Here is a 56,818-nt window from a genome sequence, read left to right as displayed (position 1 = left end):
GCCTGCGGCTCAGGTGTTGTCGGCGCCGGTGGCGGCCGCGTCGGAGGAGGTGCCGGGAATGCAGTTGCCGACCAGCTCCTCGTAGCGGTTCGTGATCCAGCCGGGCACATTGGTCGGGATCTGCTCCTCGATCGTCTGCTGGGACTGCGCGAAGATGCTGGCCGAGCGGCTTTGGTCGACCATGGGCAGCGCCTGTTCCACCGCGACGCGGTCATAGACGATGAATGCGATCGCCACGAGGATGATGCCGCGCAGCGCGCCGAACAGGAAGCCGATCCCCTGATCCAGCCCCCCCAGCGCCGATCGGCGCACCACGCCCGAGAACATCGGCGTGAATAGCGAAACCACCACCAGCGCCAGCGCGAAGACGGCCGCGAAGGCCGCAATGATCGACAGCTCGCAGCTGCCGGTCAGGAACTCGCCGACATAGGGCAGTTCCCGTATCAGGGGTTCGGCCTGTGCGGCGAACAGGAATGCCAGGATCGCGGCGGCGATCCAGCCCAGAATCGACATGGCCTCGCGCACGAAACCGCGCGAATAGGCCAGCAGCGCGGAAACCACCACGATGAAGATGACGACCGCGTCGATGATAGTGAATCCGTCCATTCGGTGGCTCCTTGATCCCGAATCAGCCAGCGCCAAAGATGTCGCCGACAAAGCTTGTCAGATCGGGCATTTGTTGCACTCTTAGGCCGTCAGCACCGCCGATCTTGGACCGGGTGGGCGCGATGGCGTTTGTAAAACCAAGTTTCTCGGCTTCTTTCAACCTGTTTTCGGTCTGCCCGACGGGACGCAGCGCGCCCGAAAGGCTCAGCTCGCCGAAGACGACCGTATCGGCGGGCAGGGCGATATCCTCGCGCGCGGAAAGCAGCGCCGCCGCGACGGCCAGATCGGCCGCGGGTTCGGAAACGCGCATCCCCCCCGCCACGTTGAGGTAAACGTCGAGACCGCCGAAGGAAATGCCGCAGCGCGCCTCCAGCACGGCCAGGATCATCGACAGCCGCCCGCTGTCCCAGCCCACCACCGTGCGGCGCGGCTGCGACAGCGAGGACGGCGCGACCAGCGCCTGCAACTCCACCAGCACCGGCCGCGTGCCCTCGATGCCGGAAAACACGACCGAACCGGGGGCGGGGGTGTCGCGTTCGCTCAGAAACAGGGCGGAGGGGTTGACGACCTCGGCCAGACCCGCGCCCGTCATCTCGAAGACGCCGATTTCATCGGCCGGGCCAAAGCGGTTCTTGACCGCGCGCAGGATGCGGAACTGATGGCCGCGCTCGCCTTCGAAATAAAGCACCGTGTCGACCATATGTTCGATCACGCGCGGGCCCGCGATCTGGCCGTCCTTGGTGACATGGCCCACCAGGATGATCGAGGTGCCGCGCTTTTTCGCAAAGCTCGTCAGCTCATGCGCGGCGGAGCGGACCTGCGCCACCGATCCTGGAGCGCTTTCGACATTGTCGGCCCACATCGTCTGGATCGAGTCGATGATCGCCAGATCCGGGCGTTCGGCGTCCAGCGTCGTCAGAATGTCGCGCAGGTTGGTCTCGGCCGCCAGCTTGACGGGCGCATCGGTGAGCCCCAGCCGCTGCGCGCGCATGCGCACCTGCGCGCTGGCTTCTTCGCCCGAAACATAGATGCATCCCAGCCCGGTGCGCGCAAAGCTGGCCGCCGCCTGCAACAGCAGCGTCGATTTGCCGATGCCCGGATCGCCGCCCACCAGGATGGCCGATGCGGGCACCAGCCCGCCGCCCAGCACCCGGTCGAGTTCCGACATCCCCGAGGTGGAGCGCGGCGGCGGCGCTTCTTCGGTCCGAAGGTCGGTCAGCGGAACCGCGGTGCCGCGGGTGCCGCCAAGCGTGCGCCGGGCCGGACCCGCGGTGCTGAGCGGGGCCTCCTCGACGATGGTATTCCAGGCCCCGCAGGCATCGCAGCGCCCCGCCCATTTCTTATGCGCGGCACCGCAGGCGGTGCAGGAAAAGGATGCGTTTTTTGCCATGTTACCGTTCTGGGTCAGATGCCGGTGAACGGCAAGCCCGTCATCAGGGCTGCGGCAAAGAGCACCGCGATCAGCGGCAGCACCCTGTTCCAGCCCTTTTCCAGCAGCAGCGCGACGGCTGCCGAAAAGGCCAGCGCCGATCCGATGAACACGGCCGGGTTGCGCAGTGTCATGGTCACCGCGACCGCGCCCAGCACGATCAGCAGCGCGGTGGCGATATGGGCGACCTCGAGAAGGCCGGTGGTCAGGAAGATGCGCACGACCGAAAAGATGAGCGAGGCCAGCAGCAACGCGGCCAGAAAAACACCCACCAATTGAGGAAATATCGCCATGAGTGATGACCTGCCCGAACCGTTTGCGCATTTGCGACATAGGGATGTGCGCTGTCGTATGGAAGGTCAACCGGGCAAAAGGGGCGGTCGCCCAGATGTGACCCGCCTCAAAAGGCAATCACCCGATGCGCGGAGGGCGCGCACCGGGTGATCGTGGCAGGCGACAGGAAGTTTCGTCGCCGTCTCAGTAACTTGTCGGTCTCGATTACTCCGCCGCGAGGGTGAAGACATTGCCGCCGCGACGCTTTGTTTCCAGACCCAGGCGCGGCAGGATTTCGCTCAGCGTCTCTTCCAGCTGGCTCAGCTGCGATTCCGCGATGGCCTCGTCGACCTCGACCTGTTCCAGCCAGCGCTTCAACTCGCGGCAGGTGTGGTTCGCCTGGACGATCTGGTTCTGGAACTCGGCGATATCCTCCTGGCGCTGAACGAGGAAGGATTTCGCACGCTCCACCTTTTCGTGGGAGTAGATCGAGGCGAGCTCCCGCGAGGTGTGGCTCATCTCAGCGGCGGCCTCCAGAACCTCGCCTTCGAGGTTGGGCAGGTCGGGGTGGTTGCGCAGATGCATGATCCGCTCTTTCACGCTGTCGAATTCGGACGACATGGTGAACACGCCTTCGCGATCGGCGGCATGGCTGATGGCATAGGCGTCGGCGACATCGCTCATCGTGATCGAGAAGTCGCGGTGCGTGCGTTCCAGCTGCAACACGCGCAGGCTGGAGGGGATGAAAAAGCAGAGCGAAACCAAAAGCAGCGTGACAGCCAGCTGGACGATCATCCCCGCCTGGGCGTAGACGACGCCGCCGAAGGTGATGGAAAGGTCGAGCCACGGGATGATGCCCGCGGCGGCCAGACCGGACAGGGCGACCGCCGTGATCGCAAAGGTTGCGATGGTAGTGATGGCGAGTGACTGGATGATGTTCTGTACGGGTCGCAGGACCCCGGTATCTGTGCGGCTCATGCCGTTCCCTCCGAAATAACTTCCTGCACATCCTACGCCCAGATAGGCGGAAAAGTTCCGGGGGATAAAAAGTTTCTTGCAGGCCGTGCCCGGCTGTCGCAGCGCGCGGCGCGGTGTTCCGCCTAGGCTGTCTCGCGCTGCCGGTGGCGGCGGCCATAGCGGCGGCCAAGCTGCGTAAGTACCTCATAGCCAATGGTTTGCGCGGCATCGGCGATCGCGTCGATGCCCTGCGCGGGACACAGAAGATCCAGCGTCTCGGGCTCTTCGGACAGCGCGGTGACGTCGATCGTCAGCAGATCCATCGACACGCGACCGACAAGCGGGCAAGGGGTTTCGCCGTGAAAAAGGCTGATCCCGTTACTTAGGTGCCGGCTGATTCCGTCGGCATATCCAGAGGCGACGGTGGCCAGCCGGGTCGGGCGTTTCGCGGTCCAGGTGTTGCCGTAGCCCACCGTTTCGCCGGGCGCCAGATAGCGGGTCTGGATCACCGGCAGGCTGAGCCGGACGACGGGCCTGGCCTCTTCGAAGGGGCGGCCGCCGTAAAGACCGATGCCCGGTCTGGTCACGTCAAAGTGATAGTCGCGCCCCAGCAGAATGCCTCCCGTTGCCGACAGTGAGCGCGGCACGCCGGTGTCGTCGGTCATCGCGCGGAAATTGCTCAGCTGGGTTTCGTTCATCGGGTGGGCGGGCTCATCCGCGCAGGCGAGATGGCTCATCAGCAGCATGGGGCCCAGTTCGAGCACCAGCGGCACCACCTCGACCCATTCGGCGGCTTCCATCCCGAGACGGTTCATGCCGGTGTCGAGCTGCACGCCGAAAGGATGGCCGGGCAGGGCCTCGACGTGGCGGGTCAGCTGAAGCGTGTCGTTGAGCATCGGGATCAGGTCATGATCGCGGATCGCCGTCGTGTCGCCTGCCATATGGCCGGAAAAAACGCAGATCTCGGGCCCTTCGCCCAACACGCGGCGCAGCGTCACCCCTTCTTCGGCGACGGCCACGAAAAACCGCCGCGCGCCCGCTCTGGCCAGGGTCTGCGCCACGGCCGAGACGCCCAGCCCGTAGCCATCCGCCTTGACCACGGCGGCGGTGCGCACCTCGGGGCCGGATTTTGCGTCAAGCGCGCGCCAGTTGGCGGCCAGCGCGGCGAGGTCGATATCCAGAAGTCCGGTGCTCATGCGCCGGTTGTGACAGCCGTGCCGGTTGCGTCAAGGCGAAATTGCGCGTCCGCGATGGCCGATCCGGGCGTAAGTGGTTTCTTGCCGGAACCGCGGCGGCGCCTATTGGAAACCGTCGCTGCCGCCGGCGTTCTGCCAGGGTTTGACAAGGTTGCCGAAGCGCGTGAACCGTCCCTCGAACGACAGCTCGACCGTGCCGATGGGGCCGTGGCGCTGCTTGCCGATGATCACCTCGGCCTTGCCGTGCAGGCGCTCCATTTCCTCCTGCCAGCGGGCCATGCCTTCCATGTCGTGATCGCCGGGCTTTTCCCGTTCCTTGTAGTATTCCTCCCGGAACACGAACATCACGACATCGGCGTCCTGCTCGATCGAGCCGGATTCGCGCAGGTCGGACAGCTGCGGGCGCTTGTCCTCGCGGTTTTCGACCTGACGCGACAGCTGCGACAGGGCGATCACGGGGATGTCGAGCTCCTTGGCGATGGCTTTCAAACCTTGGGTGATTTCCGACACCTCGTTGACGCGGCTGTCCTTGGCGCTGGCCGGACGGACCAGCTGAAGATAGTCGATGATCAGCACGTCCAGCCCGTGCGTGCGTTTCAGCCGCCGCGCGCGGGCGGCCAGCTGGCTGATCGGCAGGGCGGGCGTGTCGTCGATGTAAAGCGGGCAGCTTTCCAGCGCCTTCGCCGCCTCGACGAAGCGGCGGAACTCGTCCTCGGTCATGTCGCCGCGACGGATCTGTTCGGAAGGCACCTCGGCCGCCTCGGACAGAATGCGCGCGGCCAGCTGCTCGGCTGACATCTCGAGTGAGTAGAACCCCACCACGCCGCCGTTCACCGAACCTTCGGTGCCGTCATGCAGCTTGCCGCGCTTGTGCGTCTTGGCGATGTTGAAGGCGATGTTCGTGGCCAGCGACGTCTTGCCCATGGAGGGGCGCCCGGCAAGGATCAGCAGGTCCGAGCGGTGCAGACCGCCCAGTTTCTTGTCCATGTCCGTCAATCCGGTGGACACCCCCGCCAGCCCGCCGTCGCGCTGATAGGCGGCGTTGGCGACGTTGACCGCATCGGTCACGGCCTTCAGGAACGACTGGAACCCGCTGTCGGATTTGCCCTGTTCGCCCAGCTTGTAGAGCGCCTGTTCGGCTTCGACGATCTGGTCCTTGGGTTCGCTCGCGACGGTGACGTCGCCCGCCTTGGCGGAAATGTCGCGCCCCAGGCTGATCAGCTCGCGCCGGATCGCCAGATCATAGATCATCTGCGCATAGTCGCGCGCGGCAAAGGCCGAAATGGCCGCCCCCGCAAGCCGCGCCAGATAGCCGACGCCGCCCAGCTCGGCCAGGCCGGGATCATCCTCCAGGAAGGGTTTCAGCGTCACCGGCGAGGCGAGCGCGTTTTTCTGAATTCGCGCGGCCGCGATTTCCCAGATGCGCGCATGGACGGGCTCGTGGAAATGTTCGGCGCCGACGATCGAGGCGACCCGGTCAAAAAGGTCGTTGTTCGTCAGGATGGCCCCCAGCAGCTGTTGTTCGGCCTCGATGTGATGTGGCAGCGCCTGCGCACCCTCGCCGGTGCCCGCCACCGCCATGCCCTGATGGTTGATCGTCGCGATCTCGTTCATGTCCAAGCCCCTTGTCCCCGTACCTGAATACGGCCCCGGTGCGTTTTACGCAAAATGTATATCTCTGTGGATAGCTGACATATGCCGGGAGCGGGGCATATGTTGCCATCGCTCTGGCCGTCGCGTCAACATATGGGCGTGTGCGGGCGGATATTTGCTTAGGCCCCTGCACGATGCCGGATGGGTGCACGGATGAGTTCCCGAACCCGCTGCCCTGTCTCCGCCCTGCGCCCCCGGCGCGGGGCACGCATCGGGCGCAGTCGTCAGGAGCCGCGCCGCGCCTGCTGCCATGCGCGCGGGTCGGCGAGGAATTTTTCCACCTCGGCCAGCGTGTCCGCGTCGAAGCGGGCCTCCTCGCGCGCGACGGCCAGCACGTCGTGCCAGGTGCACAGATGATGCAGCGTCACACCGTGATCGCCCAGGGTCTTTTCCGTTTCGGGAAAGATGCCGTAGTAGAAGATCACCGCCGTATGCGCGCAGCTGGCGCCGGTGTCGCGGATCGCGTCGACGAAGGAGATCTTGGAGCCGCCGTCGGTCGTCAGATCCTCGACCAGCAGAACGCGCTGGCCTTCGTGCATCGCGCCCTCGATCCTGGCGTTGCGCCCGTAGCCCTTGGGCTTCTTGCGCACGTAGCTCATCGGCAGGGCCATGCGCTCCGCCACCAGCGCGGCGAAGGGGATGCCGGCCGTCTCGCCGCCCGCGATGTTGTCGAACGCTTCCAGTCCCGCGTTGCGCATGACGGTGCAGGTCAGGAAATCCATCAGCGTGGATCGGATGCGCGGGTAGGAAATCAGCTTGCGGCAGTCGATATAGGTCGGCGACGGCAGCCCCGACGCCAGCGTGAAGGGATCGGCCGCGTTGAAATGCACGGCTTCGATATCCAGCAGCATTCGCGCGGTCAGCCGGGCGATCTCGGCGGCGGGGGGATAGGTGGCGGGGATCATTGCGCGGGCTCCTGTGGTGTGTCCTTGACGCGCCAGTGCAGCGCGAAGCCCGGATCGAACAGCGTCACCGGACCCGCGCCGGTTTCGATCTTCGCGGGCAGCGCCAGCGGCTCGGGCGTGCGTTGCAGGGTTATCGTGTCTTCGTTTTCGGGCAGGCCGTAATGCGCGGGTCCGTTGCGCGAGGTGAAGAATTCCAGCCGATCCAGCGCTTCCGCGGCCTCGAACACATGCGCAAGACACGCCAGCGTGTTGGTCGCGGAAAACACGCCCGCGCAGCCGCAGCCGCTTTCCTTGGCGGGGTCGGCGTGCGGTGCGCTGTCGGTGCCCAGAAAGAATCGCGGATCGCCCGAGGTCGCGGCCTCGACCAATGCGACGCGATGCGCCTCGCGCTTGGCGATGGGCAGGCAGTAGTAATGCGGCCGCAGCCCCCCGGCGAAGAGGTTGTTGCGGTTGATGATCAGATGGTGCGTGGTGATCGACCCGGCGATGCCGGCGCTCGCGTCCCTGATGTAGTCGACGCCATCCTGCGTCGTGACATGTTCCAGCGTGACCTTGAGTCCCGGCGTGCGGCGGCGGATCGGGTCCAGCACATTGTCGATGAATACCGCCTCGCGGTCGAAGATGTCGACGTCCGGGTCGGTGACCTCGCCGTGGACGCACAGCGGTACGCCCGCTTCGGCCATGCGTTCCAGCACCGGCTGCACCTTGTCGAAATCGCGCACGCCGGAGGCCGAATTGGTCGTGGCCCCGGCGGGGTAGAGCTTGACCGCCGTGACGATGCCCGCGTCATGCGCGGCGATCAGATCGTCGGCGTCGGTCTCTTCGGTCAGGTAAAGCGTCATCAGCGGGCGAAAGGCGCTGCCCGCAGGCAGCGCCGCCATGATCCGGTCGCGATAGGCCCGCGCCTGTTGTCCGGTGACGACGGGCGGCACCAGGTTGGGCATCACGATCGCCCGGCCGAAATCGCGCGCGCTTTCCGGTGCGATGCCTTTCAGCATGTCGCCGTCGCGCAGGTGCAGGTGCCAGTCGTCCGGGCGGATCAGGGTCAGTTCTGTCAGATCGGGCGTCATCTCTGGCAAGTCTCCGGCAAGTCGGTTCGCCGCGCGACCTACACCAGATCTTCCCCGCTTGGCCAGAGAGCGGATGATCGCACCCGCTGAATTTCCTCGTGAGGGGGGCGGCCCGGGCGCGGCGCGGGCACGGCACGGGTCGCGGGGCGCCTAGCTATGCATCAGGCGCAAGGCGGGACTTCGCGGCCGGGCGTTGTGCAGAAGGGGCAATGCCGCCATGTAATCGCCAGGGAGGAAACCCGAGTTTTACAGGAGTTTTCGATGGCTTTCGCTACGCAAACCACAACGGCCGCCCCGGGCGGCAATTTTTTCGGCATCGCGGCAACGGTTGTCGCCGCGCCTTTCATCTGGATCGCGCGGGGCCTGGACAAACTGGCCACCGCCAACCGCATGTCGCGCGAGATCAACGATCTGATGCAGATGTCCGATCAGCAGCTTGCCGTGCGCGGGCTCAAGCGCGAAGACGTCCCGCGCGTGATCTTCTCACGCTACGGTCACCTGTGATCTGAGGCCGCTTCCGGCTGCGCCGCAGGCCTGTCCCCGCCATTCCGGCGGCAGGGCCGGGGCGGCGAGGGGGGGCGGTCGGCGTGAAGCGGCGATGCCGCCGGTACAAAGCCCTCTTCACGTCAGCTGTTCACGCCTGCGCGGCCTTGCGCGGCGGCTCGATCATCGGCGGCAGGCTGCGGCCTTCCTTTTCCAGCTTCAGACTGGCGGTCTTGTAGGCTTCCTTCAGTTGCGGGCCGACCATGTAGGTCAGGATCGCGCGCGCGGCCATCGCCGTCAGATAGGTGCGTTCCCGCTGCTCGGTTTCGGCCAGCAGGCGACGCAGATAGCGTCGTACCGCGCGGCGGCGGCGGAACATCGTGTAAAAGACGGGTGCGCTCAGCCTGCCTTCGGCGGCGGCGACCACGGTTTCGTCCAGGATGCCCGCCACCTCCATCTCGGCGCCGGTGTTGGGGCCTTGCAGCCGCAACGGCATCATCCGCGTGTGGTCGGATTTGAACAGCGCCGCATGGATGGCGTCCAGCCGCTCATAAGGATCGTAAAACACGAAAACCTCGCGTGCGGCATCGACCATTTCGGGCGCGTAGCCGTAGCGGGACGTGAAATCCAGGCGCCGTGCCTCGCGATAACGCCCATCCCACCCCGCAAGCGATCCGGTCAGCGTGGCCTGCGGGCTGCAGGCGATGACCACCGCGCCGGGCGCCGCCACCGAATAGGCCGCCGCCGCATAGCCGCCCATGCGTTCGCCGAAAAAGATGACCCTGTCGAAACCCTCGAAAAAACCGTCGTCCGTCAGGCTGTCGAAAAATGCATAGACCTCGGGCGCGCGAAACCAGCTTTCGGATCCCGCCAGCACGCAGAGCTGCGCCCATCCGCGCGACTTGCGAAGATGATTGCCCAGCGGGCAGACATCCGCGATGGAGGCGTCATCTTCCTGCGTCTGCACGAAACTGACGAAAAGGGTGCTCTGGTCATCGTCGAGCACGGCCTCGTCGGCCTCCATGTAGACGGCGCGGTGATCGCGGCCCAGCGTCCTGAAAAATCCGAATTTCTGCCCCAGCCGCTCCAGCGCCTCGTCGAGCGCCGTCGCCTCGCCCGAAGGCGCCGCCGTCTCATCCCGGTTCGAAGACTCGTCCATACCTAAAATCCACCAGTGCCAACATTAAGAATACTCCTCCCTCTCATCTAAGGTCAAACGGGCAGAATTATGAATAAAGCGCGATTTTCTTCGGATGACGGCTACAGTCCGGCCATCATTGCGGTTCCGTTTCCGATTCGATGACAGTGACATGCGGCATGGCTTTCAGCGCCTGCCAGTCGTGCCGGTAGTTCCGGTCGAGAATCGCGCGCTCCTTTGCGGAAAAAGGCTCGGGGGCGGGGAACGCGTCGCTTTTCGGGAACAGTTCCCTTGCGTGGGCGATCAGACCGTCCTGGCGGATGTCGCGGCCCTCGGCACTCCATTTCTCGAGCGCGCGCAGCGCGCGGGCGGACAGGCCGGGGCGCGGGCGCAGCGCCAGGAACTTGAACGCGTCGGGGCAGGGCGCGCCGATCATCCGCGAGACGATACGCTCCTGCACGCGGGGATAATCCTCCTGCCGCCAGAGGATCAGCTCGCTGCGCCCCAGCGCGGGCCGCAGATCCGCCACCAGCTGCGCCCAGCTGAGCGACGCGGGCGCCATCGTGGCGAGAAAGGCGTCGAAGCTGCGAAAGGGCTTGTGGATCAGGCTTTCGCTATGGGCGGAGACCAGATAATCGGCGATATTGCGGACGGCCAGATAGACGCAGGCAGGCGGCGCGCCCATGACGGTGATGCTGCGGTGCAGGCGTCCCTGCGCCCAGGGGTAGAGCCTGCCGTCCCTGGCGACGCGCGGCAGGTTTCCCAGGATATTCTCATCCGACACGATGAGCCGCGGCGCGCCGTCCGCGGCACCGCGCAGCATCATGCCCGCCCGCGCCACCAGTTGCTGCCGGTCCTCGCCGTCGCGCAGCGCCAGTTGCAGCGGCGCCAGGGTGCGGCGGTAGTGCTGGGGCGGCAGAAACCGCACGCCGAGCCCGGCCAGGACATCGGGATTCTGGCGCAGGCTTTTCTGCAGATGGGAGCTGGCCGTCTTATGCGCGCCCAGATGCAGATGGATTTCCGGCTCTGTCATGGCGCGTGTTCAGGCAATCTCAGGATCTCGGACCCCTATAGTGCTAGGGCGTGGCGGCTGCGGTGGCCAGAACCAATTTCGGCCGCCGCGTTCGTGACCGCGGCGCTGGCGGCGACAATCGGCGCGGGGGTGTGGCTGCGGGCGCGTTCCGCGGGCGTGTCCCACGGCGGCGCGGCCAGCTGCCGGGGGCGGACACCGACGAATGTTGCCCAAACCCGCCGGATGGCGCGAAACTTGAACGCTGAAAGGGCAAAAGACTTCATCCGGGGGGCAAATCCGGCTACAAATCCTGAAATTTGCGCGCCAGCCCAAAGGCGCGCCGGGCAGGAACAGGGAAGGGCTTTCGCGATGGCGAAGGACGTGAGGGATGAAAACGCCGCGGATCAGGTGGCGGCCGGGTCGCAGGCGGCCGACGATATAGACGAGCCGACCGCGGGCGGCGACGCCCTGCCGCTGTGGTTCGACGAACTCTCGCCCGGCGGCAGCGGTGAAGGCTTCTTCGAGAAAACGGGCAAACATTCGCTGATGTTCGTGCGGCGTCCGGTCAACCGGCTGCTTGTCAGCTTCGACAACCTCGCGAATGTCAATGACCGCAGCGCGGAGCGGGTGCCGTGGGCGTTCAAGTTCGCGCGCGACCTCAACCTGTCGCATCTGGGCGTGATGGCGAATGTGGCCGACTGGTATCGCGACGCGGACCTGATCGCGCGGATGCAGGAGCTGGCGGCCAAGGGGTTCTTCGACGGCTATGACCGCGTCGTCTTCGCGGGCGCCTCGATGGGGGGCTTCGCGGCGCTCAGCTTCGGCTCGCTCGTGCCGGGCGCGCATGTGGTGGCCTTCAACCCGCAATCGACGCTCGATGAGCGGCTGATCCCCTGGGAGGACCGCTATTGGTCCGGCCGCAGACAGGACTGGACACTGCCGCTGTCGGATGCTGCCGGGCTGACGGCGGGGCTGGGGCAGGTCAGCATCTTCTACGATCCCTACCACGAACCCGACGTGAACCACATGCGCCGTCTTTCGGGCGATAATGTGCATGAATTCAAATGCTGGTTCTCGGGCCACAAGTCGGCGGTCATGCTGCGCAAGATCGGTGCGCTGAAGGGCGTGATGACCCGCGCGGTGATGGATGATCTGAACGAGGCGGATTTCTATCGGGCGTATCGCGGGCGCCGGTCGCTGAAATGGTATCGCAAGGCGTTGTGTGGCTATTTCGACGACCGCGGGCGCGATTTCTACTCGCAGATGGCCACACGCCGGTTCCGCGCCCTGTTGCGCGGGGCAAAGCAGGACACGCCCGCCATCGCCGCCGCGGCCCCCGCACTGACGGCGCCCGCCAGGAACGACAAGGTCGTCGTCGTCACCACGATGAAGAACGAAGGCCCCTTCATGCTGGAATGGATCGCCTACAACCGCTCCATCGGGTTCACCGACTTCATGATCTATACCAACGGTTGCGAGGATGGCACCGACGCCATCGCCCGGCGGCTGGAAAAGCTGGGGCTGGCGCTGCATCAGGACAACAGGTTCAAGGAGGGCGCAAGCCCGCAGCGGGTGGCGCTGCGGCGCGGCTTTAACCATGAATACACCAAGGATGCCGATTGGCTGATCTGCGCCGATTGCGATGAGTTTCTGAACATCCGCGCGGGCGATGGCACGCTGCCCGCCCTGTTCGACGCCACGGGCTACGCCGATGCGATTTCCGTCTGCTGGAAGATCTTCGGCAGCGGCGATCAGGTCGAATACCGCGACGAAATGGTGGTGGATCAGTTCAAATGGGCCGCGCCCGAGGTCTATTTTGACAAATACAAGGCGCGCGGGCTGAAAACGCTGGTGCGGCGCAACGACAAGCTGCTGCGGCTCAGCGTGCACCGGCCCAAGTTCGCCAAGGACGTGCAGGGGCTGGTGTGGAAGGATGCGGGCGGGCAGGCGATGCCCGACAGCTATCTGACGCAGGGCTGGTCGGCGCATCCGAAGTTCGCCCATGATCACGCGCGGTTGCACCATTATGCCGTGCGTTCGGTCGACAGTTTCCTGGTCAAGCGGGACCGCGGCCGCACCAACCATATCGACCGCGATCAGGGCATGAGCTATTGGGCGGACATGAACCTCAACCAGGTGGAGGACCGCTCGATCGAGCCGCGCATCCCCGCCGCCCGCCGCGAGCTTGACGCGCTGATGGCCGACCCCGAGCTGAAGCGCCTGCATGAGGCGGCGGTGGAATGGCACCGCACCAAGATCGCCGAGCTGAAGGCCCGCGACGGCTGGAGCGAATTCCGCGAGACGATCCGCACCATGAACCGCTGCGGCGAGGCGCCTGTCGACAAATCCGGCCTCGCACCCGATGCGGGCTGGACGGATGAGACCGAGCTGGAGGAAAAGTGGCGCGCCCAAGTCGCCGCGAGCGGGGTCAGCCAGACATGAGCAAACCCTACGTCGTGGTGCACGGCGGGTTTCACAAGACCGCCACCAGCCATGTCCAGTCCACGCTGAACCGCAATTCCGGCTATCTGGCGAAACAGGGCGTCACCTATGTGCACCACCGCGACACGCGCAAGCAATATACCATCCCCTGTCAGCTGAACGCCTATGAAAAGCTGGGGCTGGACTGGTCGCCGCGCATCAGCGACGCGGAGTTGCGCGAACACGCCCGCGCCTTCTTCGACCCGCTGGTCGCCAAGGGGGCGGACCGGATCGTGCTCAGCGATGAAAACATGGCCGGGCATTGCGGACATTGCACCAAGCGCGGCGTGCTTTACCGCTGGCGGCGCAAGCTGATCGAAACCTTTGCCACCTTCATTCCGCTGGAGGTGCGCGAGGTGCATATCGGTGTGCGCAACTACGCCGATTTCTTCGCCTCGGCCTATGTGGAATACCTGCGCTCGGTGTCGGGCAACTCGTTCGTGTCCGAAGAGAAGATGAAGCAGCAAGTCCTTGAAAACATGCCCAGCTGGATGAATGTGCTCAAGACCATCCAGACCTTCTTTCCCGACGCGACCATTCACGTCTGGCGGCATGAGGATTTTCGCGCGCTTGAACAGGTGGTTCTGGGCAATCTTTGCGGGCCCGGTGTGGATCTGGCCAAGCTGAAAGCGCCCAAGGATGCCAACAAGCGCCCCACTGCCTCGGGCCGCGCGGTCGAGGAATTGCTGCGTCTGATCTATGAAGAAGGCCCCGACGCCGCGCTGCGCCAGCGGGTGGAATTGCAGGAACGCTATCCGCGCGGGCGTGAATTCGCGGGCTATGATCCCTGGACCGAACAGGAGCGCGCCCATCTGACGCGGTTTTACGAAAAGGACATCGCGGATGTGGCGGCGGATCCGGGGCTGACCCTGATCACCCCGCGCGGTGTCGCCGTCCGGTAGGGCGCGCGGATAAATCAGACCGGCACAGGTCGGCAGGCTGAAACGAGGCAGGCAAGGAGAGGCCCCGAAGTGGCGAAAGAATACGAGATTGCGATGCTCTGGGTCCAGGGACCGTTGACCTATGTGGAGCAGCTGTGCGCCAAATCCTTTCTGGACGCGGGCCAGCATGTGAAACTTTATCAATACGGCAAGGTCGACAACATCCCCGCCGGTGTCGAGGTGCGCGACGGCAATGAAATCCTGTCGATGGACAATTTCATCCAGCACGGCCGCACCGGCAGTCTGGCGCTGTTTTCCGATGTGTTCCGCTATCATCTTCTCAAACAGTCCGAGGGGGTGATCTGGGCCGACACCGACGCCTATTGCCTGCGCCCCTTCACCAGCGGGACCGGCCACTTCTACGGCTGGGAAAGCGATCACAACATCAACGGCGGCGTGCTGGGCCTGCCGCGCGACAGCGACGCGCTGGGCCGACTGCTGGAAATGACCGAAGACGAATATGCCATCCCCGAATGGTTCGACGAGGCCGAGACCGCCCGGCTGCGCGGCTTGCAGGATGCGGGCACGCCCGTGCATGTGTCGGAAATGCAGTGGGGCGTCTGGGGGCCGCACGCGATCACCCACTACCTGCACAAGACCGGAGAGGCCGCCCATGCGCTGCCGCGCCACGCGCTTTACCCGATGGGGTTCGCGGACCGGCGCAAGATCATGAAGCCCGAAAGCTATGCGGCGATCGAGGGCATGTTGCGCCCGGACAGCAGCTCGATCCATTTCTACGGGAGGCGGATGAAACATTATCTGGCCAGCGTCGGCGGCTTTCCCCCTGCGGGCAGCTATCTCGACGATCTGCTGAAAAAGCACGAGATCGACCCCGGACTGGCACCGCTGCCGGACGCGTTGATCGAGCAGATGACGCCGGAGGCACCCGCGCCCTCCGCTGCCAAGCAAGGGAAATCCGACCGCAAGCTGTCGGTTCCGGCGGTAAGGCCATCGACGTCGAAACTGGTGAACCTGACCGATCTGGCGGATAAATACGGCTCGGACAAGGGTTCGATCAAGCACCGCTATACCGAGCTTTACCATTTGCTGTTCCACCCCTACCGGCAGCGCAAGATCCGGTTTCTGGAAATGGGTCTGCTGGTCGGCGGGCCGGAACACGGCCACGACCCCGACCGCGAGACGCCCGATCTGCCTTCGGTGCGCATGTGGCTGGAGTATTTCACAAAGGCGCGGATCATCGGGCTGGATGTGTCGGATTTCAGCTGGTTCAGGAATGACCGCTTCGAATTTCACCGATGCGATATGGACGATGCCGAACAGATTTCACGCGCCGCCGACGATATCGGCAGCTGCGACATCATCCTGGACGACGCAAGCCACGCCTCCCACCACCAGCAAAACGCGTTTCTGGCGATGTTTCCCCGCCTGTCACCGGGCGGCATCTATATTGTCGAGGATCTGCGCTGGCAGCCCGAAGCCTATGAAAAGCCCGGTGTCACAAAGACAGCCGAGCTGTTCCAGAGCTATCTGAAACATGGCGATTTCCGCCATTCCGACCCGGCCGTCGCGGCGGATTTCAACGATCTGCGCGGTGAGTTTTCCGGCGTTTTCATCCATCAGGTTCATTACCAGAAGGACCGCAAGGATCAGGTTCTGGTGGTGCACAAACGCTGATCGCCGCGGCCGCTGCCCGTCCCCCGCCTTCCGGGCGGCGGGATGGGGTCTTGACCCTTTGCCGCGCGCATGCAGCCTAGGCGCAAAGGGGAGGAACCCGTGTGAGCGATATTTCGTCGATCGAGGCCGTGCAGCAGACGCTGGCTGAACAGGATTATGTCTGCGACCGCGCCCTGGCGACGGTGGTGTTCCTGGCGCTGCGGCTGGGGCGCCCGTTGTTTCTGGAGGGCGAGGCCGGTGTCGGCAAGACCGAGATCGCCAAGGCCCTTTCCGCCGCGCTGGGCCGCCGCCTGATCCGCCTGCAATGCTATGAGGGGCTGGATGCGTCCAGCGCGGTCTACGAATGGAATTTCGCCGCGCAGATGGTGGCGATCCGTACCGCGGAGGCGGCAGGCGGCGCCGACCGCCGCGCCTTGCAGCAGGAACTCTTCAGCGAGGAGTACCTGATCGCGCGCCCGCTGCTGGAGGCGATGCAGCCGCAGCCCGGCGGCGCGCCCGTCCTGCTGATAGATGAGCTCGACCGCACCGATGAGCCGTTCGAGGCGTTCCTGCTGGAGGCGCTGAGCGATTTTCAGGTCACCATCCCCGAGCTTGGCACCATCGCCGCGCAGGAGCCGCCGATCGTGATCCTGACCTCCAACCGCACGAGAGAGGTCCACGACGCGCTCAAGCGGCGGTGCCTGTATCACTGGGTCGATTATCCCCGCTTCGAGCGGGAGGTCGAGATCCTTCAGGCCCGCGCGCCCGAGGCCGCCGACCGGCTGAGCAGGGAGGTCGTGTCCTTCGTGCAGAAATTGCGCACCGAGGATCTGTTCAAGAAACCGGGCGTGGCGGAAACCATCGACTGGGCGAAATGCCTGCTGGCGCTGGATGTCATCAACCTCAGCCCGGAAATGATCGCCGATACGCTGGGGGCCGTTCTGAAATATCAGGACGATATCCAGAAGGTGCAGGGAGGCGAGGCGCGCCGACTCCTCGAAGAGGTCAGGACAACTCTGGATTCCGTCTGATGGTGGCGCTGCCCGATCTGGATATCCCCGAAGACGGGAAACTGTCGCACAACATCATCCATTTTGCCCGCGCGCTGCGCAAGGCGGGCCTGCCGCTGGGGCCGGGGCGGGTGGTCGACGCGATCCGCGCGGTCGAGGCGGCGGGATTCTCCGCGAGATCGGATTTTTACTGGACGTTGCACGCCTGCTTCGTCAGCCGCCCGGAACACCGATTGATCTTCGCGCAGGTCTTTCGCCTGTATTGGCGCGATCCGCGGTATCTGGAACATATGATCGCGATGCTGTCGCCTGCCGTGCGCGGCGTGCAGGAGGACCGCGCCGCGCAGGCCGCCGAAAAGCGCGCGGCGGAGGCGTTGCTGGACGGCGCGGATCGCAACGGGCCAGAGCCTGCGCAAAATCGGCAAGAGGAGACGCGCCTGGAGATCGACGCCAGCGCCACGATGTCCGGCCGGGAAAAGCTGCGCAGCCTCGATTTCGAGCAGATGAGCACCGCCGAGATGGCCGATGCCAAGCGGATGCTGGCCAAGCTGTCGCTGCCCGTCCCGCCGCTGGTCTCGCGGCGCAGCCGCGCCGACCGCGCGGGGCACAGCCCCGATTGGCGCGCGACGATGCGCGCGGCGATGCGGCGCGGCGGTGACGTGCAGGAGTTTCGGCGCAAGTCGCGCCGCCAGCGCTGGCCGAACCTCGTGGTGATCTGCGACATTTCCGGCTCGATGTCGCAATATTCGCGCGTGGCGCTGCATTTCCTGCATGCGGTGTCGAACAACAGGGGGGCGGGCTGGGCACGGGTGCATGCATTCACCTTCGGCACGCGGCTGACCAACATCACCCGGCATCTGAACCAGCGCGATGTGGACGCGGCGCTGCGCGCGGCGGGCCGGGAAGCGCAAGACTGGGAAGGCGGCACCCGGATCGGGGAATGCCTGCACAGCTTCAACCGCGACTGGTCGCGGCGCGTTCTGGGGCAGGGTGCGGTGGTGCTTTTGATCACCGACGGGCTCGACCGCGACGACCCCGTGCGGCTGGGCCGCGAGATGGAGCGGCTGCATCTGTCCGCGCGCCGGCTGATCTGGCTGAACCCGTTGCTGCGCTGGGAGGGCTTCGCGCCCAGGGCGCAGGGCATCCGGCAGATGCTGCCCAGGGTCGACAGCCTGCGCGCGGGACATAACATCGCCTCGATAGAGGATCTGGCCGAAGCCCTTGGCCGCAAGGAAGACGGAGGAGAAAAGCGCAGGTTGATGGCGCTCATGCGTGGCACGACGTGAAATTGCATGAACGTCCGGGGAACAGGGGAGATGGCCGCCGCGTTGAGCGGCGAAGACTCACACACCGCAGGAGGAAACCCCGTGCGAACCTCGATGAAAACAACGACTGCCCTGGTGGCCAGCCTTTCGCTGTTGACCAACCCGCTGTTGGCGCAAACCGCCACGGTGACAGGCGCGACAGGCGCGGATACGGCCCAGACCGCTCCGGCCGCCGCGGACGCGGCCGATCCTTGCGCGGAATTCCGCGCCACCGATGGCTCGGGCGCTGATGCTGGCGCTGATACGGGCGCCGATGCTGGCGCTGATACGGGCGCCGATACGAATGCCGATGCCGCCGCAACGGGCGAAACCGCCGAAGCCGACGCCACCCCGGTGCCCGCACCCGTTCCCGCGGATTGCGTCGATGCGGTAAACGCCGATGCCGCAGCCGCTGAAACCGCCGTCTCCCCCGAAGCCGACGCGGCCGCGCCCGTTGATGCCATGCCGAACGCCGAAGCGGCGGCCGCGGGCAATGACGCGGGTGCCGATGCCACCGCGGGTACCGCTGCATCGACCGATGGCACGGCATCTTCCGGCGCTCAGTCCGGCGCCGACGCCACCGCGACTTCGACAGGCACATCCTCGACGGGCGCGAATGACACCGCCGCCCCGGCGTTGCAGGAAAACACCGCAAGCGATTCCGCCACGACCACCTCGACGGACACCATGAACGCCCAGTCCGGCAGCGCGACGAACGAAACCGCCCCCGCCGCCAGTGCAGGCGCGGGCGAGACGGCTGCCCAGTCTTCCGCGACGACCACATCGGATACGCAGACCACGTCCAGCGCGTCGGGCAGCGCCTCGGGCAGCACATCCGCCGACACCGGCGCCCAGACCGACACCAGCGCCGCGGCCAGCGATCCCGCGACTTCGAACACCACGGCGCCCGACTCCACGACCGAGTCCACCGCTGCCGCATCGGGCGACGCGACTGCCGCCACCGGCGCGCAGGCCACCGCCGATGGTTCGGCAAGCGACACGACCACCGCGACCGGCGATCAGGGTGCCGACACGGGCACGGCGACCACGCAGACCGGCGCCACGGCGACCGCCGACCAGTCGGCCGACGCCGCCGCGCCGCTGCCCGCGCCTGACGCGGAAGCCATAGCAGAGGCCAACGCCCCCGTGGCCGCCGCTGCCGCCGCCGCCGCAGATGGCGCCGCCGCCGACACCCAGGATGTGAAGGTCACGACCGAAGAGGTCACGCAGGACAATACCCGCACCAGCAGCGAGGATTTCTCCACCGCCGTGGCGACCACGGATCAATCCACCGCCGATACCACCGCGACCGATCCCAACACGGCTGCGTCGACCCAGGCGCAGGGGAGCGCGAACACGCAGGCCAACGCCAACGCGCAGTCCGCATCGGACAACAACGACAGCGGCCTCTCGGACGTCGAGAAGGGCCTTCTGGTCGGCCTGGGCGGACTTGCGGTCGGTGCGCTGCTCTCGAACGGTTCGCGGGTGTTGTCGAATTCGGGCGACCGGGTCGTGGTCGAACGGGGCGACACGCTGCGTGTGCTGAAGGACGACAACGCCCTGCTGCGCCGCCCTGGCAACGAGATCCAGACCGAAACCTTTTCTGACGGGTCCACCCGCCAGACGGTGCTGCGCGACGACGGCTCCAAGATCGTGACGATCCGCGATGCCGATCTGCGCGTGTTGCAGCGGGTCCGCGTCACGCCCGACGGCGATCGCATCGTGCTGTTCGACGACACCACGACGGTAGAGCCGGTCAAGGTTTCGGATCTGCCGACGGTCACGCGCCAGCAGTTCGCCGCCACGGATGTCTCCACCGCCGATGAGGCCGACCTGCGCCGTGCGCTGGAACGCAAGACCCAGGCGAACCGGACGTTTTCGCTGCGTCAGGTGCGCGACATCAACCAGGTGCGCCTGATGGCGCCCGCGGTCGATCTGGACGCGATCACCTTCGCGACCGCATCCTCGGCGATCACCCCCAGTCAGGCGGATGAGCTGAACAAGCTCGGCCGCGTGATGGAAGGGCTGATCAAGGACAACCCGAAGGAGGTCTTCCTGGTCGAGGGTCACACCGACGCCGTGGGCGGTGCGGGCTACAACCTGGCCCTGTCGGACCGCCGTGCGGAATCCGTGGCGCTTGCCCTGACGGAATATTTCGACATTCCGCCGGAAAACCTGGTGGTCCAGGGGTATGGCGAATCGGATCTGAAGGTGCCGACCCAGACGGCGGAGCGCGCGAACCGCCGCGCGACCGTGCGCCGGATCACGCCGCTTCTGCGCAGCGCTTCGTTGAACTGATCGCGCCTGTGACCAGGACCCGCGCCGCCCTTGTGGCGCGGGCCGCCGCAATGAGTGCCGATGGCCGCCGTGCCCCCGCCGGGGCGCGGCGGTTTTCGCGTGAGCCCGCGATTGTGTGGCTTGCGATCCCCCCCGCGACGGTCCTAGGGTCACCGCAGGAGGCTCCATGACAGCGACATTCGAGCAAATCCCCGAACAGGCCCTCGCATGGCATGAGGCGGGGCAGGGCGCTGCCCTCGCGACGGTGGTGCAGACTTGGGGGTCCGCGCCGCGCCCGGTTGGCTCTCAGCTGGCGATAAACGGCGCCTCCGAGATGTCGGGCAGCGTGTCGGGGGGCTGTGTCGAAGGCGCCGTCGTGGCCGAAGCGCTCGAGGCGATCGAGGATGGCGCCCCCAGGGTGCTGGAATTCGGCGTCAGCGACGATGCGGCCTTTGCCGTGGGGCTGGCCTGCGGCGGGACGATCCGCATATTGGTGGAGCCGGTCGGCAGGGCCTTGTCGGCCGATCTGCTGGCGCGGATCGTGGCGCGCCGCGCGGAGGGCCGCGCGTTCGCCTATCTGGTGAACCTGAGCACCTGGGATCGCCAGCTGACCGACAGCAAGGGCCGGGGATCCGGCGCGGCCGCGCCGGACGTTGCGCAGGGCGCTACACAGGCCGGGCCATCGGCCGACGCTGTCGAGGCACGGTTTCGCAGCGACAAATCCGGGTTCGAGGGCGACTGGTTCGTCGCCGTGCAGAACCCGCCGCTCAAGTTGATCGTGGTGGGGGCGGTGCATATTGCGCAGCCGCTGATCCAGATGGCCCGGTTGACGGGGTTCGCGCCCCGGCTGATCGACCCGAGGGAGGCCTTCGGCTCCGCCGCGCGCTTTCCCGGCGAGACGCTGATCCATGACTGGCCCGACGACGCGGTGCGGGCGCTGCGCCCCGATCACCGGACGGCGGTGGTGACGCTGACCCACGACCCCAAGCTTGACGATCCCGCGATCCTCGCGACGCTGGACACACCGGCCTTCTACCTGGGCTGCCTGGGGTCGACGCGCACCCACGCCAAGCGGGTGGCGCGCATGAAGGAGGCGGGGCGGACCGACGCCGAGATCGAGCGCATTCATGCGCCCGTGGGGCTCGATATCGGGGCGGCATCGCCGGCCGAGATCGCCGTGTCCATCCTGGCGCAGATCGTCGCCGTGCTGAGGCGCAAGGGATGAAATTCGGGGATCAGCCTCTGGCGCGGGCCGAGGGCGCGATCCTGGCGCATTCGCTGACGCTTGCGACACGCAAGATCCGCAAGGGGCGACGGCTCGATGCCGCGGATCTGCGCGATCTGCGGGCCGAGGGCGTCGCCTCGGTGGTGGTGGCGCGGCTCGACGCCTGCGATCTGCATGAGGACGAGGCCGCGAGCCGCATCGCGCGCGCGTTGGTGCCCGACCCGCAAGCGGCGTCGATCCGCCTGTCGAAGGCCGTGACCGGACGGGTCAACCTCTACGCGACCGACCCCGGCGTGGTCGAGATGGACGAGGCCGCGATCCGGGCGCTGAACCGCGTCGATTCGATGATCACCTTCGCCTGCACGCGGCCCTATGCGCAGACGCGGCGCGACGGGCTGATCGGCACGGTCAAGATCATCTCCTACGGTGTGGCGGCCGAAGCTGTCGAGCGGGCCTGCGCCGTGGGCGCCGCGGCGCTGCACCTGTGCCCCACCAGGCTGCGCAGCGCCGCGCTGATCGTCACCGAACTGTCGGTGCCGCATGAGGCCGGGCAAGCGCCCGCCTCGGCTGCCCCGGACGGGGCCGCCGCGGGCGCGCAGGCGGCATCGGATGACCGCGCCCTGCGCGCCATCGCGGCGCGGGTCGAGGCATTGGGCATGGATCTGGTCGGCGTCCGGCGGGTCGCGCATGACGCGTCCGCGATCGCCGGGGCGCTCCGGCAGGTCCGCCCGGAGCAGGACCCGCCGGGCGCGGAGACGGCGGCGGATCTGATCCTGATCCTGACCGCCTCGGCCACATCCGACGCCCATGATGTCGCGCCCGAGGGGCTGCGCCAGGCGGGCGGAACGCTGACGCGCTTCGGCATGCCGGTCGACCCGGGCAATCTGCTGTTTCTGGGTGATTTGTCGGGCCGTCCGGTTATCGGGCTGCCCGGCTGCGCGCGTTCGCCCGCGTTGAACGGCGCGGATTACGTGCTGGCGCGCGTCGCCGCGGGAATCACGGTAAGCGATGACGACATCGCGGGCATGGCCATCGGCGGGCTGCTCAAGGAAATCCCGCAGCGCGGCCGTCTGCGCGAAGGCTGAGGCGCAAGACGCGGGGGGCTTGCATGGACGGCCGCCGCGCGTGAGCCGAGGACCGTGGCAGCCCATGAAAAAGCCCCCGGAAATGAAAGGCCCCCGGCTGCGGGGTCGCAATCCGGGGGCGCAATTCGGGAGAGCCATTCCGATCAGGCGGTGATCCGCCGGCAGCCGGTCGGGCCTATTTCGTGACGGGGCCGATCATCATGATCATCCGGCGGCCTTCCATCTTGGGCATGTTTTCGACCTTGCCGACCTCCTTGGTGTCGTCGGCCACGCGTTCCAGCAGCTCGCGTCCCAGATTCTGGTGCGCCATCTCACGGCCGCGAAACCGCAGCGTGACCTTCACCTTGTCGCCGTTTTCAAGAAACTTGAAGACGTTGCGCATTTTGACGTCGTAATCGTGCACATCGGTGTTGGGCCGGAATTTGACCTCTTTCACCTCGATGATCTTCTGCTTCTTGCGGGCTTCGGATTCGCGTTTCTGCTGTTCGTATTTGAACTTGCCGAAATCCATGATCTTGCAGACGGGCGGCGAGGCGTTGGGCGAAATTTCGACCAGATCCAGACCGGCTTCTTCCGCAAGAACCATTGCCCGCGCGGGCGATACAACACCCACGTTTTCACCTTCGGCTCCGATGAGCCGGATTTCAGGGGCCCGGATGCGTTCGTTTACGCGGGGGCCGGTATCACGCACCGGGGGTGCGTTATGGGGTCTGCGGGCTATAGCGCGGTTCCTTTTGTCGTTTGTACCGAATGACAGGAAATTAGACGCGCCGACCGCGGTCTTCAACCGCTTTTAGCGGCTAAAATCGCGTTATTTGCCGCAAACCGGGGGCGATGTTGCTTTTGTATGGGGCGAGACCTAGATGCCAGAGCAAGGCACAGTAAGTCGGAAGGACCGAAAAATGAGCAACAAGGTGATTATCGCGGTTATCGCGGTGATGGGGCTGCTTGCGCTGATCGTGATGAATTCGGTTCCCCAGACCGTGCCGATGGTCGACAAATCGTCCGAAAACGACAGCGCGATCGACAATTCCGCTCAGGATCTCGCGGCACCGAACGGAAATTTCGACGGGCGCACCCCCTCGGACAGCATGGACGGGTCGATGCAGGCGCCGCCGCCCGTCGTCGGTGAGGCGACCACCCCGGCCCAGGAGGTCGAGAAGGCGAAATCGTCGGTCGACAAGGCGGTTCAGGATCTGGAGAACGCCACCAAGGTGCCGGGCGTCGGGATGAAGAACGCGGTGCGCAATGCCGTCGACGAGGTTCGGGGCGCCGCGCGCGATCTTGGTCTGGCCGCCGAGGAAGCCGCCAGCCAGACCGCCGATCAGCTGCGCGATTCGCTGCGGTCCGGCGACGTTTCCGCCACCGGTGATGCCACGATGAACGGTGATGCCGCGGGCACGCGCGCCACCGCCAAAGGGGACGGAACGGGCGGGACGACCGGCGCAAGCTCTGCCCCCGCTGCGACCGGCATGACCACCGACACCGCCGCCGATACGGGCCTTGGCACGGGCCTTGGCACGGGCTCCAATTCAGGCTCCGGTTCAGGCGTCGACAATGCCGCAGTGCGCGACGGCCGCGCGGATGGCGCGGCGTCCGCCACCGGGTCGACCCTCAACGTCGACAGCAACGCCAAGGTCGCGCCGGATCGCTTCAGCGTGCTGACGGTCGAGGGCTTCGATCTGGACCGGGCCCTGGTGCTTCTGGAAAACTCCGATCTGTCCGATGTGGACAAGACGGCGCTGCGGGTCTCGCTTGAGGCGGCGGTGGACGATCCGGAAACGCTGCGCGACGTGCTGCCGCGCCTGCGCATGGCGTTGCGCCCCTGAGGGGCGCGCAGCCGCCGCTCAGCCGTCCAGCCGGTTGTGGATCGCCGTTGCCACCACCGATGCCTGGCCCATGGCAAAGGAAATCTGGTCGAGGCCCGTGATCACGTCGCCGATGGCGTAGGCCCCGTCCACGGAGGTCTGGAAATGGGCATCCACCTCGATGCAGTCGTCCGCACCGCATCGCATTTCCATCTGGCGCGCCAGCGTGGCGTTCGCGGTCGTTCCCAGCGCGGTGTAGAGCGTGTCGAACCGCGTCCGGCCGCCCTCGGCGTCGGTCACCGCGATCTTGTCGCCGTCGATGTTCAGCGCCTGCATGTGCGACGGCAGCAGGGAAATCCCGGCGGCCTCCAGCCTGCGCCGGTCTGCGTCGTTCAACCCCGTCGCATCGGGGCGCACCAGCGTGACATCGGCGGAATAGCGGCGCAGGAAAACCGCCTCGGCCACGCCATGCGCCCCGGTACCCAGCACGGCGACGCGGCATTTCTGCACCTCGAAGGCGTCGCATATCGGGCAATAGCGGATCAGGCCGCGCGCGACGGCGGCGTCATGCTCGGCGATATCCATGCGGGGCGGGTGATTTGTGACGCCGGTGGCCAGCACCAGGGTGCGACCCAGATGGTCGCCCGATTCCGTGACGACACGAAATCCGCCGTCGCAGCGCTGTATCTCTTGCGCGAACTCGGCGCGAAGCTCCACGCCATGGGCGGTCGCCTGTTCGCGCATCCGCGCCAGCAGGTCCGGCCCGGTGATCCCTTGCGGAAACCCCGCCAGGTTGCGGGTGCGCGGAATGAAGGCCGCGCGCGGCTTGCCGCCGTCCAGGATGAGGGCGCGGCGCAGAAAGCGGCCCATGTAGATGCCCGCCGTCAGCCCGGCGGGCCCCGCACCCACGATAATGCAGTCGTTCATCGCAACCCGTTCCTTTTCGCGTCCTGCCGGGACACCGCCGCGCAGGACGACGTGGCCCATGCCTTGCCTGCCGTTTGAGAGAGTGCAAAGACGCGAAAGGTCAATTGCCGCGCCGGAAGGTTGGCGCCCGCGCCCGAAGCGCCGCCCGCGGCCTCCGCGCGAAAGCGTGTAATCAGCCGACGAAGGCCTTTTCCACCACATATTCGGCGGGTTCGGAATTCGCGCCCTCGCGCAGGCCGAAGCCCTCCAGAATTTCCTTGAGGTCGGTGTTCAGCCCGATCGAGCCGCAGACCATCGCGCGGTCGGTCTCGGGCGAAATGCCCTCAATCTCCAGATCGCGGAACATGCTGCCGTCGCTGAGCCGTGTGGTGATGCGGCCCATCACCGGGCTCTCTTCGCGCGTGGTGGTGGGATAGTAGCGCAGCTTGTCGCCCACGAATTCGCCGATCAGGGGGTCGTCGCGCAGCCCCGCGATCAGCTCGCGCCCGTAGTCGAGCTCGGCCACGTCACGGCAGGTATGGGCCATGATGATCTCGTCGTAGGCCTCATAGGTTTCGGGGTCGCGCATCAGCGAGGCGAAGGGCGCGATGCCGGTGCCGGTGGCGAAGAACCACAGCCGCTTGCCCGGAAGCAGCGCGTCATGCACCAGCGTGCCCACGGGCTTGGGCCGCAGGATCAGCTTGTCGCCCGGCTGGATGTATTGAAGTTTCGAGGTCAGCGGCCCGTCGGGCACCTTGATCGAGTAGAACTCCAGCTCTTCGTCCCAGCTGGGCGAGGCGATGGAATAGGCGCGCAGCAGCGGCTTTTGGCGGCCCGTTTCGGGATCGGGGTCGCCCATCAGGCCGATCATCACGAATTCGCCCGAGCGAAAGCGCAGCGACTGCGGCCGCGTCACCCGGAAGGAAAACAGACGGTCCGTCCAGTGCCGCACGGACGTCACGGTCTGCGCGTCGGGGACGGCGGCGGCCTTTGGCGCGGCCTGGGGTTTGATCGGTGTTGCCTGTTGCACTGGAACTTGCTGATTCATCTGCCATTCACGGGGACCATCGCGCCCCGGCCTCTATCTAGTCGGTGAGTGTGTGGTGTGAAAGGGGGGTCTTACGCCCGCAGCCGCGACTGATAGTCATGCCCGCGCCAGTTCGCCCGCGCGCGCCACTGCTCCTCGGGCTGGCGTCGGGCCAGCTCGGGGGCGATCTCGACCTCGTCGAAGCCGCTGCGCCGGGCCATCGCGTATTGATCGGCCAGCACATGCCCATGCGCGCGCAGCCGACCGCGAAAGCCCATCAGCCGCAGCCTGCGCGCGATGGTGAACCCGCGCCCGTCGGCCGAGCTGGGAAAGGCCACGCGGATCAGCTCGATGCCGTCCAGCCGCCCGCGAAGCCGCTCCGGGTCCACGTCATTGCCGAGGTCGAGCCCGGCCGCCGCCGCCCGCCCCTGGCCGGGCAGGGTTTCCATGGTGTGAAAGCCCTGCGTCCAGTGCTCGGGCTGGAAGCCGGTGTCGGTGACGATCACGCTCGTGCGCACGTTCATGCTGTCTCTCCTTCTCGGTGCGGTCCCCGCACGGCCTTGCCGTTCACGAAATGGATGCCGCATTCTTCCTTGTCCTGTCCCCGCCAGCGCCCGGCGCGGGGGTCTTCGCCCGCCGCCACCCGCGATGTGCAGGGCCGGCAGCCGATGGATGGGTAGCCGCGCGCCACCAGCGGATGCCGGGGCAGGCGGTTGTTGACGATGTAGTCCTGCAGATCCTGCCGCGCCCAATGGGCCAGCGGGTTGACCTTGATGCGCCGGTCATCCTCATTCTCGAAGAACTGGATCTCTGATCGTGTCGCGCCCTGAAACCGCTTGCGGCCGGTTATCCAGCCCTCGAATCCGGCAAGCGCCTGGTGCAGCGGCCGGGTCTTGCGCAGCGCGCAGCAGGCGTCGGGGTCACGTCGATGCAGCAGCCCGTCGGGATCCCCGGCCGCCAGCGCGGCGCGCGGCGCCCGGATGACGCGCACGTCCGTCAGGTCCAGCGATGCCGCCACCTGCCGCTGGTAATCCAGCGTTTCGGGGAACAGCATTTCCGTGTCGATGAACAGAACGGGCGTGGTCCGATCCAAGATCGACACCAGATGCAGCAGCACCACCGACTCCGCCCCGAAGGACGACACCAGCGCCAGCCGCCCGACCTGCGGGTCGGCGAGCGCATGCTCCAGCACCGAGGTCGCGCCGTGATGGCGGTAGCGGGCGTTCAGCTCCGCCACGCGCTCGGCCACGGGGGCGAGGGGCGCCTCAAGCGGCATTGGCCCGCGCCTCGGGGTAGAGCGCCGCCTTGAAGGGCGCCATGCCGAGCCGACGATAGGTCTGCAGGAACGTCTCCTGCGGGTCCGCGCGCAGGTCGAGATAGGCCTGCACGAGCCGCTCGATCGCGGGCAGCACCTCTTCGGCGCCGAAGCCGGGGCCCGCGCGCTCGCCGATGGTGGTGTCCCGGGTGCCGTCGCCGCCCAGGGTGATCTGATAGTTTTCCACCCCCGCGCGGTCGAGGCCGAGGATCCCGATGTGGCCCACGTGGTGATGGCCACAGGCGTTGATGCAGCCCGAGATCTTGATCTTCAGCTGACCGATCTCATGCTCCAGCTTCAGCTCCTCGAAGCGTTCGGCGATCTCCTGCGCGATGGGGATGGATCGCGCGGTGGCCAGCGCGCAGTAATCCATGCCGGGGCAGGCGATGATGTCAGAGATCAGGCCGATGTTCGCCGTTGCCAGCCCGGCCTCGCGCAAGGCGGCGTGAACGGCGGGCAGGTCGGATTTATGCACATGCGGCAGGATCACGTTCTGCTCGTGGCTGATGCGCAGCTCGTCATAGCCGTAGCGCTCGGCCAGATCGGCCATCACCCGCATCTGATCGGCGCTTGCATCGCCCGGCGTCGCGCCGTGCTTTTTCAGCGAGATCGACACGATCGCATGTTCCACATCGCGATGCGCGGCAAGGTTGGTGTCGGCCCAGCTGCGGAAGACCGGATCGCTGTCATAGGCCTGCACGTACGGATCCTGCGGTGCGGAACGGAACGAGGGCGGCGCGAACTGCGCCTCGATGCCTGCCAGCACGTCCTGATCGACGCCCGAGAACTCGGGGCGCAGCTCGGCAAAGCGCTGCTCCACCAGCTCGCGGATGCGGTCGATGCCGTTCTCATGCACGGTGATCTTGATGCGCGCCTTGTACTTGTTGTCGCGCCGTCCCAGCAGGTTGTAGGTGCTGACGATCGCCTCGCAATAGGGCAGCAGGTCGGCCTTGGGCAGGAAGCCCCGCAGCTCCTGCGCGACCATCGGCGTGCGGCCGAGCCCGCCGCCGACGAAGACCTGGAAGCCTTCCTCGCCCGCCTCGTTGCGCAGGATGCGCAAGCCGATGTCATGGCTGCGGATCACGGCGCGGTCGTCCTTTGCGCCGATGACGGCGATCTTGAACTTGCGCGGCAGGAACTGGAACTCGGGATGGTCTGTCGACCACTGGCGCAGCAGCTCGGCCACCGGGCGCGGGTCGGCGACCTCATCGGCGGCGGCGCCGGCGAAATGGTCGGCGGTGACGTTGCGGATCGTGTTGCCCGAGGTCTGGATGGCGTGCATGCCGACCTCGCCCAGCGCGTCCAGCATGTCGGGGATGTCGCGCAGCTTGGGCCAGTTGTACTGGATGTTCTGGCGGGTGGTGAAATGGCCGTAGCCCTTGTCCCATTTCTCGGCCAGCAGGGCCAGCTGGCGCATCTTGGCGGAATCGAGCGTACCGTAGGGGATGGCGACCCGCAGCATGTAGGCGTGCAGCTGCAGGTAGACGCCGTTCATCAGGCGCAGCGGCTTGAACTCATCCTCCGTCAGGCTGCCGTCGATGCGGCGTTCCACCTGGGCGCGGAACTGCCGGTTGCGCTCGGCTACGAAGGCCCTGTCGAATTCGCTGTAGGTGTACATGCGCTCACTCCTTCCGGCCGGCGCGCAGCCGGCGGTGCATCCTCAGGCGCGCAGCCCTTGGTCTTTCTGCTGTTTGCCGTGCGGATAGTTCGAGGGGCCGCGCGTGCGGAACGCCTCTCTGAAATGCACGGGCTCGGGGCCGTCGGGGCCTGCCTTGGCGTCTGCAAGATAGGCCCCCACGACATGGCCCGATTGCCGGTTGGCATCGAGCAGCCGGATCTGGGCGTGCGCCTCGTCGGTGATCAGCTCCGCCTCGGCGTGGTCGCGGGACCAGCGGTCATCGGCGGTCAGATAGATCACGTCACCCTCGATCAGGGCGTTGGCGGTGACGACTTTGGGGGTGAACGAACGGCTCATAGCGCGATCTCCTGCAAGGGGCGGGCGGCCTCGGCGCGGCCGTGGCGCGGGGCGAGCCCGTATAACGTAAGGGCGGGGCCGGTCAGACCGGCTGCGTCGAGTGTATCGCTCAGACGTGACAGGCAGGTGTCGATCACCCGCTGATCGGGACGCGATGCGTTCTCGATCACCGAAACCGGCGTGTCGGGGGCGGCCCCGTGCATCATCAGCCGACCCTGGATGAAACGCGCGGCTGTCCTGCCCATGTAGATCGCCGCGACCTCTCCCTCGCGGGCGAGCGCGCGCCAGTCATGTTCGGCAAAGCCTTTCATGTCGTGACCCGTCAGAAAGCGGACGGAGCCGTTGCGCCGACGCCTGGTCAGCGACTGGCCGATGCCCGCCACCGCGGCGGAGGCCGCGGTTATGCCGGGCACGATGCGCCAGGGGATGCCCGCGGCATCCAATGCCTCGATCTCCTCGTCGAGCCGACCGAAGACGGTCGGATCGCCGCCTTTCAGCCGCACCACATGGGCGCCCTTGCCGGCGTGTCCGACCATCGCCGCGTTGATGTCATCCTGCGCGACAGAGGGGCCGAAGCCCTGCTTGCCGACGCTGACCAGCACGGCTTCCCTGCGGGCGAGTTCGAGGATCTCTGGCGAAACCAGCCGGTCGTGGATCACCACATCGGCGCGGTCCAGCGCCCGGCGCGCCTTCAGCGTCAGAAGCTCGGGATCGCCGGGGCCTGCGCCGACCAGATCGACACGGCCCTCGCGGTCAGGGCCGTTCAGATGCCGCGCCAGGATGTCGTCCAGCGCGACGCGGGCGGCGTCTTCTCCGCCGCTGTCGAAGGCTTCGGGGCCATCGGAAAAATAATAGTCGCGCCAGAAGTTGCGCCTCGTGCGGCCGAACGGCAGCGCTTCCGCCTTGTGACGGAACGCCTTGCCGATTCGCGCCAGCCGGCCCAGCACCGGCGACAGCCGCGCTTCCAGATCGGCCTTGATCGCGCGGGCCAGCACCGGCGCGGCGCCTTCGGTGCCGATGGCGATGGTCACCGGGTCGCGGTCCACGATGGCCGGGGTGATGAAGCCGCTGTCGGACAGGTTGTCGACGATGTTGACCAGCGCCCCTTCGGCCCGCGCGATGGCGGCCGTGCGCGCATCCTCCGTCGCGTCCTCGTCGGCGGCATAAAACAGCAATGCGCCGTCGAGGTCGCCCGCTTGCACCGCGCGCTCGATCAGGGTCAGACGCCCGCCCGCCGCCCATTCCACGATCTCGCGCGCGGGGGCGGGGGCGTGGACCGTCAGCGCCGCTTCGGTTTTCAGCAGAAGACGCAGCTTGGCCAACGCGGCCTCGCCGCCGCCCGACAGGACGATGCGCTGACCCTCTGTGGCCAGAAAGATCGGAAAATGTTTCATGCCATACCCTCGGTTCTGCATCAGTATATAGAATTTTGTTCTGGTATTGCGCCAGTATCTGCGGCAGATAAGGAAATATGTTCCGATTCGGCCCCGCAAGCGGACCGTTTTTCAATCGCGAAAGGATATTCGGAATGGACGTTCGTCTGGACCCGATAGACCGGAAAATTCTGGTCGAATTGCAGGCCGACGCCAGCCAGTCGCTGGATGAGATCGCGCGGAAGGTGGGCTCGTCGAAGACGCCGGTGTGGAACCGGGTGCGCAAGCTGAAGGAGGCCGGGGTCATCGGACGCCAGACCGTCATTCTGGACCCCGAAAAGCTGGGGCTCGAGGCCTGTTTCTTCGTGTTGATCCGTACCTCGGAGCATGAGGCGGAGTGGCAGCAGAAATTCCTGCGCGCCCTGCGCGAGCGCCCCGAAGTGATGGAGGCGCACCGTCTGGCCGGAGAGATCGACTACATCCTCAAGGTGCGCGTGGCCAATGCCCGCGCCTATGACGCGTTCTATCAGGCGCTGATTTCCGAGGTGCGGATTTTCAACGTCACGGCGCTCCTGTCGATGGAGGAGCTGAAGAACTCCACCGAGCTTCCGATGCCCGACAACGCGGGGGTCTGAGTCGGGCGACCTGAGTCGGGCCTGAGCCGGGCCCGAGCGCGCGGCGGGGCCGTGGCGCACAGGCGTTCCTTTGCCCGCGCGCGCCTTCGGGGCTTTCCTTCGGCGGCGTGCTTTTTTACCATGCACCTGCCCCGACAGGCGGGCTTCCCGGAGGATCGCCGGTGCGGCGCAGCGTTGCAGTCATCTGCCTTTATCTGATGGCCGTGGCCGGTTTCTCGGCCGGGGTGTGGTGGCTTGCCTATGGCGAGGTGCTCGATCAGGTCGAAAGCCGCGCTCGGGCGGATCTGTCGCTGGCCAGCGACCGGCTGGTCAGCCAGCTGCAACGCTTTCGCGATCTGGCGGTGGTCCTGTCGGAGCACCCGGACCTGCAGGCGCTTGCCGAAGGGACGCAATTTCCCTGGAAGAACCCGCAGATCGACGCCCTGTTGCTGCGCATGGCCGACCAAAGCGGGTCGCTGGACATCTCGCTGCTGGGCAGACGCGGGCAGCTGCTGGGTGGCTCTGGCGGGCTGAGCGGCATCGACCACGCGGCAAGTTCTTATTTCCAGCGCGCGATGGACGGCGCGCTGGGCGCGGCCGACGGGCTGCTGGACAGCGGCCAGCGCGTGTTCACCTATGCCGCGCCCGTTTTTTCGCCCGCCGGTCCGGTGCTGGGGGCGGTGGTGGTCAGCGTCGATCTCGACAGTATCGAGCAAAGCTGGCGCGGCGATGCGCAGACGGTCTTCTTCACCAATGAAAGCCAGGTGATCCTGATGTCGAACCGCTCCGAGCTGCTGTTGCGCCAGCGCCGCGGCGGGGGGGGCGATGCGGGGCAGGCGGCAGGGGCGCGCCCTTTCCCCGAGTTCCGGGTCAGCCGTGTGCAGGGGCATGACATCTGGGCGATGGACGCGGGCCCTTATCTGCCGCGCCGCGCGATGCATCTGGAATTGCCGCTGCCGGTGGTCGGCTTCACCGCCGAGCTGCTGCGCGACGTGGCCCCCGCGCGGCTGACGGCGGCGCTGGTCGCGGCGGTGGCGGGGGCGATCTGCCTGATATTCGGTGCGTTCCTCTTTCTTCTGGGGCAGCGCCGTCGCGCGTTGTCGGCCCGTCTGGCGATGGAGGCAGAGGCCAACGCCATGCTGGAGCTGCGCGTGCAGGAGCGCACGGCGGAACTGTCGCGTGTGAACAGCGACCTGAAGCGTGCCCAGCAGGAGCTGGTGCAGGCGGGCAAGCTGAGCGCCTTGGGCCAGATGTCGGCGGGCATCAGCCATGAACTGAACCAGCCGCTGATGGCGATCCGCTCCTTCGCCGAAAACGCCGAGGTGCTGCTGTCGCGCGGCAATGTCGACGTGGCCCGCGCCAACCTGTGGCGGATTTCAGATCTTGCGCGAAGAATGGGGCGTATCATCAAGAACCTGCGCGCTTTTTCCCGGCAAGAGAGTGAGCCGCTCGGCTCCGTCGATCTGGTAGCTGTCATCGACGCGGTGCTGGAAATCAGCCAGCGCCGGATCGACGCGCAGGGGGTGCGGCTGGATTGGCAACGGCCCGAGGCCCCCGTGCATGTGCGCGGCGGCGAGGTGCGTCTGCAACAGGTGGTGCTGAACCTGCTGACCAACGCCATAGACGCGATGGAAGCGCAGGCGGAAAAGCGCGTGGAAATCGCCGTGCGCCTTCGGGATGACAGGGTGCTTTTGCATCTGCGCGACACCGGGCCGGGGATCGACGCGCCCGAGAAGATCTTCGATCCCTTCTACACGACCAAGGAGGTCGGCCGGTCCGAGGGGATGGGCCTCGGGCTTTCGATTTCCTACGGGCTCGTGCAAAGCTTCGGCGGCGCGATCCGGGGGCGCAACCACCCTTCGGGCGGCGCGGTTTTCACGGTTGAACTTCAACCGGCCACCGCCGCGGAGCAGGCGGCATGACAGCCCTGCGACGGGTCCTGCTGGTCGATGACGACAAGGCGGTGCGCGATGCGCTGGCGCAGACGCTGGAGCTGCACGACCTGGCCCCGATGACCGCCGCCAGCTTCACCGTGGCGCGCGACATCGTCGGGCGCGATTTCGCGGGCGTGGTGCTGACCGACATCCGCATGCCCGGCAAGGACGGCTTTCAGCTGCTGAGCCATTGCCGCACGATCGATCCCGAGCTGCCGGTGATCCTGCTGACCGGGGAGGCGGATGTGCCGATGGCGGTGCGCGGGATGACCGCGGGCGCATTCGATTTTCTGGAAAAACCGTGTAGTCCAGCGGAGTTGCTTGAGGTTCTTGATAGAGCGCTCAAAGTGCGCGCGGGGGTGCTCGCGCTGCGGGCGGAACGCAGTCGCCTCCAGAAGGGCGACGCCGCCTCGCGGCTGATCATCGGGGTGTCGGCCGCCGCGCGCACGCTGCGGGCGCAGCTGCGCCAGTTGGGTCCGGCCGGAGTATCGGTGCTTATCACCGGGGCGCCCGGCACCGGCACCGCACGCGTGGCCGAGGTGCTGCACCTGCTTTCGCCCCGATCGAGCGGCCCCTTCACCCGCGTGTCGGGCGCGGGGGCCGATGCGCGCAGGCTGGCGGACGCCTTCCAGCGGTCCGAGGGTGGGACGGTGTTCCTGGACGAGGTCGCGGCGCTTGACCGGGCCGCACAATTCGCGCTGTTGGAATTGCTGGAGGCAAATCCGCGCACGCCGCTGCTCGCGGGCACCTATCATCCGCTTCAGGGCGAGGCCGAGGCGGCCCGGTTCAACGCCGATCTGTTCTACCGGCTGGAGGTCGCGACGGTGCGCATTCCCGGTCTCGCCGAACGGGTCGATGACATACCCGCGATGTTCCGCAACTTCGTGGAAACGGCCTGCGAACAGGCGGCGTTGCCGGTGCCCGAGATCCCCGCCGATCTGATCGCGCGCCTGATGGAACGCGAATGGCCCGGCAACGCGCGGGCCTTGCAGAACGTGGCGATGCGCTTTGCCCTGGGGGTACCCGAAGCCGTCAGCGAGGAAAGCATCGGCCTGGCGGAACGGATGCGTCGGGTGGAACGCACGCTGATTGCCGAGGCGCTGAAAAAGCACCGCGGCAACGCCTCCGAAACCGCGCGCGCGCTGGAGCTGCCGCGCAAGACCTTCTACGACAAGCTGTCCCGCCACGGCCTGCGCCCCGAAGATTTCCGCTGACTGTGCGAATTACCGCACAGACGCGGGTTTGGCTGTGCGGAATCCCGCCCATATCTGCGCGCACCGTTCTGACCGCATCGCTGGGGGATTTGGCAAGCCTCTGATACAATGAGGTAAAACCTATGGCGCAGCCATACGCCGAAAATCGCTTGCGACACGACCCGCCAGCTTTCACGCTGCTTGCGTCCGGTCCCGCGCTCGGGGATCGCTCCAATCGTGTCATCTGGGAGGAACACATGAAATTCACCACACTCGCCGCTGTCGCGGCGCTCAGCGTTTCCGCCTCGTCCGCTTTTGCCGAAAGCCATATGGCCGCCGGTTGCGACGATGGCGAAATGGTCATCAAGTTCAGCCACGTCACCAATTCCGACAAGCACCCCAAGGGGATCGCCGCATCGCTGTTGCAAGAGCGCGTCAACAAGGAGATGAACGGCAAGGTCTGCATGGAGGTCTTCCCGAACTCCACGCTTTATAACGACGACCAGGTGCTCGAGGCGATGCTGCAGGGCGACGTGCAGATGGCCGCGCCCTCGCTGTCCAAGTTCGAGACCTTCACCAAGAAGTTCCGCATCTTCGATTTGCCGTTCATGTTCAAGAACATCGACGCGGTGGACAAGTTCCAGAACTCCGACACCGGGCAGGCGATGAAGGAATCCATGTCGCGCCGCGGTCTGTTGGGGCTGGAATTCTGGCACAACGGGATGAAACAGTTCTCGGCCAACAAACCGCTGCTGGAGCCCGGTGACGCCAAGGGCCTGAAATTCCGCGTCCAGCCCTCCGACGTGCTGGTCGCCCAGATGGAAGCGCTTGGCGCCAGCCCGCAGCCGATGGCCTTTTCCGAGGTCTACGGCGCGCTTCAGACCGGCGTTGTCGACGGTCAGGAAAACACCTGGTCCAACATCTACGGCCAGAAGTTCTTCGAGGTTCAGGACGGCATCACCGAAACCAACCACGGCATCATCGACTATCTGGTCGTGACCAGCCAGGATTGGTGGGACAGCCTGGAACCCGACGTCCGCGATCAGCTGTCGCAGATCCTCAGCGAAGTCACCACGGCGCGCAACGGCGAAAGCTTCAACGTCAACGAAGAGGCGAAGCAGTCGATCATCGACGCGGGCGGTGTCGTGCGCGAGCTGAGCGCACAGCAGCGTCAGGACTGGGTCGACGCGATGAAGCCGGTCTGGTCGCAGTTCGAGGCCGACGTGGGCGCCGATAACATCGCCGCCGCGCAGAAAATCAACGAATCCATGTAAGCCCTGGGTCTGCACTGATTTTCGGAATGGCCCGGGACATCCCCGGGCCATTTTTCCAAATGGGGACGCCTTGCCATGCAGCAGAAATACATACCCCGCAGCGGTTTCGCCCGCGCGGTCGACACTGTCGAAAGATCGGTGATCGCACTTATCCTGGGGCTGATGACGCTGATCACCTTCGTCAACGTCGTGCTGCGCTACGGGTTCAACACCTCGTTGATCTGGGGGCTGGAGGTGGTGCTGATCCTCTTTGCCTGGCTGGTGCTGTTCGGCATCAGCTACGCGTTCAAGATCACCGCGCATCTGGGGGTCGACGCGCTGATCTCGGTGTTCCCGTCGCGCGGCAAGCGCGTCATGGGGCTGATCTCGGCCGCGCTCTGCCTGCTTTACGCGGTTTTCCTGCTCAAGGGCGCCTGGGATTACTGGGCCCCCTTCGCGGCGCTCGATCAGACCTCGGGGCGGTGGTTCCCGACCGGCTTCAGCGCCACGCGCGACCGGGCGTTCTACGTCACCGATCAGGTGCCCATGCCAGGGATATTTCGCTGGCTCGAAGGGCTGATCAACCAGGGCGAGGCCTATGAGAAACTGCCCCGCGTGATCCCCTATACCATTCTGCCCATCGGCGTGCTGCTGATGCTGTTTCGCATCGCGCAGGTCACGCTGCGCATCATCCGGGGCGAACAGGACAGCCTGATCGTCTCTCACGAAGCGGAGGAGGCCGTCGAAGAGGCCGCCGCCCGCAACGCAGAGGTCTGAGCCGATGGACGTCATCATCCTTTTCACGATGGTCGTGGGCCTGCTGCTGATCGGCGTGCCGATCGCGATTTCGCTGGGCCTGTCGTCGATCCTGTTCCTGCTGGTCTATTCCGACACCTCGCTCGCCTCGATCGCGCAGTCGCTCTATCAGTCGATGGCCGGTCACTACACCTTGCTGGCGATCCCCTTCTTCGTGCTGGCCTCGTCGTTCATGTCGACCGGCGGCGTCGCGCGGCGGATCATCCGGTTTTCCATCGCCATCGTCGGGCATTTTCCGGGCGGGCTGGCCATCGCGGGCGTCTTTGCCTGCATGATGTTCGCGGCCCTGTCGGGATCGTCGCCCGCCACCGTGGTCGCCATCGGCTCGATCGTGATCGCGGGCATGCGCGAGGTCGGCTATTCCAAAGACTTCGCCGCGGGCGTGATCTGCAACGCGGGCACGCTGGGCATTCTGATCCCGCCCTCGATCGTCATGGTGGTCTACGCCTCGGCCACCGATGTGTCGGTGGGCCGCATGTTCCTGGCGGGCGTGATCCCGGGCTTGCTGGCGGGCTTCATGCTGATGGCCACGATCTACGGCATCGCGGTGGTGCGCAAGCTGCCCAAGGGCGAATGGCAGGGCTGGGGCGAGGTCTGGGCCTCGGGCCGGGATGCGGGCTGGGGACTGTTCCTGATCGTCATCATCCTGGGCGGCATCTACGGCGGGATCTTCACCCCGACCGAGGCCGCCGCCGTCGCCGCCGTCTACGCCTTTTTCATCGCCAGCTTCGTCTACCGCGACATGGGGCCGCTCGCGACACGCGGCGAGGGCGCCAATATCCCGATCTGGCGCGCGCCCTGGGCGCTGGTCACCGCCTTCTTTCACCGCGACACCCGCGACACGCTCTTCGAGGCGGGCAAGCTGACCATCACGCTGATGTTCATCATCGCCAACGCGCTGATCCTGAAACAGGTTCTGACCAATGCGCAGATCCCGCAGGAAATAGCGGGCGCGATGCTTCAGGCCGGGTTCGGGGCGGTGATGTTCCTGGTGATCGTCAACGTGATCCTGCTGATCGGCGGGCAGTTCATGGAACCTTCGGGGTTGATCGTCATCGTGGCGCCGCTGGTGTTCCCGATCGCGATCCAGCTGGGGATCGATCCGATCCACCTGGGCATCATCATGGTGGTGAACATGGAAATCGGGATGATCACGCCGCCCGTGGGCCTGAACCTCTTCGTGACCTCGGGGGTCGCGGGCATGCCGATGATGCGCGTCGTGCGCGCGGCGCTGCCCTTCCTGGGGGTGCTCTTCATCTTCCTGATCATGGTGACCTACATCCCTGCATTGTCGACATTCCTGCCGACGATGATGATGGGACCGGAAATCATCACGCGCTGATCGCTTTTTCATTGTCGCAAAAATATCCCCGCCGGAGGCATCCTCCGGCGGGGTTTTCGTATCACGGCTCAAGTGCTCGGGCGCTCAGGGACCCAAGGGACAGGGGGTCAGGGCGTGATCCCGCGTCCGCTTACTTTTTCGCGGCGTCGTAGCCGGCGGTGAAGCCCTTGAGCGACAGCGTCAGCTCGACCTTCTGGTCCGGCGCGGCGACCGGCACGATCGTCACCGTCGCCTCCTTGCCCTTGCGGAACGCGGCCAGATCGGCGTTGGTCAGACCGATACGAGCGAAACAGCCGACCGCGCTGCACCAGGAAAAGGGATAGCGCTTGGCCGCGCCGCTGTCGACGCGCAGGCCGACCTGCTGGGTCAGCAGCGTCTCGAGCGGGGTGATGATGGTTGCGCCTGCCACCGCCTGACCGCCATCGGGCAGCGCGAAGATACTGACTTCGGAAACCGCGTTGCCGTCCTTGTCGCGCAGCAGCTGGTAGATCTGGCACTGGTCCTTGCCTTCCTTGGCGCGCACGCATTGCACGGTCCAGTCCTCGTGTGTTTCCTGAACGTAGGTCTCGCCGGGGGCGCCGGTGCCCTTGGACTCGTTGCCCATCGACAGCTCGCCCGGCAGATTTTGCCCGCTGACCCGACGCTTGGGCTTGTTGGCATCCGGGGTTGCGGCGGGCGTCTGGGCCGTGCCGCTTGCGTCCGCGGCCGCTGCATCGCCTGTCGCGGGCGTTGTGTCGGTCTGGGCGAACAGCGCAGAGGGTGCCGCCAGGACACCGATCAACGCCAGAGTTCTCAGGGCAGTTTGCATGTTAAATCCGTTTTGTTCGTTTCCTAGGCGGCTTTGCATCTACCACGTGGCGGCAAGGCTGTCAGGACGAAATCGGCGGATGGGCAGGTTCATGCGACCCAAATGAAAAAAGGGCCATGAGGCCCTTTTTTCGTGTTATGTAGTCTCCCCGTCGGACTGGCCGACCTTTTTGTGATCCAGACGCTACGTTCTTGCCGCGGTCGGGTCAACAGGGAAAATGACATTGTGTCGCAGCATCTTGTAACGGGCCTCTCATGCGCCTCCACCCGGCGACCGGGTGCATGAAAAAAGACCGTGCCACAAGGGCACGGCCAGTCTAACAGGGAGGAAGTCTGCCGCGACACCTAGAGGATCAGCCGCGACAGACCCAGCATGTCGGAAAAAGGTTAATCCGGTGTGAGCGGGCGCGAAAAAGAAACGGAGGGCGCATGGGCGACAGCATCTTCATCGGTGGCGGCGGCGAGGACTACGCCGCGCCGCAGGAACTGGCGCTGAAATACGCCAACCGGCACGGGCTGATCGCGGGCGCCACCGGCACCGGCAAGACCGTCACGCTGCAAATCTTGGCCGAGGGTTTTTCGCGCGCGGGCGTTCCGGTGTTCCTGTCCGACGTCAAGGGCGATCTGTCGGGGCTGGCCCAGGCGGGCCGCGCCGATTTCAAGCTGCATGACGCCTTTCTGGACCGGGCGCGCAGGATCGGCATCGCCGAGGCCTACCGCTATGAGGCCTTCCCCGTCACCTTCTGGGATCTGCACGGCGAAAAGGGCCATCCCGTCCGCACCACCCTGGCCGAGATGGGGCCGCTGCTGCTGGCGCGTCTGCTGGATCTGAGCGAGGCGCAGGAGGGGATCCTCAACATCGCCTTCCGCCTGTCCGACGAAGAGGGGATGGCGCTGCTCGACCTGAAGGATCTGCAGGCGCTGCTGGTCTGGATCGGTCAGAATGGCAAGGAATTGTCGCTGCGCTACGGCAATATCTCCACCCGGTCGGTGGGGGCCATTCAAAGCCGTCTGCTGATGCTGGAAAACCAGGGCGGGTTGCAGTTCTTCGGCGAACCCGCGCTCGCGCTGTCGGACATGATGCGTCTGGCGCCCGACGGGCGCGGGCAGGTCAACATCCTGGCCGCCGACCGGCTGATGCAGGCGCCGCGTCTTTACGCGACCTTTCTGCTCTGGCTGCTGAGCGAGCTGTTCGAGCAGCTGCCAGAGGTCGGCGACCCCGACAAGCCCAGGCTGGTGTTTTTCTTCGACGAGGCGCATCTGCTGTTCGACGACGCTCCCAAGGCGCTGATCGACAAGGTCGAACAGGTGGCGCGGCTGATCCGGTCCAAGGGGGTCGGCGTCTATTTCGTGACCCAAAATCCGGGCGATGTGCCCGACGACGTGCTGGGCCAGCTTGGCAACCGGGTGCAACATGCGCTCAGGGCGTTCACGGCGCGCGATCAGCGGCAGCTGCGGCAGGCGGCGGAAACCTATCGCGCGAACCCCGATTTTTCGACGGAAAAGGCCATTCAGCAGGTCGGCGTGGGCGAGGCAGTGACCTCTTTGCTGATGGAAAAGGGCGCGCCGGGCGTGGTGCAGCGCACCCTGATCCGCCCGCCGTCGTCACGGCTGGGCCCGATCGAGGAGGATGCGCGCCGCGCGCTGATCGCGGCCTCGCCGCTGGCGGCGCGCTATGCCACCGCCATCGACCGCGAAAGCGCCTATGAGACGCTTGCAAAACGCGCGGAGGATGCCGCCGAGGCCGCCCGCAAGGCCGAGGACCGCGAAGAGGCCGCCACATCCGCGGCCGAACGGGAATACAAGACCGGGCGGCGCTATCAGGGCAGCCGCGTGGGCCGGTCCAGCGCCAGAACCACCCGCGCACGGCGCAGCGACAGCATCGGCGAGGCCTTTGCCAAATCGGTCGCGCGCTCGCTGGGCACGCGGACGGGTTCTGCCATCGTGCGCGGTGTGCTGGGCGGGCTGTTCCGGGGCCGCTGAGGGCTCCGGCCCAAGGGGGCGATCTATTCCACCGTCACCGATTTCGCCAGGTTGCGCGGCTGATCGACATCCGTGCCCTTGGCCACGGCGGTGTGATAGGCCAACAGCTGCGCGGGCAGGGCATAGAGGATCGGCGCGAAGGTGGGATCCACCGTCGGCATCACCAGCGTTTCCCACACCCCGTCCGAGGCCGCCTGCGCCCCGGCCGCATCGGTGATCAGCAGCACGCGTCCGCCGCGGGCCATGACCTCCTGCATGTTGGACACGGTCTTGTCGAACAGCCCGTCGCGCGGCGCCAGCACCACGATGGGCGTCTTGTCGTCGACCAGCGCGATCGGCCCGTGCTTGAGCTCTCCCGATGCGTAACCTTCGGCGTGGATGTAGCTGATTTCCTTGAGTTTCAGCGCGCCTTCAAGTGCCAGCGGGAACATCGCGCCGCGCCCCAGGAACAGCACGTCCGACGCTTCGGCCAATTGCCCGGCGACGCGCTGGATGGCGGGGGCCGTGGCCAGCGCGTGGTTCATCAGCCCCGGCATCGCCCGCAGCGCCCCGACCAGCCGGTCGCGCCCGGCCGCATCCAGCCGCCCGCGCGCCGTGGCCGCATGCAGCGCCAGCGTGGCCAGCACCGCCAGCTGGTTGGTGAACGCCTTGGTCGAGGCGACGCCCACCTCGACCCCCGCATAGATCGGCAGCACCACATCGGATTCGCGCGCGATCGAGCTTTCGGGCACATTGACCACCGCCACGATCCGGTCCGCCTTGCCCTTGCAATAGCGCAGCGCGGCCAGCGTGTCGGCGGTTTCGCCAGACTGGCTGACGAAGAGCGCGACCGTGCCCTTGCTGAGCGGCGGCTCGCGGTAGCGGAATTCCGACGCCACATCGACCTCTACCGGGATGCCCGCCAGCTGTTCGAACCAGTACTTCGCGATATAGCAGGCATAGCTGGCGGTGCCGCAGGCGACCATCACCATGCGCTCGACCCCGGTGAAGTCCAGTTCCAGATCGCCAAAGCCCTGCGCCACGTCGCCGTGCGGCAGGTAGCGTTCCAGCACCTCGGCGATCACGGTGGGCTGTTCGGCGATTTCCTTGGCCATGAAATGCTTGTGCCCGGCCTTGTCCAGCCGCAGCGATTCCTGGTGGATCTCGCGCATGGTGCGCTGCACCGGGGTGCCGTCCGCGTCAAAGATGCGACAGCTGTTGCGGGTGATTTCCACCCGGTCGCCTTCTTCGAGATAGGTGATGCGGTCGGTCATCGGCGACAGGGCGATGGCGTCCGATCCCACGTACATCTCGCCGTCGCCATGCCCGATGGCCAGCGGGCTGCCCTTGCGGGCGGCGATCATCAGATCGTCCTCGCCGTCGAACAGGAAACACAGCGCAAAGGCGCCTTCCAGCTTGGCGATGGTGGCGATCGCGGCCTCTCGGGCGGACAGCCCGCCCGCCATCAGATGTTCGGCCAGCAGGACGATGGTTTCGGTGTCGGTGTCGGTGGTATGGCCGATCTGCTTTTCCGACAGCTCCTGGCGCAATTCGCGGAAATTCTCGATGATGCCGTTGTGCACGACGGCCACCCGGCCCGCGCGGTGGGGATGCGCGTTTTCCACCGAGGGCGCGCCATGCGTGGCCCAGCGGGTGTGGCCGATGCCCGATTTGCCCGCCAGCGGATCGTGCACCAGCAGGTCCGATAGGTTGATCAGCTTGCCCACCGCGCGGCGGCGTTCCAGCTTGCCGTCGTTGACGGTGGCGATGCCCGCGCTGTCATAGCCGCGATATTCCAGCCGCTTCAGCGCCTCGACCAGAAGGGGGGCAACCTCGTGTTTGCCCAATACGCCGACGATACCGCACATCAGTCTGTTTCCTGCATTTTTGCCTTGCGGGCCTTGGCCGCCTTCAGCTTTTCCATGAGCCGCACCGCGAGGCCCGGCTTGTTGACCTGTTGGCCGCGCGCCAGCGCCAGCGCGCCGTCGGGCACGTCGGTGGTGATGACCGACCCCGATCCGGTCATCGCCCGCGCGCCCACGCGCACCGGCGCCACCAGCGCGGTGTTCGACCCGATGAAGGCGTCTTCGCCGATCTCGGTCACATGTTTGAACACACCGTCGTAGTTGCAGGTGATGGTGCCCGCGCCGATGTTGGCCCGGTCGCCGACCTGCGCGTCGCCCACATAGGACAGATGGTTGATCTTGGCGCCTTCGCCCAGGGTGGCGTTCTTCATCTCGACGAAATTGCCGACCTTGCTGTCGTTGGCAAGCTCTGCGCCCGGGCGCAGGCGCGCGTAAGGCCCCACCACCGCGCCGCGGCCGACGTGGCACCCCTCAAGATGGCTGAACGCGCGGATCCGCGCATCGGTTTCCACCGTGACGCCGGGGCCGAAGACGACGTGCGGCTCGATCAGCGCGTCGCGCCCGACATGGGTGTCATGGGCGAAATAGACCGTGTCGGGGGCGGTGATCGTCACGCCGTCCTCAAGGGCGGCGGCACGGGCGCGGGCCTGAAAGGCGGCCTCGGCGGCGGCCAGATCGGCGCGGGTGTTGACGCCCATCGTCTCCGCCTCGGGGCAGGTGACGGTGGTGCAGGCAAGCCCGTCGGCGCGGGCCAGGCCCACGATATCGGTCAGATAGTATTCGCCCGAGGCGTTGTCGTTGCCGACCCGGCCGATCAGGCGGAATAGATCCTGCGCATCGGCGCAGATGACGCCGCTGTTGCACAGGGTGATGGCGCGTTCGGTTTCCGTCGCGTCCTTGAATTCGACGATACGCTCCAGCCCGCTGTCGGACGTTACCAGCCGCCCGTAGCGGCCGGGATCGGCGGCGTGAAAGCCCAGCACCACCACCGCGTTGCCCTCGGCGCGGGCGCGCGCCATCGCGTCGAGCGTTTCGGGCCGGATGAAGGGCGTGTCGCCGTAAAGCACGAAGACGTCGCCCGAAAACCCTTCCAGCGCGCCGCGCGCCTGGGCCACGGCATGGGCGGTGCCGTTCTGCTCTTGCTGGATCACCACGACGGCCTCCGGGTCGTGGTCTTGCGCCACGGCGCGCACCTGCTCGGCGCCGTGGCCTGCGACTATGACGGTACGCTCGGGGTTCAGCGCACGGCCAGCGGTCAGGGCATGGATCATCAGCGGCGCATGGGCCACCCGGTGCAGCACCTTGGGTAAATCGGACTGCATCCTGCTGCCTTGTCCGGCAGCCAATAGAATAAAGGCGTTGGGCATTGAAAATTCCTTGCTTGCGCTTCTGTTGTATCTGGCCGTCCTGTGACTGCAAGCCCCAAGCCTTCACTTGTCTTTACCGTTCGTTACGTGGCATCGGGCGGGTGCGGCATTGCCGCCGCGACCAGAAGGGGACAGCGCCATGACGACGCGCACGGTGATATTCGATCTGGACGGCACGCTGGCCGATACCAGCGGCGATCTGATCGCGGCCGCGAACCATTGTTTCCGCGGCCTGGGGCACGGCGATCTGCTGGACATGCGCGCCGACCGGAGCACCGCCTTTCACGGCGGGCGGGCGATGCTGCGGCTGGGCGGCGAGCGCTTGCAGATGCAGCAGATCGCCCTGGCCGACATGATCGAGGCGCAATACCCCGTCTTGCTTGAGGCATACGGCAACAATATCGACACGCACACCACGCTTTATCCGGGGCTGGAGGCCGCGCTCGAGCGGCTGGCCGAGGACGGGTTCGTCCTGGGCGTGTGCACCAACAAGCCCTTTGCCCTGGCGGAGGTGCTGATGGACCGGCTGAACCTGCGGCGTCACTTCGCCTCGATGATCGGGGCGGATACGCTGCCGGTGCGCAAGCCCGATCCCGCGCCGCTGATCGCGGCGGTGGAACAGGCGGGCGGCACGCTGGACCGTGCGATCCTCGTGGGCGACACGCAGACCGACCGGCTGACCGGGCGGGCGGCGGGGGTGCCCGTGGTGCTGGTGACCTTCGGCCCCGACGGCTTGAAGGTGCGCGATCTGCAACCCGAGGCCACGCTCGACCACTATGACGATCTGCACCGCGTCGTGCAGGATCTGCTGGGGTGAGCCGGGCCGTGCGGCGGTCGGCGTAAACGACGGCTTCCGCCGGATCGGCCGGCGCGCTAGGCTCCGGCCCAGGGCATTGGACCCGGGAAATGCCGGAGGGACGTATGGCAGAGGTTTTTCAGGGCAGTTTCACCCAGCAGGAACCGATCCCCGAAGAGGCGATCGAAGCGGCCGTGCGCGTGATGCGCCACGGGCGGTTGCACCGCTATAACACCCGCCCCGACGAGACCGCCGAGACCGCCTTGCTGGAAACCGAATTCGCCGCGCAGACGGGCGCGCCCTATGCGCTGGCGGTGGCGTCCGGGGGCTATGCGCTGGGATGCGCGCTGCGGGCGCTGGGGGTGGGGCCGGGCGACAGCGTGCTGACCAACGGGTTCACGCTGGCGCCGGTGCCGGGCGCGATCGCGGCGCTGGGGGCGCGGCCGGTCTTCGTGGAAACCACCGAGCATCTGGTGATCGACCTGCAGGATCTGCGGCGCAAGATCGAAAGCAGCGGCGCGCGGGTCCTGCTGCTCAGCCACATGCGCGGGCATCTGTGCGACATGGACGCGCTGATCGCCCTGTGCGACGCGGCCCGGGTGCGCGTGGTGGAGGATTGCGCCCATACGATGGGCGCCACCTGGCGCGGAACGCCGTCCGGGCGGCACGGCGCCTTCGGCTGCTATTCCACGCAGACCTATAAACACGTGAATTCGGGCGAGGGCGGGCTGCTGATCGGCAGCGATCCGCAGCTGATGGCGCGTGCGGTGCTGCTGTCGGGATCCTACATGCTTTACGAGCGCCATCTGGCTGCCCCGCCGCCCGGGGCGTTCGAGGATCTGCGCCTTCAGGTGCCCAACGTGTCGGGCCGGATGGACAATCTGCGCGCCGCCATCCTGCGCCCGCAGCTGCGCGCGCTGCCGCAGAACATCGCCCGCTGGAACCTGTTGCACGACATCGTCCAGTCCGCGCTGGCGCAGGTGGAGGGGCTGGCCCTGATCCACCCGCTCGAGGGCGCCGAGCCGGTGCGCTCGTCCTTTCAATTCCGCCTGCCGGACCATGCGCCCGCGCAGATCCGCGATCTGCTTGGCCGCTGCGCCGCGCGCGGGGTCGAGCTGAAATGGTTCGGCGAGGACCGGCCCACGGGCTTCACCAGCCGCCACGACAGCTGGCGCTATGCCGCGCCGCAGGCGTTGCCTCGGACGGATCGCATCCTGGCGGGTCTGATCGACATGCGGCTGCCGCTCAGCTTTACCGGCGACGATGCAGCGCTGATTGCCCGCATCATAGCGCAGGAGGTCCGGCGCGTCCGCCAGGTGCCGGGCACGCGGGGGCCGCGGGCTGGACAGGAAAGGCGCGAAGGATATAACTGAACGTGCGTTCAATTAACGGGGTGGGAAATGTTCAACGCGTCGATGCGCTTCGATCTGGGCGAGGAGGTCAACGCCCTGCGCGACATGGTGCACCGCTGGGCGCAGGAGCGGTTGAAACCGATGGCGGGGGACATCGACGCCGCCAACGATTTTCCGGCCGAGCTGTGGCGCGAGATGGGAGAGCTTGGCCTGCTGGGCATCACCGTGGAGGAGGAATTCGGCGGCGCGGGCATGGGCTATCTGGCCCATGTCGTCGCGGTGGAGGAGATCGCCCGCGCCTCGGCCTCGGTCGCGCTCAGCTACGGGGCGCATTCCAACCTCTGCGTCAACCAGATCCGCCTGAACGGCACGGCGGAGCAGAAGGCGAAGTACCTGCCGCCGCTGACCTCCGGCGCGCAGGTCGGCGCGCTGGCCATGTCGGAGGCCGGGGCGGGCTCCGACGTGGTGTCGATGAAGCTGCGCGCGGAAAAGCGCAATGACCGCTACGTGCTGAACGGCACCAAGTACTGGATCACCAACGGCCCCGATGCGCAGACGCTGGTGGTCTACGCCAGGACCGATGCGGACGCGGGCAGCAAGGGCATCACCGCCTTCCTGATCGAAAAGTCGATGGCGGGCTTTTCCACCTCCGCACATTTCGACAAGCTCGGGATGCGCGGGTCCAACACGGCAGAGCTTGTCTTCGAGGATGTCGAGGTGCCGTTCGACAACATCCTGGGCGAGGAAGGCGGCGGCGTGGCCGTGCTGATGCGCGGGCTGGATTACGAACGCGTGGTTCTGTCGGGGATCGGCACCGGCATCATGGCCGCCTGCCTGGACGAGGTGATGCCCTACGTGGCCGAGCGCCGGCAGTTCGGGCAGCCTGTCGGGTCCTTCCAGCTGATGCAGGGCAAGATCGCCGACATGTATACCGCGATGAACAGCGCACGCGCCTATGTCTACGAGGTCGCGCGCGCCTGCGACCGGGGGCGGGTCACGCGCCAGGACGCCGCCGCCTGCGTGCTTTACGCCAGCGAAGAGGCGATGAAGGTCGCGCATCAGGCGGTGCAGGCAATGGGCGGCGCGGGGTTCATGAACGACACGCCCGTGGCCCGCATCTTCCGCGATGCCAAGCTCATGGAAATCGGCGCGGGAACTTCGGAGATCAGGCGCATGTTGATCGGGAGGGAGCTGATGGCCGCTCAGCGATAGGCTCTGGGCGATGGATCGGCGCGTCCCTTGGTACATGCGATAGCAGGAAGGATACTTCATGAGCCTGAGCAAACGTCAACAGAACCTTTGCGCGCAGAACACCGATGATTTCAGCGGACTGAACGCCGTCATCTTCAACTGCACCCTCAAGCGGCAGGAAGCCGAATCGCATACCAAGCTGCTGCTGAACGTGGTGGCCGAGATCATGGAGAAGAACGCCATCGGGGTGGAGCATCTGCACCTCGCCTCGCGCGAGGTGCCGCCGGGGATCTATCCCGACATGACCGAACACGGCTACGACCGCGACGACTGGCCCGCGATCTGGGAAAAGGTCAAGGCGGCGGATATCGTCGTCGTCGGCACGCCGATCTGGCTGGGCGAGGAAAGCGCGATCTGCCGGACGCTGATCAACCGGCTCTACGGCATGAGCGGCGAGCTCAACGAACGCGGGCAGTCGATCTTCTACAACAAGGTCGGCGGCACCGTCGTCACCGGCAACGAGGACGGCATCAAGCATGTCGCCATGTCGGTGGGCTATGCGCTGAACCATCTGGGGCTGACCATCCCGCCGCAGGCCGATTGCGGCTGGATCGGCGAGGCGGGGCCGGGGCCGTCCTACGGGGATGAAATGGACGATGGCAGCCGCGCGGGGGTCGAGAATGAATTCACCCAGCGCAACACCACCATCATGACGTGGAACCTGATGCACATGGCGCGGATGCTGCGCGCGGCGGGGGGCATTTCCAGCCACGGCAACGACCGCAAGGCATGGGATGCGGGCTGCCGCTTCGATTATGAAAACCCGGAGCACCGTTCATGAACGACGATCTGCCCGCCCGCAAGCCGCAGGGCGACGCCTTGATGAGCGCGGTGTCCCGCGCGCTCGAGGCGCAGCGCGATTTCGAACAGCATCGCCCGACCCGCATGGGGCGCGGTGTGGAAAGCATGGCCGCGCCGATCGGGGCGGCGGTCAAGGGCGTGGTCCCGCCCGCGATGATGCGCGCCGCGCTGCGCGGGGCGGATACGGCCGCGGGCCTGACGCTGCGCCGTGAAATCGCGGGCCATGATCTTGGGGATATCGACGCCTGCGACGCGGCCGCGCTGAGCGTGCAGAAGTGGGCGATGGGCACCAACGCCGCCAGCGGCGGGCTGGCGGGCTGGTTCGGCGGGCTGGGCCTGACGCTGGATATACCGGCGACGCTGACCATGGCGGCGCGCAATGTGCGCGCGACCGGCATCGCCTACGGGTTCGACGGCGACGATGAGCGCGAGCGCGCGTTTCGCCTGATGATCCTGGAACTGGCCGCGGTGCGCGGGCTCGAGGCGCGGTCCGACGCGCTGGGCCGGGTCAATGCGCTGGCGCGGCGGTTGAGCGATCCGGTCGCGCGCGCCGCCGTCGCGCAGGCGGGCGACTGGGTGCTCGAGACGTTGATCGAGCGCGTGGGCAGGCAACTGGGCATCAGCCTGCTGCGCCGTAAGGCCGCCCAGATCGTGCCCATCGCGGGCGGCGTCGTCGCGGCCGGGATCAATGCGAGTTTTCAGACCGACGTGAGCCGGGCCGCGCGCTATGCCTATCGCCAGAGGTGGCTGATGGGGCGCAAGCTGCTGCCAGCGCCCCAGAACGCGCCCGAAGCGAACATGTCCGAAGCGAACGCGCCCGAAGCGGCGCCCACGACCGAGCCCGCGCCGGAAACCGTGCTCAAGCCCGAGGCCGACGCGCGGTCGCAGCAAGACCGCGACCCGGGCGGGCGCAGGTGAGCGGCGCGCGGCGGATGCCGGGGGCCGGTGCGGCGCGCCTCCTGCTGGTCGTCGCGGCCATCGGGAATGCGCCCGCAGCGGCCCGGGATCTGGTCTACAGCGACGATGCCACGCGCCAATGCCTCGATCGGGCCGCGCAGGAGAGCCGCGCCGACCCGGGCCGCTGCATCGGCCGCTCGGCCGATCTGTGCATGTCCCGGACCGAGGGCGGCGAGAGCAGCTATGGCATGAGCGGCTGTCTGGACCGGGAGCTGGGCTTTTGGGACGCGCGCCTGAACCGGACCTACGGCAAGCTGCGCGCACGCGACGGTCACACCGACCGGGAGAATGCGCGGCTGGCGCCTCAGGCCCCGCCGCTGGAGCAGAACCTCAGGGCCATGCAGCGCGCCTGGATCGCCTATCGCGATGCCGTCTGCGACTATGAGCTGGCGACCTGGGGCGGCGGCACCGGGGGCGGGCCGGCGCATGTGTCCTGCATGATGACAATGACGGCGAAACAGGCGCTGTATCTCGAAAGGTGGCTCGGCGAATAGGCGCGCCGGGCGGGAAGGACGCATGACACGACTGAAATCCGCACTTGCCCCGGGATCGGAGCAATTCGCCGAAAATCGAAAGGCCCATCTGGCCCTGCTCGACACGGTCGCGCGCGCCGCGGATCTTGCCGCGGCGGGCGGCGGCGAGAAGGCCCGCGCCCGGCATCTGGAGCGCGGCAAGATGCTGCCGCGCGACCGGGTGGCCGGGCTGCTCGACCCCGGCAGCCCGTTCCTGGAGGTGGGCGCCACCGCGGCGCATGGGCTCTATGACGGCGCGGCGCCCGGTGCGGGGCTGATCGCGGGGGTGGGTCGGGTCGAGGGGCGCGACGTGATGGTGCTGTGCAACGACGCCACGGTGAAGGGCGGCACCTACTACCCGATGAGCGTCAAGAAACACCTGCGCGCGCAGGAGATCGCCGCCGAATGCCGCCTGCCTTGCGTCTATCTGGTCGACTCGGGCGGCGCCAACCTGCCCAACCAGGACGAGGTCTTTCCCGACCGCGACCATTTCGGGCGCATCTTCTACAATCAGGCCCGGATGAGCGCGCAGGGCATCGCCCAGATCGCCGTGGTCATGGGCAGCTGCACCGCCGGCGGCGCCTATGTGCCCGCGATGTCGGATGTGACCATCATCGTGCGCGAACAGGGCACCATCTTTCTGGCAGGCCCGCCGCTGGTCAAGGCCGCGACCGGCGAGGTCGTCTCGGCCGAGGATCTGGGCGGCGGCGAGGTGCACACGCGGCTGTCGGGTGTGGCCGATTACCTGGCCGAGGACGATGCCCATGCGCTGGCGCTGGCGCGCCGGGCGGTGGGCGCGCTTAACCTGCCTCCTGATCTTTGGACGCGGCACGTCACGCTGGCCCGGCCCGAGCCGCCCGCCCATGACCCTGAGGAACTGCTGGGCGTGGTGCCTGCGGACCTGCGCACGCCCTACGACATCCGCGAGGTGATCGCGCGGCTGGTCGACGGCTCGCGCTTCGACGAGTTCAAGCCGCGCTTCGGCGAGACGCTGGTGACGGGCTTCGCCCATGTCGAGGGCATCCCGCTGGGGATCGTGGCAAACAACGGCGTGCTGTTTTCCGAGGCCGCGCAGAAGGGGGCGCATTTCATCGAGCTCTGCTCGCAACGGCGCGTGCCCCTGCTGTTTCTGCAGAACATCACCGGTTTCATGGTGGGGCGAAGGTACGAGAACGAGGGCATCGCCCGGCATGGCGCCAAGATGGTCACCGCCGTCGCCACCACCGCCGTGCCCAAGATCACGATGATCGTCGGCGGCAGCTTCGGCGCGGGCAACTACGGCATGGCCGGGCGCGCCTACCAGCCGCGGTTCCTGTGGACCTGGCCCAACAGCCGGATCTCGGTCATGGGGGGGGAGCAGGCGGCGGGGGTGCTGGCCTCCGTGCGCCGCGACGCGATCGAACGCGGCGGCGGCGAGTGGCTGGAGGAGGAGGAGGCCGCCTTCAAGCGCCCCACGATCGAGATGTTCGAACGCCAGAGCCATCCGCTCTACGCGTCGGCGCGGCTGTGGGACGACGGCATCATCGACCCGCGCAAGAGCCGCGATGTGCTGGCGCTGAGCCTGCGCGCGGCGCTGAATGCCCCGGTGGAGGAGACGCGTTTCGGCGTGTTTCGGATATGAGCGGGGCGATTCCCCTTGGGTGACCTCCGGCGGGGATATTTTCGCCATTTGGAAGCGGCGGGCTACAGGGAGGCAGGGCCGGATGTTTGACAGGATTCTGATCGCCAACCGGGGCGAGATCGCCTGCCGGATCATCGCGACGGCGCAGCGGCTGGGCGTGGAATGCGTGGCGGTCCATTCGGATGTCGACGCGAATGCGCGCCATGTGCTGCTGGCCGATCATGCCATCGCGATCGGCGGATCGCGTCCGCACGACAGCTATCTGCGCGGCGCGGCGATCATCGCGGCGGCGCAGGCGGCGGGCGCGCAGGCGATCCATCCGGGGTATGGGTTTCTGTCCGAAAACCCCGATTTCGTGCAGGCGGTGGATGAGGCGGGACTGATCTTCATCGGGCCCTCGGCCGACGCGATCCGCGCCATGGGTCTCAAGGACGCCGCCAAGAAGCTGATGGAGGCGGCGGGCGTGCCGGTGGTGCCGGGCTATCACGGCCATGACCAGGCGGACGAACGGTTGCGCCAGGAGGCGGCGATGATCGGCTATCCGGTGCTGGTCAAGGCCGTGGCGGGCGGCGGCGGCAAGGGAATGCGTCTGGTCGAGGCGGAAGCGGAGTTCGACGCGGCGCTGACATCCGCGCGGGGCGAGGCGGCGACGGCCTTCGGCAACGATGCGGTGTTGATCGAGAAATACGTGACCGCGCCGCGCCACATCGAGGTGCAGGTCTTCGGCGACGGCGCCGATGCCGTGCATCTGTTCGAGCGCGACTGATCGCTGCAACGCCGCCACCAGAAGGTGATCGAGGAAGCCCCCGCGCCCGGCATGACCGAAGCGATGCGCGCGGCGATGGGCGAGGCGGCGGTGCGCGCGGCGCGCGCCATCGGCTATAGCGGGGCGGGCACGGTGGAATTAATCGTCGACGGCTCGGACGGGCTGCGCGCCGACCGGTTCTGGTTCATGGAGATGAACACCAGGTTGCAGGTCGAGCATCCGGTGACCGAGGCGATCACCGGCGTCGATCTGGTCGAGTGGCAACTGCGCGTGGCAGCCGGGGAGCCTTTGCCCGCCCGCCAGGAAGATCTGTCGATCGACGGCCATGCGTTCGAGGCGCGGCTTTACGCCGAGGATGTGCAGGCGGGGTTTTTGCCCGCGACGGGGCGTCTGGCCCATCTGCGCTTTGCCACCGGGTGCCGCGTCGACAGCGGCGTTGTGGCGGGCGACCGGATCAGCCCGTTCTACGATCCGATGATCGCCAAGATCGTCGCCCATGGCCCGGATCGGGCCGCCGCGCGGCTGGCGTTGGAACGGGCGCTGGGCGACACACAGGTTGCGGGTGTGACGACCAACCTGTCGTTTTTGCGCAAGTTGCTGGTGCAGCCGGATTTCGCGGCCGGACGGGTCGATACCGGCCTGATCGCGCGGCACCTGGAGACGCTCGCCGCCGTGGCGCCGCCCCCCGGCGCCGCCATCGCCCTGGCTGCGTTCGAGGCGGCGACGGGGGCGGCCGGGCCGACGGGGCTGCGGGACGCAGGCGGGCCGCGCGGGGACGCGCGCGAGGGTTTCGCGCTTTGGGCGCCCTTGCGCTGGCGGGTGGTGCTGGAATGGGAGGGCGCGCGCCATGAGGTGTTCTTGCGGATCATGCCCGCCGGCGTCGCCGCGCAATGGGACGGCGCGCCCGAGGTCGTGCTGGAGCGGCGCGGGGCGGGCTGGATCTGCGACGGGCGCAGGCTGCGGATGCAGGTGCATCGCGCCCGCGACGAAGAAGCGGCCGTGGACCGGACCCGGATCGTGATCTTCGGGCAGGCGGCCTGGGTCTTTCACCACGTCGATCCGCTGGATCGCACGGCGCGGGCGGGGCGCGGCGGCAATCTGGTGGAGACGCCGATGCCCGGAACGGTCAAGTCGATCGCGGTCGCCGAGGGCGCGCGCGTCGCGGCGGGCGACCCGCTGGCTGTGCTGGAGGCGATGAAGATGGAACACACGCTGCGCGCGCCGCGCGACGGATGCGTGGCCGAGTTGCTTGCAGCCGCGGGCGATCAGGTGGAAGCTGGCGCAGCACTCATCCGGCTGGCGGATGAAGAGGAGGACGCGCCTGAATGATCCGGCTGCATCACTGCCACGAAACCCGTTCCATGCGCTCGCTCTGGCTGCTCAATGAGCTGGACCTGGAGTTCGAGTTGCAAATCCATCCCTTCGACAAATCGCTGCGCTCGCCCGAATACCTGTCGCTGAACCCCGCGGGCCGCGTGCCCGCGCTGGAGATCGAGGGCGACGTGGTGTTCGAATCGGGCGCCATCACCGAGCTTTTGTGCGAACGCCATTCGCCGGATCGGCTGGGGCGCAATCCCCAGGACCCGGACCGGCCGGATTGGCTGACCTGGGTGCATTTCGCCGAGACCGTCAGCCAGCACAGTGCCGCGCTGACCCAGCAGCATATCGCGCTATACGACGATGCGATGCGCAGCCCCATCGTGATGAAGCTGGAGGCCGCGCGGCTGGGCAAATGTTTCGAGGCGATCGAGGGGCGGCTGTCGACGCCGGTGGAAAACCGCGACTACCTGCTGACCAGCGGCTTTTCGGCCGCCGACATCAGCGTCGGGCAGGCCGTCTACATGGCGCGCCATTTCGTGCGGCTGGAGGCGTTCCCGGAATTGGCGAAATGGTACGACCGGATCACCGAGCGCCCCTCCTTCGCCGCTAGCCTGCCGCCCGAGGGGGCGGAGCTGCTCTACAAACGCGACTTTTATGAGGTTTGGAATGGCTGACTATGTCGAGATCTTCGAGGTGGGCCCGCGCGACGGTCTGCAAAACGAGCGCGCGACGATCGCCACCGCCGACAAGATCGCGCTGATCGACGTGTTGAGCGGGGCGGGCTTCCGCCGGATCGAGGTCGGCAGTTTCGTCAGCCCCAGGTGGATTCCTCAGATGGCCGATACCGATGCCGTGCTGGCGGGTCTCCGACGGGAGCCGGGCGTGGGCTATGCGGCGCTGACGCCCAACATGAAGGGCTACCGGCGGGCGCTGGATGCCGGGGTGGATGAAATCGCGGTCTTCGCCTCGGCGTCGGAGGGGTTCAGCAAGGCCAATCTGAACTGCTCGGTCGTGGAGAGCCTGGAGCGGTTCGCGCCGGTGCTCGAGGCGGCGCGGCACATCGACCTGCCGGTGCGGGGGTATGTGTCCTGCGTGACGGATTGTCCCTTCGAGGGGGCGGTGTCGGCGGGTCAGGCGGCCCAGGTGGTGGAGGCGCTGTTCACGATGGGCTGCTACGAGGTGTCGCTGGGCGACACGCTGGGCCGCGCGACGCCCGAGGCGGTCGACGCGCTGCTGCGCGCGGTGTTGCAGGATGTGCCGCCGCATCGGCTTTCGGGCCATTTTCACGACACGGCCGGGCGCGCGCTGGAAAATGTCGAGGTCGCGCTGGGCCGCGGGCTGCGCGTGTTCGACGCCGCGACGGGCGGTCTGGGCGGCTGTCCCTATGCGCCGGGGGCGGAGGGCAACCTCGCCACCGAGAAGCTGGCCGACCGGCTGGCGGCGCTGGGCTATGAAACCCGCCTGGACCCGGCGCGCCTCGCAGAGGCGGCGCGGATGGCACAGGCGATGCGCAGCCCTTCGGCGGCCTGAGCTTGAGCCTGAACCTGAGGCCGCGATTGCGGTGGGGATCGGCGGATGCGCGGTACCGGGTGTGCGGTGCCGGGCCGCCGCGTCGGGTTTGGATATTTGCAACCAGAAGAAGGGGCGGGCCGTGGCGGAGTATCAGACCATCACGCTGGATGTGGACGCGCGCGGGGTCGCGCGGCTGACGCTGAACCTGCCGGAGCGGCGCAACGCGCTGTCGGCGCGGATGCTGGCCGAACTGGTCGCTGCGGCGCGCTGGCTGGACGACGAAGCGGCGGTGCGCGTCGTCGTGCTGACGGGGGCGGGCGGCAGTTTCTGCGCGGGCGGCGATCTGGCCTGGATGCGCGCGCAGATCGAGGCCGATGCGCGGACCCGCGCTTCGGGCGCGCGGGCGCTGGCCGAAATGCTCGATGCGCTCAACCGGCTGTCGAAGCCGCTGATCGGGCGCATTCAGGGGCAGGCCTTCGGCGGGGGGATCGGGTTGATGTCGGTCTGCGACGTGGCCATCGGGGTGGAGACCGCCCGCTTCGGGCTGACGGAAACGCGGCTGGGCCTGATCCCGGCCACCATCGGTCCCTATGTCGCCGCCCGGATGGGCGAGGCCAAGGCACGGCGCGTGTTCATGTCGGGCCGCCTTTTCGACGCGGCCGAGGCCTGCGCGCTGGATCTGCTGGCGCGCCGGGTGCCTGCCGCTGCGCTTGACGCCGCGGTGGAGGAGGAGATCCTCCCCTACCTCGCGACCGCGCCGGGGGCGGTGGCCGCGGCCAAGCGGTTGCTGCGCGCGCTGGGGCCGCGGATCGACCGCGAGGTCATCGAGATGTCGGTGGCCGCGCTGGTGGCGCAATGGGAGGGCGACGAGGCGGCCGAGGGAATCGCCGCCTTCTTCGACAAGCGCGCGCCGCGCTGGGCGGCCGGTTGAGGCGCATAGACCCGGCCGCACGGCTTTCGCGAACGGTACGCGTGGCGCCGTCGGCTTAAATTTTTCTTAACTCGATCCACATCGCGTGTGCGCAGGCATGCCGGGTTCGGTTGACCCCGCCGGGGGGCGGGGATAAACCCGTGGCAACCTGTCAACCGGATGTGTCGTTGTCGGCGCATTGGAAGGAGCCAGCCTGTGGACGTTCTTCTGAGGGAATACCTGCCGATCCTGATCTTCATGGCCCTGGCCTTGGGTCTGGGGGTGGTGCTGATCGCCGCCGCGGCGGTGGTGGCGGTACGCAACCCCGATCCCGAGAAGGTCAGCGCCTATGAGTGCGGATTCAACGCCTTCGATGATGCGCGGATGAAATTCGACGTACGCTTCTATCTCGTTTCGATCCTGTTCATTATCTTCGATCTCGAGGTCGCGTTCCTGTTTCCCTGGGCCGTCGCGTTTCGCGACGTGGGCGATCTGGGGTTCTGGTCGATGATGGTCTTTCTGGCGGTCCTGACCATCGGCTTTGCCTATGAGTGGAAGAAGGGAGCGATGGAATGGGAGTGAGCACGGGCATCGCCACCGGCGCCAACACCGCCGGTCCCGATCGCGAGGTCACCACGCAGGCGCTGAATCGTGACCTGCAGGACAAGGGGTTTTTGCTGACCTCCACCGAGGATGTCATCAACTGGGCGCGCACCGGCAGCCTGCACTGGATGACCTTCGGGCTGGCCTGCTGCGCGGTCGAGATGATGCACACCTCGATGCCGCGCTATGACGCCGAACGCT

Annotated in this window: 49 protein-coding genes and 2 pseudogenes; 30 read left to right on the top strand and 21 right to left on the bottom strand. The window is 66.8% G+C overall.

From position 1 onward, the window contains the following. Nucleotides 1–9 precede the first annotated feature (9 nt). The 8 genes from ACU0BR_RS05715 to pyrC form a co-directional block, all read right to left on the bottom strand. On the bottom strand, nucleotides 10–606 hold the full coding sequence (locus ACU0BR_RS05715; protein ID WP_446155884.1) for a CvpA family protein: 597 nt from the start codon (nucleotides 604–606) through the stop codon (nucleotides 10–12). Nucleotides 607–628: 22 nt separating this feature from the next. Continuing rightward, on the bottom strand, nucleotides 629–1,996 hold the full coding sequence (gene radA, locus ACU0BR_RS05710; RefSeq protein ID WP_446155883.1) for a DNA repair protein RadA: 1,368 nt from the start codon (nucleotides 1,994–1,996) through the stop codon (nucleotides 629–631). Between the two features lie 14 nt (nucleotides 1,997–2,010). After that, nucleotides 2,011–2,328, bottom strand: coding sequence for a hypothetical protein (locus ACU0BR_RS05705; protein WP_446155882.1), 318 nt, complete (start codon nucleotides 2,326–2,328; stop codon nucleotides 2,011–2,013). Between the two features lie 205 nt (nucleotides 2,329–2,533). Then, nucleotides 2,534–3,286, bottom strand: a complete 753-nt coding sequence (locus tag ACU0BR_RS05700; protein WP_446155881.1) for a DNA repair protein — start codon at nucleotides 3,284–3,286, stop codon at nucleotides 2,534–2,536. 122 nt (nucleotides 3,287–3,408) lie between these two features. Then, a complete protein-coding gene (gene alr, locus ACU0BR_RS05695; RefSeq protein ID WP_446155880.1) occupies nucleotides 3,409–4,461 on the bottom strand; it encodes an alanine racemase in 1,053 nt (350 codons plus the stop codon). Nucleotides 4,462–4,563: 102 nt separating this feature from the next. Beyond that, a complete protein-coding gene (locus ACU0BR_RS05690; RefSeq protein WP_446155879.1) occupies nucleotides 4,564–6,075 on the bottom strand; it encodes a replicative DNA helicase in 1,512 nt (503 codons plus the stop codon). 263 nt (nucleotides 6,076–6,338) lie between these two features. Further along, nucleotides 6,339–7,019 (bottom strand): orotate phosphoribosyltransferase, encoded by a 681-nt coding sequence (locus ACU0BR_RS05685; RefSeq protein ID WP_446155878.1) that lies wholly within the window; start codon nucleotides 7,017–7,019, stop codon nucleotides 6,339–6,341. Next, entirely contained in the window at nucleotides 7,016–8,089 is a 1,074-nt protein-coding gene (gene pyrC / locus ACU0BR_RS05680) for a dihydroorotase (protein WP_446155877.1), read from the bottom strand. The genes ACU0BR_RS05685 and pyrC overlap by 4 nt, the downstream gene beginning before the upstream one ends. A 261-nt stretch (nucleotides 8,090–8,350) precedes the next feature. Here pyrC and ACU0BR_RS05675 point away from each other — a divergent pair, with 261 nt between their 5' ends. Further along, nucleotides 8,351–8,593 (top strand): DUF1127 domain-containing protein, encoded by a 243-nt coding sequence (locus tag ACU0BR_RS05675; RefSeq protein ID WP_446155876.1) that lies wholly within the window; start codon nucleotides 8,351–8,353, stop codon nucleotides 8,591–8,593. A 130-nt stretch (nucleotides 8,594–8,723) separates the two neighbouring features. On the opposite strand, the gene ACU0BR_RS05670 is transcribed toward ACU0BR_RS05675, so the two are convergent. Both ACU0BR_RS05670 and ACU0BR_RS05665 read right to left on the bottom strand, forming a co-directional pair. Further along, the gene (locus ACU0BR_RS05670; protein WP_446155875.1) at nucleotides 8,724–9,731 is read right to left on the bottom strand and encodes a phosphoadenosine phosphosulfate reductase; all 1,008 of its coding nucleotides are present in this window, start codon (nucleotides 9,729–9,731) and stop codon (nucleotides 8,724–8,726) included. A 115-nt stretch (nucleotides 9,732–9,846) separates the two neighbouring features. Further along, nucleotides 9,847–10,743 (bottom strand): hypothetical protein, encoded by an 897-nt coding sequence (locus tag ACU0BR_RS05665; RefSeq protein WP_446155874.1) that lies wholly within the window; start codon nucleotides 10,741–10,743, stop codon nucleotides 9,847–9,849. Nucleotides 10,744–11,091: 348 nt separating this feature from the next. Between ACU0BR_RS05665 and ACU0BR_RS05660 the strand changes: the two genes are divergently transcribed. The 8 genes from ACU0BR_RS05660 to ACU0BR_RS05625 all read left to right on the top strand — a co-directional run bounded on the left by ACU0BR_RS05660 (nucleotide 11,092) and on the right by ACU0BR_RS05625 (nucleotide 22,659). Further along, nucleotides 11,092–13,164 (top strand): glycosyltransferase family 2 protein, encoded by a 2,073-nt coding sequence (locus ACU0BR_RS05660; RefSeq protein ID WP_446155873.1) that lies wholly within the window; start codon nucleotides 11,092–11,094, stop codon nucleotides 13,162–13,164. Then, nucleotides 13,161–14,105, top strand: coding sequence for a hypothetical protein (locus ACU0BR_RS05655; protein ID WP_446155872.1), 945 nt, complete (start codon nucleotides 13,161–13,163; stop codon nucleotides 14,103–14,105). The genes ACU0BR_RS05660 and ACU0BR_RS05655 overlap by 4 nt, the downstream gene beginning before the upstream one ends. Nucleotides 14,106–14,174: 69 nt before the next feature. After that, nucleotides 14,175–15,779: a hypothetical protein gene (locus ACU0BR_RS05650; RefSeq protein WP_446155871.1), complete on the top strand. Its 1,605-nt coding sequence runs from the start codon at nucleotides 14,175–14,177 to the stop codon at nucleotides 15,777–15,779. Nucleotides 15,780–15,880: 101 nt separating this feature from the next. Further along, entirely contained in the window at nucleotides 15,881–16,789 is a 909-nt protein-coding gene (locus ACU0BR_RS05645) for an AAA family ATPase (RefSeq protein WP_446155870.1), read from the top strand. After that, entirely contained in the window at nucleotides 16,789–18,054 is a 1,266-nt protein-coding gene (locus tag ACU0BR_RS05640) for a vWA domain-containing protein (protein WP_446155869.1), read from the top strand. The genes ACU0BR_RS05645 and ACU0BR_RS05640 overlap by 1 nt, the downstream gene beginning before the upstream one ends. 93 nt (nucleotides 18,055–18,147) lie before the next feature. Beyond that, a complete protein-coding gene (locus ACU0BR_RS05635; RefSeq protein WP_446155868.1) occupies nucleotides 18,148–20,370 on the top strand; it encodes an OmpA family protein in 2,223 nt (740 codons plus the stop codon). 166 nt (nucleotides 20,371–20,536) lie between these two features. Next, nucleotides 20,537–21,574: an XdhC family protein gene (locus ACU0BR_RS05630; RefSeq protein ID WP_446155867.1), complete on the top strand. Its 1,038-nt coding sequence runs from the start codon at nucleotides 20,537–20,539 to the stop codon at nucleotides 21,572–21,574. Next, nucleotides 21,571–22,659 carry a molybdopterin-binding protein gene (locus ACU0BR_RS05625; RefSeq protein ID WP_446155866.1) on the top strand — a complete coding sequence of 363 codons (1,089 nt, stop codon included), beginning with the start codon at nucleotides 21,571–21,573 and terminating at the stop codon, nucleotides 22,657–22,659. The genes ACU0BR_RS05630 and ACU0BR_RS05625 overlap by 4 nt, the downstream gene beginning before the upstream one ends. A gap of 175 nt (nucleotides 22,660–22,834) precedes the next feature. Here ACU0BR_RS05625 and infC read toward each other — a convergent pair whose 3' ends face one another. Continuing rightward, nucleotides 22,835–23,350: a translation initiation factor IF-3 gene (gene infC, locus ACU0BR_RS05620; protein WP_446155865.1), complete on the bottom strand. Its 516-nt coding sequence runs from the start codon at nucleotides 23,348–23,350 to the stop codon at nucleotides 22,835–22,837. Between the two features lie 211 nt (nucleotides 23,351–23,561). On the opposite strand from infC, the gene ACU0BR_RS05615 reads away from it, so the two are divergent. Next, nucleotides 23,562–24,488 carry a hypothetical protein gene (locus tag ACU0BR_RS05615; RefSeq protein ID WP_446155864.1) on the top strand — a complete coding sequence of 309 codons (927 nt, stop codon included), beginning with the start codon at nucleotides 23,562–23,564 and terminating at the stop codon, nucleotides 24,486–24,488. Between the two features lie 18 nt (nucleotides 24,489–24,506). On the opposite strand, the gene ACU0BR_RS05610 is transcribed toward ACU0BR_RS05615, so the two are convergent. The 7 genes from ACU0BR_RS05610 to cysG form a co-directional block, all read right to left on the bottom strand. Beyond that, entirely contained in the window at nucleotides 24,507–25,394 is an 888-nt protein-coding gene (locus tag ACU0BR_RS05610; RefSeq protein WP_446155863.1) for an NAD(P)/FAD-dependent oxidoreductase, read from the bottom strand. Nucleotides 25,395–25,566: 172 nt separating this feature from the next. Next, nucleotides 25,567–26,421 carry a ferredoxin--NADP reductase gene (locus ACU0BR_RS05605; protein WP_446155862.1) on the bottom strand — a complete coding sequence of 285 codons (855 nt, stop codon included), beginning with the start codon at nucleotides 26,419–26,421 and terminating at the stop codon, nucleotides 25,567–25,569. A gap of 71 nt (nucleotides 26,422–26,492) precedes the next feature. Beyond that, nucleotides 26,493–26,924, bottom strand: a complete 432-nt coding sequence (locus ACU0BR_RS05600; RefSeq protein WP_446155861.1) for a DUF934 domain-containing protein — start codon at nucleotides 26,922–26,924, stop codon at nucleotides 26,493–26,495. Continuing rightward, nucleotides 26,921–27,676, bottom strand: a complete 756-nt coding sequence (locus tag ACU0BR_RS05595) for a phosphoadenylyl-sulfate reductase (RefSeq protein ID WP_446155860.1) — start codon at nucleotides 27,674–27,676, stop codon at nucleotides 26,921–26,923. Before ACU0BR_RS05595 ends, ACU0BR_RS05600 begins: the two co-directional genes overlap by 4 nt. Beyond that, the gene (locus tag ACU0BR_RS05590) at nucleotides 27,666–29,333 is read right to left on the bottom strand and encodes a nitrite/sulfite reductase (RefSeq protein WP_446155859.1); all 1,668 of its coding nucleotides are present in this window, start codon (nucleotides 29,331–29,333) and stop codon (nucleotides 27,666–27,668) included. Before ACU0BR_RS05590 ends, ACU0BR_RS05595 begins: the two co-directional genes overlap by 11 nt. A gap of 42 nt (nucleotides 29,334–29,375) precedes the next feature. Continuing rightward, nucleotides 29,376–29,690: a DUF2849 domain-containing protein gene (locus ACU0BR_RS05585; protein WP_446155858.1), complete on the bottom strand. Its 315-nt coding sequence runs from the start codon at nucleotides 29,688–29,690 to the stop codon at nucleotides 29,376–29,378. After that, nucleotides 29,687–31,084, bottom strand: a complete 1,398-nt coding sequence (cysG, locus tag ACU0BR_RS05580) for a siroheme synthase CysG (protein WP_446155857.1) — start codon at nucleotides 31,082–31,084, stop codon at nucleotides 29,687–29,689. The genes ACU0BR_RS05585 and cysG overlap by 4 nt, the downstream gene beginning before the upstream one ends. Before the next feature lie 134 nt (nucleotides 31,085–31,218). On the opposite strand from cysG, the gene ACU0BR_RS05575 reads away from it, so the two are divergent. The 6 genes from ACU0BR_RS05575 (at nucleotide 31,219) to ACU0BR_RS05550 (ending at nucleotide 38,215) form a co-directional block, all read left to right on the top strand. Continuing rightward, on the top strand, nucleotides 31,219–31,698 hold the full coding sequence (locus ACU0BR_RS05575) for an Lrp/AsnC family transcriptional regulator (protein ID WP_446155856.1): 480 nt from the start codon (nucleotides 31,219–31,221) through the stop codon (nucleotides 31,696–31,698). Between the two features lie 161 nt (nucleotides 31,699–31,859). Further along, nucleotides 31,860–33,599 (top strand): sensor histidine kinase, encoded by a 1,740-nt coding sequence (locus ACU0BR_RS05570; protein ID WP_446155855.1) that lies wholly within the window; start codon nucleotides 31,860–31,862, stop codon nucleotides 33,597–33,599. Next, nucleotides 33,596–34,825, top strand: coding sequence for a sigma-54-dependent transcriptional regulator (locus tag ACU0BR_RS05565; RefSeq protein ID WP_446155854.1), 1,230 nt, complete (start codon nucleotides 33,596–33,598; stop codon nucleotides 34,823–34,825). The genes ACU0BR_RS05570 and ACU0BR_RS05565 overlap by 4 nt, the downstream gene beginning before the upstream one ends. A gap of 236 nt (nucleotides 34,826–35,061) precedes the next feature. Beyond that, nucleotides 35,062–36,078 (top strand): TRAP transporter substrate-binding protein, encoded by a 1,017-nt coding sequence (locus tag ACU0BR_RS05560; protein WP_446155853.1) that lies wholly within the window; start codon nucleotides 35,062–35,064, stop codon nucleotides 36,076–36,078. Nucleotides 36,079–36,153: 75 nt separating this feature from the next. Next, complete coding sequence (locus ACU0BR_RS05555; RefSeq protein WP_446155852.1) at nucleotides 36,154–36,834, top strand: TRAP transporter small permease; 681 nt, start codon at nucleotides 36,154–36,156, stop codon at nucleotides 36,832–36,834. Nucleotides 36,835–36,838: 4 nt separating this feature from the next. Then, the gene (locus ACU0BR_RS05550; RefSeq protein WP_446155851.1) at nucleotides 36,839–38,215 is read left to right on the top strand and encodes a TRAP transporter large permease; all 1,377 of its coding nucleotides are present in this window, start codon (nucleotides 36,839–36,841) and stop codon (nucleotides 38,213–38,215) included. Between the two features lie 130 nt (nucleotides 38,216–38,345). On the opposite strand, the gene ACU0BR_RS05545 is transcribed toward ACU0BR_RS05550, so the two are convergent. Next, the gene (locus ACU0BR_RS05545; RefSeq protein WP_446155850.1) at nucleotides 38,346–39,023 is read right to left on the bottom strand and encodes an invasion associated locus B family protein; all 678 of its coding nucleotides are present in this window, start codon (nucleotides 39,021–39,023) and stop codon (nucleotides 38,346–38,348) included. Between the two features lie 428 nt (nucleotides 39,024–39,451). On the opposite strand from ACU0BR_RS05545, the gene ACU0BR_RS05540 reads away from it, so the two are divergent. Further along, a complete protein-coding gene (locus ACU0BR_RS05540) occupies nucleotides 39,452–41,005 on the top strand; it encodes a helicase HerA-like domain-containing protein (RefSeq protein WP_446155849.1) in 1,554 nt (517 codons plus the stop codon). Nucleotides 41,006–41,028: 23 nt separating this feature from the next. On the opposite strand, the gene glmS is transcribed toward ACU0BR_RS05540, so the two are convergent. Further along, nucleotides 41,029–42,852 carry a glutamine--fructose-6-phosphate transaminase (isomerizing) gene (gene glmS, locus ACU0BR_RS05535; protein WP_446155848.1) on the bottom strand — a complete coding sequence of 608 codons (1,824 nt, stop codon included), beginning with the start codon at nucleotides 42,850–42,852 and terminating at the stop codon, nucleotides 41,029–41,031. Beyond that, nucleotides 42,852–44,216 (bottom strand): bifunctional UDP-N-acetylglucosamine diphosphorylase/glucosamine-1-phosphate N-acetyltransferase GlmU, encoded by a 1,365-nt coding sequence (glmU, locus tag ACU0BR_RS05530; RefSeq protein ID WP_446155847.1) that lies wholly within the window; start codon nucleotides 44,214–44,216, stop codon nucleotides 42,852–42,854. The genes glmS and glmU overlap by 1 nt, the downstream gene beginning before the upstream one ends. 139 nt (nucleotides 44,217–44,355) lie before the next feature. Between glmU and ACU0BR_RS05525 the strand changes: the two genes are divergently transcribed. The 13 genes and pseudogenes from ACU0BR_RS05525 to ACU0BR_RS05465 form a co-directional block, all read left to right on the top strand. Further along, on the top strand, nucleotides 44,356–45,033 hold the full coding sequence (locus ACU0BR_RS05525) for an HAD-IA family hydrolase (protein ID WP_446155846.1): 678 nt from the start codon (nucleotides 44,356–44,358) through the stop codon (nucleotides 45,031–45,033). 104 nt (nucleotides 45,034–45,137) lie between these two features. Beyond that, a complete protein-coding gene (locus ACU0BR_RS05520) occupies nucleotides 45,138–46,385 on the top strand; it encodes a DegT/DnrJ/EryC1/StrS family aminotransferase (RefSeq protein WP_446155845.1) in 1,248 nt (415 codons plus the stop codon). A 27-nt stretch (nucleotides 46,386–46,412) separates the two neighbouring features. Continuing rightward, nucleotides 46,413–47,576 carry an isovaleryl-CoA dehydrogenase gene (locus ACU0BR_RS05515; RefSeq protein WP_446155844.1) on the top strand — a complete coding sequence of 388 codons (1,164 nt, stop codon included), beginning with the start codon at nucleotides 46,413–46,415 and terminating at the stop codon, nucleotides 47,574–47,576. A 58-nt stretch (nucleotides 47,577–47,634) separates the two neighbouring features. Beyond that, a complete protein-coding gene (locus tag ACU0BR_RS05510; protein WP_446155843.1) occupies nucleotides 47,635–48,396 on the top strand; it encodes a flavodoxin family protein in 762 nt (253 codons plus the stop codon). Further along, entirely contained in the window at nucleotides 48,393–49,334 is a 942-nt protein-coding gene (locus ACU0BR_RS05505; RefSeq protein WP_446155842.1) for an EcsC family protein, read from the top strand. Before ACU0BR_RS05510 ends, ACU0BR_RS05505 begins: the two co-directional genes overlap by 4 nt. Further along, nucleotides 49,331–49,867, top strand: coding sequence for a lysozyme inhibitor LprI family protein (locus ACU0BR_RS05500; protein WP_446155841.1), 537 nt, complete (start codon nucleotides 49,331–49,333; stop codon nucleotides 49,865–49,867). The genes ACU0BR_RS05505 and ACU0BR_RS05500 overlap by 4 nt, the downstream gene beginning before the upstream one ends. Before the next feature lie 22 nt (nucleotides 49,868–49,889). Next, entirely contained in the window at nucleotides 49,890–51,506 is a 1,617-nt protein-coding gene (locus ACU0BR_RS05495; protein WP_446155840.1) for a carboxyl transferase domain-containing protein, read from the top strand. Between the two features lie 82 nt (nucleotides 51,507–51,588). Continuing rightward, nucleotides 51,589–53,601: pseudogene (locus ACU0BR_RS05490) on the top strand (acetyl/propionyl/methylcrotonyl-CoA carboxylase subunit alpha). After that, complete coding sequence (locus tag ACU0BR_RS05485; protein ID WP_446155839.1) at nucleotides 53,598–54,266, top strand: glutathione S-transferase family protein; 669 nt, start codon at nucleotides 53,598–53,600, stop codon at nucleotides 54,264–54,266. The pseudogene ACU0BR_RS05490 and the gene ACU0BR_RS05485 overlap by 4 nt, the downstream one beginning before the upstream one ends. After that, entirely contained in the window at nucleotides 54,259–55,122 is an 864-nt protein-coding gene (locus tag ACU0BR_RS05480; protein WP_446155838.1) for a hydroxymethylglutaryl-CoA lyase, read from the top strand. The genes ACU0BR_RS05485 and ACU0BR_RS05480 overlap by 8 nt, the downstream gene beginning before the upstream one ends. 121 nt (nucleotides 55,123–55,243) lie before the next feature. Then, nucleotides 55,244–56,035: a crotonase/enoyl-CoA hydratase family protein gene (locus ACU0BR_RS05475; RefSeq protein ID WP_446155837.1), complete on the top strand. Its 792-nt coding sequence runs from the start codon at nucleotides 55,244–55,246 to the stop codon at nucleotides 56,033–56,035. Nucleotides 56,036–56,230: 195 nt separating this feature from the next. Then, nucleotides 56,231–56,596, top strand: a complete 366-nt coding sequence (locus ACU0BR_RS05470) for an NADH-quinone oxidoreductase subunit A (protein WP_446155836.1) — start codon at nucleotides 56,231–56,233, stop codon at nucleotides 56,594–56,596. After that, nucleotides 56,587–56,818 (top strand): annotated as a pseudogene (locus tag ACU0BR_RS05465) (NADH-quinone oxidoreductase subunit B); the annotation flags it as partial. The gene ACU0BR_RS05470 and the pseudogene ACU0BR_RS05465, both read left to right, overlap by 10 nt.

The sequence above is a fragment of the Brevirhabdus sp. genome (assembly GCF_052826345.1).
This window is presented reverse-complemented; position numbering and strand designations above follow the sequence as displayed.

What these genes read in the sequence shown, in the direction of transcription:
- ACU0BR_RS05715 (WP_446155884.1), bottom strand. Translation starts at nt 606, where the DNA reads ATGGACGGATTCACTATCATCGACGCGGTCGTCATCTTCATCGTGGTG.
- radA (WP_446155883.1), bottom strand. Translation starts at nt 1,996, where the DNA reads ATGGCAAAAAACGCATCCTTTTCCTGCACCGCCTGCGGTGCCGCGCAT.
- ACU0BR_RS05705 (WP_446155882.1), bottom strand. Translation starts at nt 2,328, where the DNA reads ATGGCGATATTTCCTCAATTGGTGGGTGTTTTTCTGGCCGCGTTGCTG.
- ACU0BR_RS05700 (WP_446155881.1), bottom strand. Translation starts at nt 3,286, where the DNA reads ATGAGCCGCACAGATACCGGGGTCCTGCGACCCGTACAGAACATCATC.
- alr (WP_446155880.1), bottom strand. Translation starts at nt 4,461, where the DNA reads ATGAGCACCGGACTTCTGGATATCGACCTCGCCGCGCTGGCCGCCAAC.
- ACU0BR_RS05690 (WP_446155879.1), bottom strand. Translation starts at nt 6,075, where the DNA reads ATGAACGAGATCGCGACGATCAACCATCAGGGCATGGCGGTGGCGGGC.
- ACU0BR_RS05685 (WP_446155878.1), bottom strand. Translation starts at nt 7,019, where the DNA reads ATGATCCCCGCCACCTATCCCCCCGCCGCCGAGATCGCCCGGCTGACC.
- pyrC (WP_446155877.1), bottom strand. Translation starts at nt 8,089, where the DNA reads ATGACGCCCGATCTGACAGAACTGACCCTGATCCGCCCGGACGACTGG.
- ACU0BR_RS05675 (WP_446155876.1), top strand. Translation starts at nt 8,351, where the DNA reads ATGGCTTTCGCTACGCAAACCACAACGGCCGCCCCGGGCGGCAATTTT.
- ACU0BR_RS05670 (WP_446155875.1), bottom strand. Translation starts at nt 9,731, where the DNA reads ATGGACGAGTCTTCGAACCGGGATGAGACGGCGGCGCCTTCGGGCGAG.
- ACU0BR_RS05665 (WP_446155874.1), bottom strand. Translation starts at nt 10,743, where the DNA reads ATGACAGAGCCGGAAATCCATCTGCATCTGGGCGCGCATAAGACGGCC.
- ACU0BR_RS05660 (WP_446155873.1), top strand. Translation starts at nt 11,092, where the DNA reads ATGGCGAAGGACGTGAGGGATGAAAACGCCGCGGATCAGGTGGCGGCC.
- ACU0BR_RS05655 (WP_446155872.1), top strand. Translation starts at nt 13,161, where the DNA reads ATGAGCAAACCCTACGTCGTGGTGCACGGCGGGTTTCACAAGACCGCC.
- ACU0BR_RS05640 (WP_446155869.1), top strand. Translation starts at nt 16,789, where the DNA reads ATGGTGGCGCTGCCCGATCTGGATATCCCCGAAGACGGGAAACTGTCG.
- ACU0BR_RS05635 (WP_446155868.1), top strand. Translation starts at nt 18,148, where the DNA reads ATGAAAACAACGACTGCCCTGGTGGCCAGCCTTTCGCTGTTGACCAAC.
- ACU0BR_RS05630 (WP_446155867.1), top strand. Translation starts at nt 20,537, where the DNA reads ATGACAGCGACATTCGAGCAAATCCCCGAACAGGCCCTCGCATGGCAT.
- ACU0BR_RS05625 (WP_446155866.1), top strand. Translation starts at nt 21,571, where the DNA reads ATGAAATTCGGGGATCAGCCTCTGGCGCGGGCCGAGGGCGCGATCCTG.
- ACU0BR_RS05615 (WP_446155864.1), top strand. Translation starts at nt 23,562, where the DNA reads ATGAGCAACAAGGTGATTATCGCGGTTATCGCGGTGATGGGGCTGCTT.
- ACU0BR_RS05610 (WP_446155863.1), bottom strand. Translation starts at nt 25,394, where the DNA reads ATGAACGACTGCATTATCGTGGGTGCGGGGCCCGCCGGGCTGACGGCG.
- ACU0BR_RS05605 (WP_446155862.1), bottom strand. Translation starts at nt 26,421, where the DNA reads ATGAATCAGCAAGTTCCAGTGCAACAGGCAACACCGATCAAACCCCAG.
- ACU0BR_RS05600 (WP_446155861.1), bottom strand. Translation starts at nt 26,924, where the DNA reads ATGAACGTGCGCACGAGCGTGATCGTCACCGACACCGGCTTCCAGCCC.
- ACU0BR_RS05595 (WP_446155860.1), bottom strand. Translation starts at nt 27,676, where the DNA reads ATGCCGCTTGAGGCGCCCCTCGCCCCCGTGGCCGAGCGCGTGGCGGAG.
- ACU0BR_RS05590 (WP_446155859.1), bottom strand. Translation starts at nt 29,333, where the DNA reads ATGTACACCTACAGCGAATTCGACAGGGCCTTCGTAGCCGAGCGCAAC.
- ACU0BR_RS05585 (WP_446155858.1), bottom strand. Translation starts at nt 29,690, where the DNA reads ATGAGCCGTTCGTTCACCCCCAAAGTCGTCACCGCCAACGCCCTGATC.
- cysG (WP_446155857.1), bottom strand. Translation starts at nt 31,084, where the DNA reads ATGAAACATTTTCCGATCTTTCTGGCCACAGAGGGTCAGCGCATCGTC.
- ACU0BR_RS05575 (WP_446155856.1), top strand. Translation starts at nt 31,219, where the DNA reads ATGGACGTTCGTCTGGACCCGATAGACCGGAAAATTCTGGTCGAATTG.
- ACU0BR_RS05565 (WP_446155854.1), top strand. Translation starts at nt 33,596, where the DNA reads ATGACAGCCCTGCGACGGGTCCTGCTGGTCGATGACGACAAGGCGGTG.
- ACU0BR_RS05560 (WP_446155853.1), top strand. Translation starts at nt 35,062, where the DNA reads ATGAAATTCACCACACTCGCCGCTGTCGCGGCGCTCAGCGTTTCCGCC.
- ACU0BR_RS05555 (WP_446155852.1), top strand. Translation starts at nt 36,154, where the DNA reads ATGCAGCAGAAATACATACCCCGCAGCGGTTTCGCCCGCGCGGTCGAC.
- ACU0BR_RS05550 (WP_446155851.1), top strand. Translation starts at nt 36,839, where the DNA reads ATGGACGTCATCATCCTTTTCACGATGGTCGTGGGCCTGCTGCTGATC.
- ACU0BR_RS05545 (WP_446155850.1), bottom strand. Translation starts at nt 39,023, where the DNA reads ATGCAAACTGCCCTGAGAACTCTGGCGTTGATCGGTGTCCTGGCGGCA.
- ACU0BR_RS05540 (WP_446155849.1), top strand. Translation starts at nt 39,452, where the DNA reads ATGGGCGACAGCATCTTCATCGGTGGCGGCGGCGAGGACTACGCCGCG.
- glmS (WP_446155848.1), bottom strand. Translation starts at nt 42,852, where the DNA reads ATGTGCGGTATCGTCGGCGTATTGGGCAAACACGAGGTTGCCCCCCTT.
- glmU (WP_446155847.1), bottom strand. Translation starts at nt 44,216, where the DNA reads ATGCCCAACGCCTTTATTCTATTGGCTGCCGGACAAGGCAGCAGGATG.
- ACU0BR_RS05525 (WP_446155846.1), top strand. Translation starts at nt 44,356, where the DNA reads ATGACGACGCGCACGGTGATATTCGATCTGGACGGCACGCTGGCCGAT.
- ACU0BR_RS05520 (WP_446155845.1), top strand. Translation starts at nt 45,138, where the DNA reads ATGGCAGAGGTTTTTCAGGGCAGTTTCACCCAGCAGGAACCGATCCCC.
- ACU0BR_RS05515 (WP_446155844.1), top strand. Translation starts at nt 46,413, where the DNA reads ATGTTCAACGCGTCGATGCGCTTCGATCTGGGCGAGGAGGTCAACGCC.
- ACU0BR_RS05510 (WP_446155843.1), top strand. Translation starts at nt 47,635, where the DNA reads ATGAGCCTGAGCAAACGTCAACAGAACCTTTGCGCGCAGAACACCGAT.
- ACU0BR_RS05505 (WP_446155842.1), top strand. Translation starts at nt 48,393, where the DNA reads ATGAACGACGATCTGCCCGCCCGCAAGCCGCAGGGCGACGCCTTGATG.
- ACU0BR_RS05495 (WP_446155840.1), top strand. Translation starts at nt 49,890, where the DNA reads ATGACACGACTGAAATCCGCACTTGCCCCGGGATCGGAGCAATTCGCC.
- ACU0BR_RS05485 (WP_446155839.1), top strand. Translation starts at nt 53,598, where the DNA reads ATGATCCGGCTGCATCACTGCCACGAAACCCGTTCCATGCGCTCGCTC.
- ACU0BR_RS05480 (WP_446155838.1), top strand. Translation starts at nt 54,259, where the DNA reads ATGGCTGACTATGTCGAGATCTTCGAGGTGGGCCCGCGCGACGGTCTG.